Source organism: Dyella sp. (assembly GCF_036746095.1).
Classification (GTDB): Bacteria; Pseudomonadota; Gammaproteobacteria; order Xanthomonadales; family Rhodanobacteraceae; genus Dyella_B.
Genome location: NZ_DAIOEU010000040.1, coordinates 1 through 43,202, shown reverse-complemented (window position 1 = coordinate 43,202; position 43,202 = coordinate 1). Strand labels below are relative to the sequence as shown.

The following is a 43,202-nucleotide window of genomic DNA, read 5'->3' as shown; positions in this document are numbered from 1 at the left end:
AACTGGTCCAGCCACCCCGGCAATGCCGGGGGTTTCTTGTTTCACAATGACGGCCGTGTGGGTCAAAGCTGCTGAAACCACCGCACCGCATCTTCCAGCGCCAATCGCGCCGGACGCGCCGTATAACCCAGCTCACGCTGCGCCTTCTCGCTGCTGAAGAACATGCGCTTCTTCGACATGCGCACTTCCTCCACCGTGGCGATCGGATGCTTGCCGGTAAGCCGTGCCCAGGCTTCGGCAACATAGGCCACCGGCATCACCGCCGCATGCGGCAGGCTTATCTTGGGCGGCGAGCGGCCGGCGATGTCGGCAATTTCGGTAAGCACCTCGCGCAGACTCATATTGAAGCCGCCGAGGATGTAACGCTCGCCCACCACGCCGCGCTCATACGCCAGCCAATGGCCCTCGGCCACATCGTCCACGTGCACGATGTTGAGGCCGGTGTCGACATAGGCCGGCAGGCGTCCGGCCATCGCGTCACGCACGATGCGGCCAGTGGGCGTGGGTTTGATGTCATGCGGGCCAATCGGGGTGGAAGGGTTGACGATCACCACCGGCACGCCATCGTCGGCGAACTGCCTGGCCACTTCTTCGGCCAGGAACTTGGAACGCTTGTAGTGGCCGATCATGTCGTCCACCGACACCGGCGTGCTCTCGCTGCCAGGCGTGCCGTCCTTGGGAATGCCCAGCGTCGCCACGCTGCTGGTGTAGACGACGCGCTTCACACCGACCTGCCTGGCCGCTTCCAGCATGGCGCGCGTGCCCTCGACATTGGCGCGATAAAGGTCGGCCGGATCAGGCGCCCATAGGCGGTAATCAGCCGCCACATGGAACAGCGCATCGCAACCATCGCAAGCGGGCAGCAGGCTGGCCGGCCTGGTGAGATCGCCTTCCGCCACTTCCACATCCAGGCCCTGCAGGTTGCGCCGATCCGATCCTGCACGCGCCAGCACGCGCACGCGATGGCCATCACGCAACAACCGGCGCGCCATGGCCGAGCCAACGAAACCGGTGGCGCCGGTTACCAGTGCCCTCACGACGGCATTACCCGGCTAGCCCTCGAACCCATGCAAACAGCGACGCGCGTCGTAAAACAAGTGGGGATTTTCATCCACAGATTATGGATGAAATTCTTCGGCCGATGCGCTGGCTTTCATCCTGCTTTCCTTTCGTCTGCATTTCAAAGCGACGCGTCAGCGCTTACCCTGTCATCGTGCAGACTTGTTCAAGCACCTGATGTGCTTCAGCATATTGCGATGCCTACCCCACCCCGCCAGCCCCAAGCCAGCGTGCGCATACCGCATATGGCACTTTCCCGCACGACCGCATCAACTGCCGTTCCGGATTCGCGCCCGTACGGGTATGTCATAATTCCGGTGCTTGAGGCATACCCATGATCGAATTGCACAATGCCACCGCCGGTACCGGACGCGGGGAGGCCGATACCTATCAGGAGGCGATCCTGCCCAAGGTATCCCGGACTTTTGCGCTGACCATCCCGCAGCTTCCACCGGAACTGCGGCGCGCGGTTGCGAATGCGTATCTGCTATGCCGCATCGCCGACACCATCGAAGACGAACCGGTGTTCTCCGCCGAGCAGAAGCGCGCATATGAAAATGCCTTCGTCGACGCGGTGGTCGGCGACGCCGATCCGCAAGAAGTCGCCGACGAAGTCGCGCCCCGGCTGTCCAGCAGTACGCTGGATGCAGAACGCGACCTGATGCAACAGCTGCCGCTGGTGCTCGAAGTGACGCGCAGCCTGTCGCCCCCGCAACAGGCATCCGTGGTGAAGTGCCTGCGCATCATGTCGCGCGGCATGCATGAGTTTCAGCGCAAAGCCGGCCTGCATGGCTTGCCGACGATGCAGGACATGGACCGTTACTGCTATTGCGTGGCCGGCGTGGTCGGCGAGATGCTCACCGAACTGTTCGTCGATTTCGAACCGGTGCTGGCGCCCCATCGCAACACCATGCTGCGCCTGGCGGTGTCGTTCGGCCAGGGCTTGCAGATGGTCAATATCCTCAAGGACCAATGGGAAGACCGCGCACGCGGCGCCTGCTGGTTGCCGCAGGACATGTTCGCGCGCCACGGCGTGAAGCTCGCCACGCTGCAAGCCGGCAAGCAGAATGCCGGCTATGCGGCCACCATGTCCGAGCTGGTCGGCATTGCGCATGCGCATCTGCGCCTGGCGCTGGAATACACCTTGCTGATTCCCACCAAGCATGCCGGCATTCGCCGCTTTTGCTTATGGGCAACCGGCATGGCCGTACTGACGTTGCGCAAGCTGCAAAACAACCTGGATTTTTCGGCCGGCACCCAGGTCAAGATTTCGCGCAAGGACGTCGCCCGCACCATCCTGATGACGCGCCTGCTGTGCAAGTCTAATACCGGCTTGCGCTGGCTGTTTGCGACGACCGCACGCGGTTTGCCGTTGACACCGCTCGCGGCCGAATGGAGTGAGCCCTCCACCCCGGCCCGTACCTGGCCGAAGCGTTCGATCCCGCACATCGCCGATGCAGCCACCTGGCGCGAGCCGGCCGACGTCGCCGATGTGCAAGAAGTCAATCACCGATGAAGCCGTTCACCAAGACCGCCACCGTCGCCACCGATGACCTGGCTACCCGCGATCTGTTCGGCTCTGCCAAAAACAGCACGCTGGACCAGGCGATCGAGCGCGGTCGTGCAGCCTTGCTGGATCGTCAACATGACGACGGCCACTGGTGCTTCGAGCTGGAATCGGACTGCACCATCACCGCCGAATACATCCTGATGATGCATTACATGGATGACATCGACGATGCGCTGCAGGAGAAAATGGCGCGCTACCTGCGCGCCACGCAGGTGAAGGACGGGCACGGCGGCTGGTCGCAATACCACGGCGGCGACATCGATCTGTCGTGCACCATCAAGGGTTATTACGCGCTGAAAGCCGCCGGTGACGACCCCGGCGCCGAGCATATGCGCATCGCGCGCGAGGCCATTCTTGCGCACGGCGGCGCAGCCAAGGCCAACGTGTTCACGCGCATCCTGCTGGCGCTGTTCGAGCAGGTGCCGTGGCGCGCCACGCCGTACGTGCCGGTGGAAATCATGCTGCTGCCGCGCTGGTTTCCGTTCCACATCAACAAAATGTCGTATTGGGCGCGCACCACGCTGGTGCCGCTCACCATTCTTACCTCGCTGAAGGCGAAGGCGGCCAATCCGCGCAAGGTGCACATCCGCGAGCTGTTCGTCACGCCGCCGGAGCAGGAGCGCCATTACTTCGTGCTCGGCGGATGGTTGAACCGCACGTTCCTGGCGGTGGACAAAATTGCCCGGGCCGTCATCGATCCGTTCATTCCCAAGGCGATGCGCCAGCGCGCGGTCAAGAAAGCGGTCGACTGGTTCATGCCGCGCCTCAATGGCAAAGATGGCATCGGCGCGATCTTCCCGCCGATGGTCAACAGCCTCGAAGCCATGGCGCTGCTCGGCTATCCCAAGGATCACCCGGCGCGGCAAACCTGCCTGCGCTCGATCCAGAAGCTGGTCGTGCATCGCGCGGACGGTTCGGCGTATTGCCAGCCCTGCGTGTCGCCGATCTGGGACACGGTGTGGAGCGCGTTCACGCTGATGCACACCAGCGACGATGCGCAGACGCAAGGCGCCATCGACCAATCCATCGACTGGCTGGTCTCCAAGCAGGAACTGGAATTGCAAGGCGATTGGGCCGTGCGCGCGCCTGAGCTCAAGCCGGGCGGCTGGGCCTTCCAGTACAACAATGCCTACTATCCCGATATCGACGACACCGCGGTGGCCGCCGCGCTGTTGCATATCCAGGCTCGCCGCCGCGGCGAGCCGGAGCGGCATCGCTTCAATACCGATCGCGCGATGGACTGGATGATCGGCCTGCAATCGAAGAACGGCGGCTTCGCTGCCTTCGATGCGGACAACACCTACTACTACCTCAACGCGATTCCGTTCGCCGATCACGGCGCCCTGCTCGACCCGCCTACGGAAGACGTGTCCGGCCGCGTCGTCGCGGCATTGGGCGTGCTCGATCGTCCGCAGGATCGCGAAGCAATGCGCCGCTGTATCGACTACCTGCGCTCCACGCAGTTGGAAGACGGCAGCTTCTGGGGGCGCTGGGGCAGCAATTACATCTATGGCACGTGGAGCGTGCTGGCGGGCCTCGCGCTGGCTGGCGAAGACCCCAGGCAGCCGATGATCCGCAAAGCCGTGGAATGGCTGCGCTCTTGCCAGAACGCCGACGGAGGCTGGGGCGAAACCAACGACAGCTACATCGATCCGGCATTGCGCGGGACCCATGGCGGGCTGAGCACTTCCCAATCCACCGCATGGGCCTTGCTCGCACAGATGGCCGTCGGTGAAGTGCATTCGGAATCGGTACGCCGCGGCATCGAATTCCTGCTTGCCGACCAGAAGGACGACGGCTTCTGGTCCAATCCCACGCACAATGCCCCCGGCTTCCCGCGCGTGTATTACCTGAAGTACCACGGCTATACCGCGTACTTCCCGCTGTGGGCGCTGTCGCGCTACCGCCAGTTGTCATCGGCCGCGGCTTGAGCGCGACGCAAGCCATCCACACGACTGGCATCGTCGTCGCGCTGGCATCGGAAGCCGGCACGCTTACCTCGCACGCCACGAAGCCCGGCCACGTCACCGCACTCACGGACGGCGCGGCGCTATGCCTCGGCGGCATGGGCCCGATCGCTGCCCGGCACGCCGCTGAAATGCTGATCGACGCGGGCGCCACCGCCCTCGCCGTATTCGGCGTGGCCGGCGCACTCAGCACGCATCTGCGCAACGGCGCATTGTTCTGTCCAGAATGCGTGCTGGATGAAGAAGGGCACACGTATTACACGGATCTGGAGTGGCGCATCCGCCTGCAGCAACGGCTGGCCACGTCGCTCCCTGCCGATGGCGCCTTGCTCAGTGTCACCTCGCCCTTGCTGACCGCCGTAGCCAAGGCGCGCGCCCATCAGCGCTACGAGGCGCTGGCCGTGGATATGGAGAGCGCCGCCGTCGCAGCGGTCGCCGAGAAGCATGGCCTGCCGTTACTGGTGCTGCGCGCGATCGTCGATGAATGCGACGACCTGATTCCGGAAGCGTTGAATGGCAGCGTGGACGCGTGGGGACGCCCGCGCCCGCTGAAACTGATGGCGGCCTTCTGCCGGCATCCATCGCTACTGGGCGAACTGCCCCGACTATACTCACGCATGCAACGAGCCACACAGGCGCTGCGCGCCGTCGCCGCCGCGGCGGGGCCAAGCCTGGGCTGGCATCGATAACCTCTTCGAATCACCGCCGCCACGGCCATGTCTTAGGAGAACCCGCCATGTTCCCGCGTCATCGTTTTGGAGCATTCCTGCTCGCCACGGCATGCGCCTTCGTCAGCGTGACCGCATCCGCCCACGCCATCCTGGTCGACAGCACACCCAAGCCGAACGGCACGCTCGCCGCCGGCCACGTGCAGATGATGTTCAAGTACAACAGCAAGATCGACCAGCATCGCTCGCGCCTGGTGCTGATCGGGCCGGACAAGAGCGAAAAGGTGCTGGCCATCGCCGCCGACAGCAAGAGCAACGAACTCGATACCGCGGCTGACCTTGCGCCAGGTGCGTACACGCTGCGCTGGCAGGCGTTGGCGCTGGACGGCCATATCACGCGCGGCGATCTGGCCTTTACCGTCAAGTAGTCGCGTCAACTGGGGTAAGCGCACGCGAACCCCAACATAGCCATCATCCATCCACCGCCGTGTTGGGGTTCGCTTGCGTTCATCCCAGCCTATATGAGCACTCCCGTGGAACTTCTCGTCGACATCTTCGGCTACCTCAGCATCATCCTGCATGGCCTCACCATCGTTGCGCAGTCGATGACGCTGGGTGGCATTTTGTTCCTGGTTTTCCTGGTACGTCCATTCATGCAGCTGTTGCCACAGGGCGCAGATCTTGAGCGGCGTATCGCGAAGCTCACCATCTGGAGCGCGATCGGCCTGATCCTGGCCGAAGTTGCTGGCGTGGGCTTGCAAGTGGCCGTGGTGAAATCCACCGTCGATTTGACCTTCCTGGATGTGATGCAGGCGCCGTTCGCGATCGCCGGCACGATCAAGATTCTCTGCGCGTTATTGCTGATTCCATGCCTGGGCCAGCGCATGTCCACCGGCGTGCTTGGTGCCGCGCTACCGCTGCTGCTCGGTGCGGCGGAACTGATGGCGGCCACGTTCACCACGCACGCCTATGCGCGCCTGGACCATAACGTGCTGCTGCTGTTCGTGGAAGGGCTGCATCAGTTCGGCGCGGCAATCTGGATCGGTGCGATTCCTTGTTTCGTGCTGGCGCTCGGCAAACTGCAGGATGCGAACGGCTGGCGCATCGTTGGTGCGCGTTTCTCGCGCATGTCGATGATCGGCGTGGCCAGCATCGTCATTTCCGGCTCGGTGATGTGCGTGTACTACATCGGTGACCTGCCGGGCTTTTATGGCACGGCGTATGGCGTGATGGTCGGCGCGAAGATCGCGATGTTCCTCGCCCTGCTGCTGCTTGGCCTCGGCAATCTGCTGGTAACCGAGCGGCTGCGCAAGAACCAGGACACATCGGTGATGCGTCTGCGCCGCTTTGCCGAAGTGGAAATCGGCATTGGCTTCACCATCTTCTTTGCCGCTGCATCGTTGACGTCGGTACCGCCCGCGGTCGACCTCACCACCGATCGCGTCACCTTGCACGAGATTGCCGTGCGCAATGCGCCGGCATGGCCGCGGCTCACGTCGCCCGACCACGATCAGCTCGCGCTCTCGCAAATGCAGACACAATTGGACAAGGAAGCCGCGCTGCGCCATCAATCCGCTGCGCAGGCCAACGTACCCGGTTCGGGCGTGTTGCCGCCGCGCAATGCCGATGACATCGCCTGGTCGGAATACAACCATCATTGGGCCGGGATCTTCGTCCTGGTGATCGGTTTGCTTGCCCTGCTCAACCGTGCGGGCGTGAGATGGCTCAGACACTGGCCATTGCTGTTCCTGTTGATGGCCGGGTTTCTGCTGGTGCGTTCCGACCCGGAAGTGTGGCCGATGGGCCAGGAAGGCTTCTGGGTGGCGTGGCGTGACGTGGAAGTGGCGCAGCATCGCTTCTTCGTGGCGTTGATCATTCTGTTCGGCCTGTTCGAGTGGGCGGTGCGCACCGGACGTCTGCATAGTCCCAAGGCAGCGCTGGTGTTTCCCCTGCTGGTATCGGTCGGCGGCGCGATGCTGCTCACGCACAGCCACCAGATCTCGAATGTGAAGGATCAGCTGCTTATCGAGCTGACCCATACGCCCTTGGCACTGGCCGGCGTCGCGTCGGGCTGGGCTCGCTGGCTGGAATTGCGCCTGCCCGGGCGTGGCGGGCGCATCGCGGGGTGGGTGTGGCCCAGCTGCTTCATGCTGGTCGGCGTGATCCTGCTCTGGTACCGCGAGGCCTGAGTTCGCGACGTGTCACCCCATGGCCGCCATTCCCGCGAACATTCCAGCCTGCATTTTCCTTGAAATGTTAAAGTGTCGAGCCTCGCTTGGGCTGCCCCTTTCCTGTCCGGATTTTGCATGAGCACGACTTCTTCCGAAGCCTCCATCTTTGCCGAGCGCGTACCGGCGTACCTCAAGCGCCTGGAGCGCAGCACGGCTGCCTTGCTGCCGGCCGCTTCGACCGATCCGGAGCGCCTGCATGAGGCCATGCGCTACGCCTGCGACGGCGGCAAGCATCTGCGCGCGCTGATGGTGTACGCAGCCGGCGAAACGCTTGGCGTACCGGCCGAAAAACTGGATGCAGCGGCCTGCGCGGTGGAGCTTATCCACGCCTATTCGCTGGTGCACGACGATCTGCCGGCAATGGACAACGACGACCTGCGCCGCGGTCGACCCACCGTGCACAAGGCGTATGACGAAGCCATCGGCATCCTGGTCGGCGATGCGCTGCAGACCTCCGCGTTCGAGGTGCTGGCCACCACCGAAGCGCTCGATGCAGATCAGAAAGTGCGCATGATCCGTGCGCTTGCCCACGCCTCCGGCTCGCTCGGCATGGTCGGCGGCCAGGCCGTCGACATGGCCTCGGAAAACAAGACGCTGACGCTGGCGCAGCTGGAATCGCTGCACGCCCGCAAGACCGGCGCACTGATTCTGGTCACCTGCCAGCTTGCCGGCATCGCCGCGAACGCGACCGAAACAGCCAGGCATGCGCTGGAGCGTTACGGCAAGTGCATCGGCCTGGCCTTCCAGATCCAGGATGACGTGCTGGACCAGATCGCCGATACCGCCACGCTGGGCAAGACCGCCGGCAAGGATCTCGCGCAACACAAGTCGACGTTCCCATCGCTGCTCGGTTTGGAACAGGCCAGGCAGCGCGCCAATGACCTGTTCGACGAGGCACGCGATGCGGGCCGCAGCATGTCCGATCATGCCGAGCCGTTGCTGTGGCTGGCAGACTTCATCCAGCAACGCGATCATTGAACGCACGTTCCATATAGCGATAAGCCTTTCGCACAGGAACGTGCAGCTTTGAGCCAAGTGATCCAGACTTGGCCATACCGGCGAATCCGAAGGGTGGCGGATTCGTTAGCCGACAACGAAGGACGTTATAGGCATGGCTGTATTCACATCCATCACCCGCTTCTGGCGCAAATGGCGCGATGCCCTGCGCACCGGCCGGCAGATCGATGCCCTGCTGGCGCATGCCGATCCGCGCGCGGAACTGGCCGCACGCAACGAATGGCTGGTCGAGGTGTCGCACTGGCTGCATCGCGAAGGCCCGATCGCCCGCGATGCGCAACAGCCGGATCAGGTGCCCAAATATCCGCCGCACGTGCGCCTGCGCTATCTGCTGCAATTGCTGGATCGCAATCCCGAATGGAAGGCACGTGTCGCGTTGACCCTGCAAGGCATCGTGCGTGAGATGGATGCGATGGCGCTGCTGTGCGATTCGGGCATGCCGGCACATTCCGGTTTCACTGGCGCATTGATCGAACGCCTGCAGGATTCGCTGATTCCGATTGCGCCAAACAGTCGCGATCTGTCGAACCTGTTCACGTTGATGTTTCCCTCCGCCGACGACGCCCAGTGGGTGGCAGCGCTGCCGCGCGAACTGCTGGAGAAATTGAGCGAGCTGTTCGTTCATCGGCAAGCCGTGCAGAATGAAGCTGCCGGCGCGGAGAATCGCGAAGACGGCGCTGCCGGGACATCCCACGATCGTTTATCGATCGAGCTGCTGGCGGCGATGCACAACCTGATCGGGCAGATTGGCTCGACCGGGCTTTCGAAAGCGATTCGCACCCGCCTCAGCGAAAAGCGGCTCGATACATTGCCGTTCTATAAGCTTCCGCGCGCCATGCTTGCCATCGAAACAGCCGCCGACGATGCCGACGATGCCCGCGTCAGCCGAATCTTGTTGCAGGAAGTGAATTACTTGCGCGCCCTGCTCGACGAGTGCCATCGCGCCTTGCGCGACGTGCATGCGCATCTGGACGAAAACGGCGTCAGCGTCGACATCGTGTTCCAGCTCGAACGCATGCGCGCACGCATCGTGCGTACCGAACGCTTGATGGAAGCGTGGCTCGCCATCCGGCGGCATAGCGATTCGACCCAACCTATCGCAAGCTTGTTTGCCGATCTCATCGCCGCCAACCATGCCAGCCACAGCGTCACTGGCTTGATGCGCAGCAATTTCTCCTTGCTGGCGCGCAAGGTGGTCGACCGTAGCGCGGAGGACGGCGAGCACTACGTTGCCTACGACCGGAAAAATTACCTGTCCATGTTGTGGGCAGCTTTCGGTGGCGGCATGGTGATGGTGGCCGCGGTCTACATCAAGTTCTTCATCTTCAGCCTGCACATGCATCCGATGGTGGAAGGCTTTTTTGCCGGCATCAATTACGCCGCCGCGTTCCTGTTGATGCATTTCATGCACTTCACGCTGGCTACCAAGCAACCGGCGATGACCGCACCGATGCTGGCGCAGAAGCTGGATGGCATCGGCACGCCGCAAGGCATGCATGATTTCGTGCAGGCAGTGGTGGCGCTGATCCGCACGCAGGCAGCGGCGATTTTCGGCAACCTGGTGGCCGTCCTGCCGGGATGCCTGATCATCCAGTTGCTGGCGCACCATCTATTCGGCATCAACTTCCTCAACCCGGACAAGGCCCACACCACCATCCATTCGTTTTCGCTGCTCGGCGCCACGCCGCTGTGGGCCGTGATGACGGGCGTGCTGCTATGGGTATCGAGCCTGCTATCCGGCTGGGCCGACAACTGGTTCGTCCTGCATCGCCTGCGCGACGTACTTTCCTACAACCGCCGCCTGCGCTTCGTGCTGGGCGAGCGCGGCGCGGCGCGTTTCGCCAACTTCTCGCGCCGCAATGTGGCCGGCGTGGTCGGTAATTTTACCTTGGGCATGATGCTGGGCCTGGTGCCGGTGGTACTCACCGCGTTTGCGCTGCCTTACGAAGTGCGCCACGTGACGGTGGCGGCGGGTTCGATCGGCACATCGATCGGCGTGCTCGGCCGCGAAGCGTTCGCCACGCACGACATCTGGTGGTCATTGGCAGGCACCGCGGTGATGGCCATGCTCAACGTGGCGGTCAGTTTTACGCTGGCGTTCCAGATGGCCTTGCGCGCACGACCGATGCAACGACGCGCGCGGCGGGAAATCCATCGCACACTGTGGCGTTATGTGCTTGCCAATCCATTGCAGCTGATATTTCCTGGACGCAGCAAAGCCGCTGCCGATGCGGCATAGCGCAGGCTGGATTTACTCGGACTTGCTTCGGAACCATCCAGCATTCGGGCGACATCGTTGGCTTGCGCTGCGCCAACCCAACCTGCGTCAGGCGGGACGCACGTCGTGCAGCTGCCAGCTTGTGCCAATCAGCCAGGTCAGGCGCTGTCGCACGATGCTCATCGGCAAGCTGCTGATGACTTCGACATCGGTATTCAAATCCGCCACCTTGGCGCTCACGGTAGCGAGCTGATCGGTCACGCCCAGGCGCTCGTCCACGCTATCGGGATCGGGCTGCATCGCGCGCCAGCGCTGGAACAGCAGCGGACTGCGCAATGCTTCCTGCAAGGCCGCGGCGAAATCGTTCGGGCCGGCGCCGTCGTAGCTCAGCGCAGGCTCCGCGCCGCGTGCATGCTTGAGATCCTTGATCTGCAGATAGTAGTGAGTGCGGTTGGTCATGGTTCCTCCCTTTTTGGTGACCGTTCCTGACGTAGAAGGCCGGGCTGGCGCAGCTTTCCTCAAAAGCACAGCGCTGCCAGGTCCAGCAAGTGCGACGCCCGCTCCGGCGGCAGCCCATGCGGCAGGATGCCCAGGCAAGGTGCTGGCAAAGATGCATGCAAGGTGGCGATATTCTCCTCGATCGCGGACATCGCCGGGTCGATGCAGTTCCCAATCCAGCCAGCCAGCCGGCAACCATCCGCCAGGATGGCCTCGGCGCTGAGCAGCGCGTGATTCAAACATCCAAGCCGCAGCCCCACCACCAGCACCACCGGCAAATCCCACGCCCTGGGCAATGCCGAGGCGAGCAAGCCGGGCGCCAGCGGCACTCGCCAACCGCCTACGCCTTCCACGATCACCGCATCGTAACGCGTGCGTAGTTTCTGATACGCGGCGTGCAGCGGCGGCAACACGATCGTCACGCCGGCGTGAGCCGCCGCCAGATGCGGCGACAGAGGTTCGCGCAAGGCGATGGGATTGATCTCTTCGTAGGTTGGCGACGGCGCACTCGCCGCCTGGAGCGCCAGCGCATCGTCGTTGCGCAGGCCATCCACGCTATCGGCGCAACCGGTGGCGACCGGCTTCATGCCGCAGACACTTTGGCCCCTCGCGCGCAGGGCATGGAGCAACGTGCAAGCGGCATGGGTTTTGCCGATGCCGGTATCGGTGCCGGCTACAAATAGCGAGGAACTCACGCGACCCTCGACTTGGCCTTGCTCGCCCAACGCCCGCCCATCCAATAGATCGGGCTCAACAGGATATAGAGGCAACCGGGCAACGCCGTCCATGCCGTCGTCCCGGGAATGACCAGGGTCACGATGAGCGACAACAAGGCCACGCCAATCGAGCCCAGTTGCGTATAGAAATTTTCGCGCGCATCGATCCGCTCCACCTGCGACATGTGCGCCTTGCGCAAGCTATGGCGATAAAGCCCGGCAAGGCAACCCGCCATGCACGCATAGGCCATGCCGTAGCAAAGATAGAGCGCTTTCACGTCGTGCGCGCTGTTGATGGTCAGGCTGCCGGACAATTCCTGATGCGCAAAAGCGGCATAGAACGCGCCGAACATCGCCTGGAACAACATGTTCAACGGGTAGACAAAAATCAAGGCGAAGAACACCAGCATCAAGCTCAGCATCAGGCTGGTGGTGTCATGCAGCCGGAAGTGGTCGCGCCAGCGCACGTGGCGATGCCAGAAGATCATCAAGGTGGCGAAGCTGCAGGCAAATGCCGGAATCCGGTCGAGCGCCGACAAGAGGTCGTTCAGGCTATGCGGCACCTCGGCACCGGCGATGGCCAGCACGCTCGCCGCAAAGGCGAAGGCTGCGTCGATGAAACCATCCAGCCGGTGTGCTTCCACGCGTCCACTGTGTGCAGCATCGTGCTGCTCGCTCATAGTCGATTCCCCTTGTGCTCGCACTTCGAACAACCCATCTTTGGCCCATCAGTCTGCAGCAATCGAGTCCACACGTCATGTTCGAGATCAAAAGCGGCCTGGCCGCAAGCAAACCTGAGCAATACGCCGATCTGGTGGAGCAGGCTCGCGGCATGCTTGCCGGCGAGCCCAGCCTGATCGCCAATGCGGCCAACTTCGCGGCCTTGGTGTTCCACAGCCTGCCCGACTTCAACTGGGCCGGGTTTTATTTCTATGACGGCACGGAACTGGTCGTGGGACCGTTCCAGGGCAAGCCGGCCTGCATCCGCATTGCGCTTGGCAGAGGCGTGTGCGGCACAGCGGCGCAAACACGCCAGACGCAGCTGGTGCGCAACGTGAATGATTTCGATGGCCACATCGCCTGTGATGCCGCCTCCCAATCGGAAATCGTGGTGCCGCTGGTGAAGGCCGACGGCACGCTGCTGGGCGTGTGGGATGTGGACAGTCCATCCATCGGCCGCTTCGACGACGAAGACCGCGCCGGCATGGAAGCTTTGTGCGCCGTCTTCATGGAAACCGTCGACGCGTGATCCCGCGCGCCGTCATGCCCGCGAAAACGGGCATCCGCCTTGAATGGTTGCGTCGAAGCAAATGGGATTTCCGCTTTCGCGGGAATGACGGCCGTTGGGGTCATCCGCTACGCGCATCGCTCTCCAGCAAACCGATGACCGCGACGCGCGCTTCTTCGACACCCGTTCCATCCTGCGCTGAAAACACCTGCAGCGTCACTGGGGTATTCGCACCGATGTCCTTGCGCAACGCGGCCAGCGCCTGGGCGGCCTGATTGCGCGACAGCTTGTCCGCCTTGGTCAGCAGCACATGGCATGGCAGCAGCGTGGCGATGCAGAAATCCATCATCATCCGGTCGAATTCCTTCATCGGATGGCGGATGTCCACGATCAGCACCACACCGCGCAAGCTGCGCCGTACATGCAGATAGCGGTCGATTTCATGCCGCCAGTGCTCGCGCAAGGCCTCGGGCACCTTGGCATAGCCATAGCCAGGCAGATCGATCAGCCGCGTGTCCAGCAGCTGCGACGTTTCACCGCGCAGCACAGGCGGTAGCGAAAAGGCGACCATCTGCTGGGTGCGCCCCGGTGTTTTCGAGGTGCGCGCCAGGCCCTTCTGGCCGGTCAATGCGTTCAAGGCGCTGGATTTGCCCGCGTTGGAACGTCCGGCAAATGCCACCTCGGCGCCTTCGTCGGGGGGCAGTTGCTGGACACGATGGGCGGCGAGCACGAACTGTGCGCCCTGGAGTGGATTGGTAGGCATGGTCCTTGGTTTGACCGGCTAAGATGGGGTGGAGATAATTTTGAAGTTCTGCCAGTCACGGTGCGCTGGAGGGCTTGAGGGTGCGCACCGTACATCCAACAGTGTTTCCTGGAGGCAAGTGTATGAGTTTTCGGCTCGCCGGTTGCCGGCCCGCTGTCGTGAATGCAGTAGCCCTGGTTCTTGCTCTCTCCACTGGCGCCGTCCTTGCGCAGAACACCAAGGCGCCCAACGCGCCGGCCGCTGCCGCTTCGGCCGCCAAGCCGGCTCCTGCCGCGAGCGCACCGGCCGCCACCGTGCCCACCGCCGCGCCGCACGATGGCAACTGGATGATGGCCACCAAGCCCGGCGACGCCACTGCCGGCCAGGGCAAGGCCGCCGCCTGCGGCGCCTGCCACGGCATGGATGGCAACTCTTCCGATGCGCAATACCCGAAGCTTGCTGGCCAGCACGAGATGTACATCGCGCATCAGCTGCACAACTTCAAGGATGGCGAACGGCAGAACGCGATCATGCTGGGCATGGTCACCCCGCTGTCGGACCAGGACATGCGCGACATCGGCGCCTACTTCGCCAGCAAGCAGCCGCTGCCGGGCGTGGCCGACCAGGCATTGGTGGAGCACGGACAGCAGCTTTATCGCCAAGGCGATCCGCAGCGCGGCATTCCGGCCTGCATGGCATGCCATGCCATCGACGGCCGCGGCAACCCTGGCGCCATGTACCCGCAGCTCACCAGCCAGCATGCGCAGTACATCGAAGCGAAGTTGAAGGATTTCCACGATGGCATGGCTTGGGGCCACGAAGCGCATGCGCAGATCATGCCGACCATCGCCAAGAACCTTGACCCGCAGGATATCGCGGCCTTGGCCAGCTACATCGAGGGCCTGCACGTGGCCGACCATAGCGCGACCGCCAAGTCGCCGTAACTTCACGCCGGCCATGTTGTCCCAGGGGTGCCCTGATCCATTTCCCGTAAAATGACCAGCGCATCCCTATCCCCTGTTTTTCGTTCCCCGAGGCCAGCCATGCTGAAGCGTTTGTCTTTTCTTTGCGCGTCGTTGATCGCGCTTGCCGCCTGCAGTCACAACGGTTCCGACAGCACGTCGCCGCAGCCCGCACCGGCCCAGACATCCGCACCGGCCACCCCCGCCTCCGCCGCCAAGCCGGCTCCTGCCAGCACAGCGCAAGCACCTGTCGCCACCTCCACCACCGCATCCGCCAGCACCGCGGCCACGCCAGCGCCAGGCTCTACGGCGCCCGCGCCGCAGAAGCCTTCGGCACCAGCCGAGCCGTTCGTCGACAACGGCAAGTGGGTGGAAGGCAAGAATTACTTCACGATCGAGCCGCAGCAGCCGACCGCCAATCCCGACAAGATCGTGGTGACGGAAGTGTTTTCCTACGCCTGCCCAGCCTGCAACGCGTTCCACACCACCGCCGACCAGATCGAGAAGAGCCTGCCGTCGAATGCGCAGATGACTTATCTGGCGGCCTCGTTCCGTCCGGACGAAAACTGGCCGCTGTTCCAGCGCGCCTACTATGCCGCCAAGGCGCTGGGCGTGGCCGAGAAAAGCCACGATGCGATGTTCGACGCCGTATGGAAAACCGGCGAACTGGCGAACTACGACCTCACCACCAACCGCCCGAAGCCGCAATCGGCATGGCCGACGATCGATAACGTGGCGAAGTTCTACGCCAAGTACGGCGTCGATCCCAAGCAGTTCATCGCCGTCGCCAATTCCTTCAGCGTCAACACGCAGATGAAGCGCGCCGACGACATGATGAAAGCCTATGGCGTGGATGCCACGCCCACCCTCGTCGTCAACGGCAAATACCGTTTCACGCCGAGCGATGCCGGCGGTTACGCGCAATCGATCGAACTGACCAAATGGCTTGTGGCCAAGGAAGCTGCGGGCAAGTAAGCCGAGCATCCACCGCGCCCGGTCCGCCGGGCGCTTTCGTTTTTGATCCCAGCAAATCTGACGCGCTTCGCCATCAGGAAGAACCATGTTCAAAAGCACCCGATTCCGTCTCGCCTCCCTGCTTTGCGGCCTGTTGCTGACCACCGCCTGCAGTGCGGCCACTCCCGACAGCGCTGCCGCACCCTTCACCAACGGTAACCAATACGTCACGCTGCAGGCGCCTTACCAGCGCGACAGCAACAGCGGCAAAGTCGAAGTGGTGGAGGTGTTCTCCTACGCCTGCATTCACTGCGCCGAGTTCTCCACCTACGCCGACGAGCTGCGCAAGGCGCTGCCCAAGGGCGTGGAGTTCAAGCTGGTGCCGGCGCCGTTCAACGACAGCTGGGTGCCGTTCGCACGCGCCTATTACGCGGCCAAGAAACTCGGCGTACTCGATCGCACGCACGATCTGTTGTTCGAAAAGAAATTCAAGGAGCAGTACCCGATCAACACGATGAGCGAAATCGCCGATTTCTATGCCAGCCAGGGCGTGAATCGCGACGAATTCCTGAAGATCGCCAACTCGCCGGAAGTGGATGCGCAGATCAAGAAGGATCTCGCGCTGATCCAGGCCTGGGGCGTGGATGGCACGCCCACCATCGTGGTCGATGGCAAGTACCGCAGCGCCAACATCAAGAGCTTCAGTGAACTGGTGGATCTCACCAAGTGGCTGGTGCAGCAGGAATTGAACGCCAAGCACTGATTAAGGCAACACTGATCCAGTATCGCCGTCGTTACCAGCCCTGTCTGTTCGCAGGCCACAGGGCCGTCGGCGAAGGCAGACTGGCGCATCGTCGAGACGGGGACCTGCGGCATGCGGACAGACAGGGCTGGCCCCAACAGGTTGAATTCAAAGTGATGGGGTGATGTCTGGAAGGCTCGCGGGCTGCGCCGCGTAGCTTGGCAAGACGGCCAGTCTTCCCCGCGCCACGCGACACATCTGCGAGCCTTCCAGACATCATGACGACGGCGATACTGGATCAGTGTTGCCGTAAGCCGAAGGGCTGCTTCGGCACGATGCCGGAGCAGCCGCACCGATACGGTTTTCACAATAACCGCATCGAGAACCTTTAGGATGCGCAGACCCGTTGGGAAGCATCCAAAGACTGCGCTGATCCATGACCCGCGCCCCCGCCAAGCAGGAACGGCTGCGACTGCTGAGCTGCAATATCCTGGCAGGCGCCAGCGTGCAGCGTTATCACCAATACGTGACGCGCGGCATCAACGCCGTGCTGCCCGCACGCAGCAAGCTGGACAATCTCGATCGCCTGGCCGAGCTGCTGCCGCAGTTCGACGTGATCGGTTTGCAGGAAGCCGACGCCGGCAGCCTGCGTTCCGGCTTCCTCAACCAGACACGCTACCTTGCCGAGACTTCCGGCATGCCGTTCTGGAGCCATCAGCCGAACCGCCCCATCGCCCAGCTTTCGCACACTGCCAACGGCCTGATCTGCCGGCTGGAGCCGGAGGTGGTGGTCGACTATCCGCTACCCAGCCGCGTTCCCGGCCGCGGCGCCTTGCTGGCGCGGTTCGGTGATGAGGCCAGCGGCTTGGCGGTGGTGGTGGCGCATCTTTCGCTGAGTGCGCAGGCCCGCGCGAAACAGCTCGCCTTCATTGCCGAGGTATTGCAGGATCATCCACACGCCGTGCTGATGGGCGATCTCAACACCGATACGCGCAGCACGGAAATGCGCCACCTGTTTGCCCACTCAAGCCTTCAACCACCCGAGCAAGCCGTGCCGACGTTTCCAAGCTGGAAGCCGCGGCGCGCACTTGATCACATCCTGGTGTCGTCCGGTATCCGCATCGACAAGATGTGGACATTGCCACAGGCGTTCTCCGATCATCTGGCGCTGGCTGCCGATATCCAGCTGCCCCTGATTTCAACAAAAATGGCTTCTACGAAAACCCATCCATGAGCGCACGCCGTTTCTTTCCGATCGCCTTTCCCTGGTTGCTATTGCTGGTCGTTGGCCTGTTTACGGCGTGGCTGCGCTACGGTTTTATCGAGCCACCCGAACTGGCGCATCTTTGCGACGACACCAATGGCCCGGCATGGTGCGGCATACGCACGGCGATCGTGCTGGGTTTCAATTCCTACGGCTTTGGCATCGCCGCCATCATCGTCACCGCACTGTCACTGATATGGAAAAAGCCGTGGCTGGCGTGGCTCGCCGCTGCACTCGGCATCCTTGCCCTCATCCTGTATTGCTATGACGCCGGCGCACTTGCGCTGCTAGTCGGCAGCTTGCGCCTGGTACGCCTGCAGGCCAATCGCACGATGGCAACGCCAGGCCACCCACACCGGCACGGCAATCGCCAGATTCAAACCCAGCCATAGCCACGTCACTTTGTTCATGCCCACTTCCTGCACCACCGGTGCAAGCGCAAGCAAGGGGCCGACACATGCCATGAAGCGCTGCTCCGCCGATGGCATGGCGAACTCGCGCGTCAGCAAACCGAACACGCCGTAGGCAACGCAAGGCAAGCAGAACAGGCCCATCGGGAAATCCATGTAGCGCCCATTGAACGCCAGCAGCAGGTCGTACAGCACCAGCGCAAACAAGGCGCAGAAACGCCACCATTGCGAAGGTTCGGTGTGATCGTGATGATCAGCCAAATGTGCCGCGATGCGCCGCGCCAACGCTGCCGCAATGGCCAGCGCCCCAACCAGGCACACTGCTGAAATCAGCCATTCCCACCACCACTGGCAAGCGAACAGCATCTGCCGCAACTGCCATGCGGCAGAACATCCCGCAGCAAAACCCGCCAGCAACAACGCCACCCAGCCGCGTATGCCATGCCAGCTGCGACGCCGGCCGCCGACGAAGGCAAAGACGGCGGCGCCCGCGACACCGGCCAGCCACCCCAGCCACCATTGCGGATCTTCCGTCACCGGCCCCAGCATCGGGAATTTCGGCTTGGCATTCGAATCGAAGATGCCCCAGTAACCGCCTACCGTACCTTCCAGCTCGCGCTTCCACGGTTGATCAAAAGTCTCGATCACGTTGTAGGGCATGTGCACTTGCGCGGCATAGCGCAGGAAGCTTCGTAGATACAGCGCTTCATCCACCAGGCTCGGTTCGGCGGAACGGCGCAGGCGTCCTTCGCTGGGCCAGCCGGTTTCGCCGATCATCACTTGCTTGCTGGGAAACTCTTTCTCCATGCGAGCGTACACATCTTTCACATGCTGCACGGCGTCGATCGCCGCGACGGGGTCGTTTTCCCAATAGGGCAGGATATGGATGGTGACGAAATCCACCGCGCTCGCCATTTGCGGATAACGCAACCAGTATTGCCACACGTCCGCATACGTGACTGGAATCGCGGCAGGAGCGGCTGCACGTACGCGCTGGATGTATTCGGCCAGTCGCTTGGGCGATAAATCGCCACGCAGCAGCACTTCGTTACCGACGACGATGCCGCGGATCACCTTGGGATTCGCCTTGGCAGTCGCAATGCCCTGCGCGATCTCCTTGTCATTGGTCTTCGGCACGCTGCCCAGCCAGATGCCCATCAGTACCTGCATGTGATAACGCGCGGCAATCGCCGGCACCGCAGCCAGGCCGTTGCTTTGCGAATACGTACGCACGCAGTCGAAGCGTTGCGAGAGCGCACGCAGGTCTTCATCGATGCGCTCGGGCGTGATAACGAAATCCCGGTTGAAAGGCGTCTCGCCCGGCTTGCGGAATGGCGCGTAGGACACGCATGCGATGCGCGCGGACGGCGCGTCCGGCAAATCCACCGGACGGCCGATCTGCCACCACCACGCCAACCCGGCCAAGGTCGCCAGGATCAGCGCCAGCCAGGCAAGACCGTAATGGGCGACACTCTTGGGCTTGGATGACATGCTGGCCTTGTCGTGGCTTGAGTAGAACGTCGAAGGATAAGAGGCGAGCGCGCAACAGGGAACGGGCAGTTGCTGCTCCCTCGTTCGAATCAACACATGTGTTTCCTGTGTGAAGCTCCATTCATACCGGCCAAAACCCATCCATTACACTGCATCGGATTGTCCGCAGGAACGGGAGTCCCTATGGCCTCGCTAGCCGTATCGCGCTTCGGCCGCTGTCTGTTGACCGTTATCGCCAGCGGGATGCTGGCCGGTGCGGTGGTTGCGCAAACGAGCGACGGTGCGTCGCCGGCCGCGCAGCGCGCTGCATTCAAGCAGGCTTATGCCGCTGCCCGCCAAGGCGGTGATAGTTGGCGTTCTTTGGCGGCGGGGCTCAAGGACTACCCGCTGTATCCCTATCTGCAGGCCGCAGCGCTGGAGCACGATCTGCAACAGGTGGATCGTCCTACCGTCGAAACCTACTTGCGCCAGTATCCGGACCTGATTCCCAGCGGCGACCTGAAGCGCGACTTCCTGCAGGAACTCGCTCGCCGCCAGGACTGGACCGATTTCGTCGCGATGTATCAGCCCGGCCTTGGCAATGCGCTCACCTGCGATGCCCTGCAAGCACGGCTTGCCGACGGCGCTCAGCTTGATTTCAATCGCGATCTCGCCGCGCTATGGGCCGAGCCCGCCCTGCCTTCCGCGTGCGACCCGGTGCTGAGCGCCGCCCACGATCAAGGACTGCTGACACCCGCGCGCCTGTGGTCGCGCATCGACGCAGCGGTGGAAGCGGGCAGGGCAGGCACCGTTTCCGGCATGGCGCAATGGCTGTCGGCGGACGAGGCCAAGGCCGCGCAAAACCTTGCCTTGGCGCTCAACGATCCGGCCGCCGCCGTGCTGGCCGCCAGGCAGTGGCCCGACAATCCACGTTCGCGCCAGGCCGCCGCCTTGGCGCTGGTGCGCCTGGCGCGTCGCCAGTCCAACATGGCCGATAACGCCTGGCAGCAACTGCAGGACCGTTTTCATTTCACCGCGGAACAGCGCGATCGCGTATTGAACGCGCTGGCCCTGTTCCATGCCACCGACTTCGACGATGACGCGCTCAAGCGCCTGATCGCCCTGCCGCCTTCCGCGCAGACAGCCGCCAGCCGCGAATGGCGCGTGCGCGTGGCACTGGCGGAAAAGAACTGGCAGGCGGTACTGGACGGCATTGCCGCCATGCCGCCGGATCAACAGCAAGACGACGAGTGGCAATACTTCCGCGCGCGCGCCCTGGGCGGACTGGGCCGCAGCGAAGAAGCGCAGCGCGTGTACGACAGCGTGGCCAGGCAATCGAGCTATTTCGGTTACATGGCCGCCGATCATCAGCACGCACCCTATGCACTGTGCAGCACGCAGCTCGCCGCCGAGCCGCAAACGCAGCGGGCCGTGCTTGCCATCCCTGGCGTGCGCCGCGCGTTCGAACTGTTTGCCGTCGGCATGCCCAAGCAGGCGCGCCGCGAATGGAGCCAGGCGCTGGCCAACGCCGATGCGCACACGATCCAGCAAGCCGTGATCCTCGCCAACGAACGCGGCTGGTACGACCGCGCGGTGTTCTCCTTCAACAAGGGCGATGCACTGAGCTACTACCCGCTGCGCTTTCCGCTCGCCAGCCAGGACGGTCTGGTGCCGCAGGCCGAGCAGGCCGGCATCGATCCGTCATGGGCCTACGGCATCCTGCGCGTGGAGAGCGCCTGGATGAGCGACGCCCAATCCGCTGCCGACGCGCGCGGACTGATGCAATTGCTGCCCAGCGCCGGCGCCGAGGTGGCGCGTCGCAGCGGACTGCCCTGGAACGGTGGCGACAGCCTGTACGACCCTGCCACCAACATCGAGCTGGGGACGCGCTATCTGGCGCAACTTGCCGCCCGCTTCGACGGTTCGCCGTGGCTGGCCAGCGCGGCGTACAACGCCGGCGCGGCGCGCGTGAACCAGTGGCTCACGGCGCGCAGCCTGCTGTCGCCCGATCTGTTCGTCGCCACCATGCCGTTCAAGGAAACGCGCGAATACGTCGCGCGCGTGATGTACTACAGCGTGATCTACGATTGGCGCCTGCATGGCAACGCCGCACCGCTGTCCACGCGCATGGTGCCGATCGGGCAAAGCCATAGCCGCGTGGATCCGCCGAATGAGCGCCGGGACCTGACCTGCCCGGCGACCCCCTCGGCGCCCGCAGCAGCGCCGACATCGGCCACGAATAAAGCCGGGAACGATACGACCCGCTGACGTAGCGAAACATATCTCGCACGTTTTCCGCCCTCACGGCGGGCAAGAGGCGCCATGGCACAATAGCGGCATGCGTACTTACCTGGTCGGCGGCGCGGTCCGTGACAAACTGCTGGGACGCCCCGTGACCGACCACGATCACGTGGTCGTCGGCGCGCGACCGGAAGACATGCTCGCGCAAGGTTACAAACCGGTCGGCAAGGATTTCCCTGTCTTCCTTCATCCGAAAACGAACGAGGAATACGCCCTCGCCCGTACCGAACGCAAAACCGGACGCGGCTACCACGGCTTCGCCGTCCATGCCGATTCCGATGTCACGCTGGAGGAGGATCTCGCGCGACGCGACCTCACCATCAACGCCATCGCCGAAGACGAGCAAGGCCAGCTGGTCGATCCCTACGGCGGCGCGCGCGACATCGAACAACGCATGCTGCGGCACGTCTCGCCCGCCTTCGTCGAGGATCCGGTACGCCTGCTGCGCGTCGCCCGTTTCGCCGCGCGCTTCGCGCCACTCGGCTTCACCGTCGCCGACGAAACCATGGCCCTGCTGCAACAGATGGTGCGTGACGGCGAAATCGATCACCTCGTACCCGAGCGCGTTTGGGCGGAAACGCGCAAGGCGCTCGGCGAGACCCAGCCATCGGCGTTCCTGCGCGTGCTGCGCGAATCGGGCGCACTCGCCGTGCTGTTTCCGGAAGTCGACGCGCTGTATGGCGTACCTCAGCGCGCCGAATTCCATCCGGAAGTCGATACCGGCATCCACGTGGAAATGGTGTTGGACGCCGCCGCCAGACTCGCACCAGGCAACGACCTGGTCGGCTTCTGCGCGCTCACCCACGACCTTGGCAAAGCGCTTACGCCCAAGGAAGAACTGCCGCGTCACGTTGGCCATGAGCATCGTGGCGTGCGGCCGCTGCGCGTGCTGGCTGCGCGCTTGAAGGTGCCCACCGAATACGCCGAGCTCGCCGAACTGGTATGCCGCGAACATCTCAACGTGCATCGCGCGTTTGAGCTGAAACCCGCCACGGCACTCAAGCTGCTGACGGTACTCGATGCGTTGCGCCGCCCCGAACGGCTGCAGCTTTTTCTTGCCGCCTGCATGGCGGACAAGCAAGGGCGGCTGGGGCACGAGCAGGATGACTATCCGCAAGCAGGTTATCTGCGCCATGCTCGCGACGCTGCAGCCCTCGTCACTTCGGCACCCTTTGTAGCGCAAGGCCTGCAAGGCCCGGCGATTGGAGCAGCCATGGAACGGGCACGCTTGCAAGCAATCAGCGAGCTGAAAACACTTTCATAGCAGGAGTTCGTTGCATGGCGCTCAACGTCGAGCAAAGCCAGGGATGGCGCCTTGTCGCCATCGTCATGACCGTCATTCTCGTCTTGCATAGCCCGCTGATATTCAATCCAGGCTATCTGAGCCATGACGAACTGCAGTGGGCCTTCCAGGCGACGGAACACAAAGGGCCGGCATTTATCAACGGTCTGTGGGCTGACGTCCAAGCCTTCCAATATCGTCCGCTGACCTTTTCACTCTGGATGTGGCTATCGCGTCGATGCTTCGATCATCCCTTTTTATTTCACGCGATCATCGTGGCCGTCAGCGCATGGAACGCAAGCATGCTGGCCTTGGTCTTGCGCAAGGCAGGCGCATCCGGTCGGACGGCGGTGCTGGCAGGCCTATTGTTTGGGCTTGGCCCTTATGCGACGTACACCCATGGGTGGGTCGCAACGCTTGCCGACCTGATATGGGTGTTTTGCACACTGGCCATAGCGCTGATAACAATAAGCACGCCACGTAGATGGCCCGTATGGCTCGCTTCGTTCGGCCTTACATGCACCGCCCTTCTAGCGAAGGAATCTGGCGTCGTACTGCCGGCATTGTTTCTTCTCGCCTGGCTTTTTGATCGACGGCGGCCGGTCTGGCTCGATGCGACTTTTTTTGCAGCCGTGCCGGTCATTGTCTATCTAGGTATACGGCTTCATACCCTTTTGACCGGAGCACCTGCCGATTCGCCTTATGCCTGGCATCTTTCGACAATTCCGCTCAACTGGATCAAATATCAGCTTTACCCGATCGCTATCGACAAATTCGGTGCTGCCGAAGTCCGCACCCTCTGGTATGTCGTATTGATCTGGTGCTTGTTGCTCCTGTCTCTTTGGAAGGCGGCTCCTCGATATGCCCTTGCCTTCCTTGCATTTGGCACTGCAGCCCTTGGGCCCGTATTGATCGTGCAACCGGCCGCCTGGTACGGCTATGCACTTTCAGCTGTCATCGCCGCTGTCACGGCTTTGAGCTGGCCCCGCATGCATAGGTGGGGACGCTTTGCCACCGCTTTGTTTGTGGCCCTTGCTCTTTTACATAGCATCAACCTCATGCGCGTCATTCATGATGCCGGCGAAAAGCAGTCCCGTTTTTCGCCAGCCCTGGCCCAGGCCGTGCAAGATGGCAAAGGGAAAGCAATCACCTTGAGCGTGGAAAACGAAAAAGACCGGTGGATCTATATTCGAATGACCCACGACATCCATGCCTACCACGGCGTGAAGATGGATGGGTTCGTCAAACTGGTTGGCAGCGAAGAACCTGCCGATTACCAAGTGCAAGCAGATGGATCGCTCAAGCCGCTGCGTTAGGAGGTAAACGTCCTTCGTCTGCTGCCAATGCGCGCATCTAAAGCCTTCCACCCTGATCCGCCGCCAGCAGCTCCGCAGGCAGCGGCAGTGCCGGCAGCCCGCGCGCCAACAGCATCGCCTGGAACCGTTCGCCCATCTGGTCCGGCAGGGTGAGTTTCTTTACTTGCTGGGCAAGACTGTAGCGTGCGGCATCGTCAGCAGCGCGTTCGTAAGCCTGTTCGAAAACGGCCTGCAACCCCGCCGCAATCAAGAAGTGCGCTTGCGGCAAATACGCTGCGACAGCGAAGCCTGCGTTATTGCCAGCTTCGGCCAACGCGGTGAAATCGACCGAAGCAGTGAGATCGTTGAGGCCGGGCAGATAAAACGGATCGCCGTGTGCGCGATGGCGGTAGTGCGCCATCAACGTGCCATCTTGCCGCTCCGGCAAGTAAAACTCGCGCCGCACATAGCCATAGTCGATGAACAGCATCACGCCTGCTTCAAGCGAGCCGGCGATGGCCTGCATCCAGTACGGTAGCTGCGGGAGGATTTCCGAGCGGTAGCCATCCTCGAAGGGGCGACCAAGATCGCGTTCGACGTGCCGCACGGCGCCGGCAACCAGGGCATCGGCGGGGCGGTCGACACGCATCAGGCGCGCCTCGCCATCGAGCGCAACGTATTCTTCGTACACTTCGCCATGCCGCATCGCGAAGCGCGTGGTCGGCAGTGCATCGATCACTTCGTTGGCGAACAGGATGCCGCGCCAGTTTTGCTCGGGCGGACGATCGATCCATGCCACGCGAGCCATCACCTCTGCCGGCAAAGCGGCGGTAAGGCGTCCGTGCTGACGTTCGCGCAAGTCGGCGCTGGGCTCCAGGATCAGGTAGCGGCGTGGCAGGATGCCGTTCTCGGCGAGTGCCAGCAGCGCGGATTCGGCGAAGGCGCCGCTGCCGCCACCGAGTTCGAGAAAATCCGCCTCACTGCCCAACATCGCCAGCACCGGCTGCACGACGTGCACCACGCAGCGTGCAAACAACTCGCCAAGCTCCGGCGCGGTGACGAAATCGCCGGCTTCGCCGAACTTGGTCTTGCCCGCGCTGTAGTAACCCAGGCCCGGCGCATAAAGGCACCGCTCCATGTATTGCGAAAACGCTATCGGCCCATGCGCGGCGATGGTTTCGCGCAGGTGTCGCAACAGGCGTTCGGAATGGGCCAGCTCGTCGGCAGCGGGCGCGGGAAGGCGGGAGGACTTGTTCATGGATGGGACGGTGCATCGGCCGTATTCGGCTTCAGCAACCAGCGCACGGCGAGCACGCCCAGTTCGTAAAGCAGGCACATCGGAATGGCCAGCATGATCATCGAGGTGATGTCCGGCGGCGTCACCACCGCAGCGATGGCAAAGGCGCCGACCACGGCGTAGCGCCTGCCCTTGCGCAGCTTGTCGAGGTCGACAATACCTACCGCCGCCAGCATGACTACCGCTACCGGCACCTCGAAGCACAGACCGAAAGCGAAGAACATCAACATCACGAAATCGAGATAGTGCGTGATGTCCGTCATCATCTCCACGCCCTGCGGCGTGACGGCGGTAAGAAAGCGAAACGCGGCGGGCAACACCAGAAAATACGCAAACGCGCAACCGGTGTAGAACAGCACCAGCGCTGCCACCAGCAGCGGGCGCGCCAGGCGCTTCTCGTGTTTGTACAGGCCAGGGCTCACGAATGCCCACAGCTGATACAGGATCACCGGCATGCTGATGAACAGCGCGGCGTAGAACGCGAGCTTCAGCGGCGTCACGAACGGGCTGGCCACTTCGGTGGCGATCAGGTGCGCGCCTTCCGGCAGGCGGGAAACCAGCGGCGCGGCGAGCCACGCATATAAGCGATTTGCAAACGGCACCAGCGCCGCGAGCACGACTGCCAGGGCGAGAATCGCCTTGATCAATCGCGACCGCAGCTCCAGCAGGTGCGAGAATAAACCTTGCTGCAGGTCCGTCTCGGGCTCAGGCGTTGCCATGCGGTGTTTCCTTCGGCGCATCGGCCTGCAGGAGATCCTTCTGCACGTCGGCAACGCTATCGCGTACCTCCGTTGCAGCACCTGCCACGTGTTCGCGTGTTTCTCGAGCGGCCTTGTTCATCTCGGCTTGCATGGCCTCGGCGCGTGCCGCCGCTTCGCGCGCCGTGCGCTTGAGGTCTTCGATTTCCAGCTCGCGCTCCACTTCGGCCCGCACACTGTCCCAGCCCTGGCGCAAGCGGCGCACCAAGGCGCCGGCCGTGCGGGCCGCCTGCGGGAGCTTTTCCGGGCCGAGCACGATCAGCGCGATCAGCGCCAGCAACATCAGCTTGCCGAGGCTGATCTCGATCATGTTGCTTTCCTACGCGTACGCGCTTATTTGGATTCGCTGGAATCGCGCTGCTGGCTGGCCGCACTGCTGGCGCCCGGCGCCGGATCGGCCTGGAGCTTTTCCTGCGCCTTGCGCTTTTCCTCGTCCTCGTCGCCCTGCATGGCTTTCTTGAAGCCGCGCACGGCATTGCCGAGATCGGAGCCGACCCGCGTCAATTTACCGGTGCCAAACACCAGCAGGATGATGACGAGCAAGATCGCCCAATGCCAAATGCTGTCCAAACCCATGTGAAACCTCGTTGCGGACTGTTGCCGTCTGCGCCTGCGGAAGTGCAGGCGCCGGCGTTCCGTCATGTGAAGAGCGCGCTGGCGCCGTCTGGAGCCTGCTTACCGTCTCACCGCGCAGTGTACTCCTCCAGGGTGTCGCGGAAGCGCACGACCGCCGCCGGGACATTGCTCACCCCTCCCTCGAAGATGCGCCGCGGGGTAATGCCTGGTCCGTATACCTGCGCGTTGGCGTCGTTATCCATCTTGATCACCGAGCCATCCAGCGCCACCCCCGCGAACAGGCCGCGGGCGCGCGAATAGGAATAGATTTCCGCCTTCAGCTGCTGATCGGTCGCCGCCGAAGCGGTACGACCCACCGGGCCCGCCGCGGCAGAGGCGTCCGCGCCCACCGTGAACTTGCCGTTGACGATGGAATCCACGCCGCGCTGCGTGCGGAACACCAGGATCACGTCGGTCTTGGACACCCCGATCTGGAACCCCACGCTGCCGCCACCGAAGGAGATGAAGCTCGGATTGGACCAGGTGCCGTCCGGATTCTTGACCGAGATCAGGCCCTCGCCGCGTCGCCCGCCAAACACGAAGCCGACCTTCAGCACATCGGGAATCACCGCAATCGCCCGCGCGTCGCGCAGCAGGTCGGTGGGGATGGATTTGTCCGGCGCCTGCTCGATTTCATTGAGCACCCGCACGGCGTTTTGCGCGCGCTGCTGCGGGGTGTCGTCATCGGCATGCGCGGCAGCCACGGGCAACAGCAGGGCAAGGGCGACAAACGAAAGGCGACGCAGTGCTTTGAACATGGATAGCTCCCGATTTGAATGACTCGATCGCGGTCGCGGGCGACGGCCACGTGGCCACTGGCGCGAAAGGCTCATGGCGGCTTGTGGCAGACTTGGCCGGCTCGTCCGCTGCCCGCCACCATGCCGACTCATCACTATACCGGCCTTGCCGGCCAATCCTACGACCAACCTGCTCAGGCTGGCGTATTACTTGTGAACCTTGGCACACCGGATGCCCCCACGGCGCGCGCAGTGCGGCCGTATCTGGCCGAGTTTCTGGGCGATTCGCGCGTGATCGAATATCCGCGCTGGCTCTGGTGGCTGATCCTGCACGGCGTCATTTTACGCATCCGCCCGGCGCGCTCGGCGCATGCCTATGCCAGGGTGTGGACGCCGGCAGGCTCACCGCTGCGGGTCGGCTCGGAAAAGCTTGCCGCGGCCTTGCAGACCAAGCTGAGCCAGCTCGCCGCCGGACCGGTGCGCGTGGCGCTGGCCATGCGCTACGGCGCGCCCTCGGTGCGCGCGCAGATCGAGCAGATGCAGCGCGCAGGCGTACGCCGCCTGCTGGTGCTGCCGTTGTATCCGCAGTACTCCGGCACGTCGACCGGATCGGTCATCGACGCGGTCGCCGACACCTTCAAGCAACTGCGCTGGCCACCGGAACTGCGCATCATCAACGATTACCACGCTGACGCCGGTCACATCGGCGCGCTCGCGCAGTCGATCGAGCAGTGGTGGGCTATGCACGGCCGCGGCGACAAGCTGCTGTTGTCGTTCCACGGCATTCCGCAACGCTACGTGGCTGCCGGCGACCCCTATCTGCGTCAATGCCAGACCACCGCGCATCTGCTGCGCGAGCGTCTGGGCTTGAACGAGACGCAACTGATCACGAGCTTCCAGTCGCGCGTGGGTCGCGAGCCATGGCTGCAACCGTACACGGATGAAACCGTCAAACGCCTCGCCAGCGAAGGCGTGAAGCGGCTGGACGTGGCCTGCCCCGGCTTCGCGGTGGATTGCCTGGAAACGCTGGAAGAAATCGCCATGCAGAACGCCGACTTTTTTACCGCGGCCGGTGGCGAGGCGCTGCGCTACATCCCCGCGCTCAATGATGGCAATGCGCAGGTGGACAGCCTTTCGGCGCTGGTTTTGCGGCATGCCCAGGGATGGCCGGAGTTCTTCGCGAACGAAGTAGCATGAGCGAGCGCGCCCACGCCAGCGCGCCGATCGAACAGCGGATCACCCTGTCGCATCATCTCTCGCTGGCGGCGCTGATTTGGGGTGACCCTGCAGCACCGCCGCTGCTGGCATTGCACGGCTGGCTGGACAACGCCGGCAGCTATGGCTTCCTTGCGCCCAAACTGGCCGGGCGCTTTCGCGTGATCGCGCTGGAATTGCCGGGGCATGGCCATTCCAGCCACCTCCCGGCTGGCATCAGTTATCACTACGTCGACTACGTCGGCGCGGTGCTCAGCGCGGCCGATGCGCTGGGGCTCGAACGCTACAGCCTGCTCGGCCATTCGCTCGGCGCGGGCATCGCCTCGCTCGCTGCTGCCGCCACGCCGCAACGGATGGATCGCCTGTTCCTGATCGAAGGGCTGGGACCACTCGGCGATGAGGGCTCCCACACCCTGCAGCGTTTCAGGGATGCTTATGCAGCGCCCGCGGCAAGCGGCAAGTCGCTGCGGCTGTTCGCGAATGTCGATCAAGCGATCAGCGCACGCAGCATGGCCAGCGGCTTGCGCGCAGAGCTGGCGCGGCCGATCGTGGAGCGCGGGCTTGTGCAGCTCGAAGGGGGCTATCGCTGGCGCAGCGATCCACGCCTGACGCGACCCAGCGCGGTGCGGCTGGCCGAAGCGCAGATCCGCGCCTTGCTTGCCGGCATCGAAGCACCTACCTCATTGCTGCTTTCCACACCGGTTACGCCTTACCTGCCCAGCGCGACGATGGAAGCGCGTGCGCAGCAGCTGCCGCGCATTGACGTGGCGCACATGCCTGGCGGCCATCATTTGCAGTTGGAACATCCGGATGCCGTTGCCGCGTGGCTGCTAAAGTCCGTCGCGTAGCCGTGTAGGCTGGGATGACAATGCCAGCCTTCATATCAGTCCTTTGAGCTGGGATTGTCATCCAGCCTACGGGTTTGGCGTGCATGATGGCCATCGAGGTCATCACGCTGAAATAGCCAACCGTTCCGACCGATACACCCATGCCGTGGCCACCATGGCCAACAACGCCACGATCAAGCCAACGATCACGCAACTGGCCATCTGCGCCGCGGTAACCTGCTCGCCGCGCAGCAATTGCATGATGCCAACCTGCTGTCCAAGCAACGGCACGTAGTACATCCAATCGGCGATCTTCATCGGCGTCACGCTCAACAGGATCGACGGAAAGACCGGCACCAGCATCAGCACGGACTGGTATGACTGCGCCTCGCGATAACTCTTCGCGAATGCCGACACCAGCGTCTGCAGGCACGCCAGCAGCATCACCAGCGGCAGCATCATCAACACCACTTGCGAGGCGAAGGAAATACCCAGGCTCATCCGCATGCCGAGCCGTTCGATCGGAATCAGCTTGCCGCAGAAGCCGAAGGCCGCCACGCAGATCAACAGGCTGACGAGCGAGAACGCGCACGTCGCCGCCAGCTTGCCCAGCAAGATCTTCCAGCGCGGCACCGGGTTGGCGAACAGCGGCTCCAGCGATTGCCGCTCGCGCTCGCCGGCAGTCAGGTCGATGGCCAGGTACATGCCGCCCATGAATACGGTAAGCACGAAGAAATACGGCAGCATGCCGAACATCATTCCGGCGCGCGATTGCGGCGTCGACTGGTCACGCTCGTCGACCGCCACCGGCGCCATCATGGTCGGCGCAAGACCGCGCGCGACCAGCCGCATCGCGCCCTGCCGCCGGCTGTAGTTTTCCAGCATGCCTTTCACGCGCTCGACCGAGCCGCCGCTATCGCGCTGCGATGAGTCGTAGATCAGTTCAACCTGCGATGTCTCGCCCTTGCGCCAGGAATCGCCGAAGCCCTTGGGAATGCGCAGCACGACGTCGGCATCGCGATTGCGCACGGCGGCTTCCGGATCGGCAATGCCCGGCTGCGGCACCAGGCCCTGCTGCTTGAGCGCATCGATCAGATTCGGCGCGTAGGCGGCACCGATCACCGGCACCTTGATCGGCTGGTCGGCTTTGTTCAATTCACGCGTGAGCACCACGTTCATGATCATGATGAAGATCACCGGGCCAAGCAGCGGCCCCAGCAACAACGCGCTCATGAGCGTGCGCCGGTCGCGCAGGTTTTCCTTCACTTCCTTGAGAAACACAGTCAGCGTGGTGTTCATGCCGCCAGCCCCTCTTCGCTGCCGATGATCTTGACGAAGGCATCCTCCAGATTGGCCTCGCCGGTTTGCGCGCGCAGCGCATCGGGCGTTTCATCCGCCACCACGCGGCCGTGCGCAATCACCACGATGCGGTCGCACAGTGCCGCCACCTCCTGCATGATGTGACTGGAAAACAGCACGCAACGCCCCTCTTCCTTCAGGTGCCGCATGAACTGGCGCATGCTGCGCGTGGCCATCACGTCCAGGCCGTTGGTGGGCTCATCCAGGATCACGTTCCTTGGATCGTGCACCAGAGCTCGCGCAATCGCCGTTTTGACGCGCTGGCCTTGCGAAAAACCTTCGACGCGGCGATCGGCGATGTCCGCCATGTCAAGCGCCTTGATCAACTGTTCGCGCCGCGTGCGGATCAGCGCTTCATCCATGCCTTGCAGCCGCGCAAAGTAATCGATGTTCTCGCGCGCGGTGAGCCGCTTGTACAAGCCACGCGCGTCGGGCAACACACCGAGCTGGCGACGCACGGCAAGGGCGTCTTTCGCTACCTCGATGCCATCGATCAGCACCTGCCCGCTGTCGGGCTGCATCAAGGTGTACAGCATGCGCAGCGTGGTGGTCTTGCCGGCGCCATTGGGGCCAAGCAAGCCGGTGATTTCACCATCACGCGCCGCGAAGCTCACCCCATCCACCGCTTTGACGGCGCCAAAATACTTGTGCAGTTCCTTCACTTCGATCATGGCAACGCTCCGTTGAAATCGATGAAGGCGGGCGTTTCGCCCAGCTTGTCCAGGCAGCTGGCGTCCAGTTGCTTCGGATCGGGCGTGTCGATGAACTTGCCGAGCAATTGCGGCATGCAGCCGCGTCCCAGCAGGGAATGCCCTTGCCCTTTGAAAATCAGCTGCCGGCCGTTCGACAAGCCCGGCAGGATCTGCGTGCCATAGCGCGGCGGTGTGACTGGATCCAGTTCGCCGGACAGCATCAGGATCGGCTTGTCGCTCTTCAGCGGCGCATGGAAATCGTCGGGCCGCATGCCATGCGGCCACACATCGCATTGCGCCTTGATCGCGTCGATCAGGTGATTGCCCAGGATGGTGTTCTGGTCCTGCGGGCGCGGTTGCAGCAGGTCGGCATCTTCGCTGCAGATCACGCTCATCGACATGCCGTTGTTCATGTCGCCGCTGAGGTCACCGCTGAGGATCTTGGCCTGCCCCAGCAAAGGGCCGACATCGCCATGCGCGGCCGCGTTGATCGACAGCGGCAGCAGTGCCGCCGTCTCGGGCTGGTAGGCGAACATGCGCACCACGCTGGCGAGCGCGAACTCGCTCAAGGGACGCTCCACCGTTTCATAGGTTTCCGGGTCGCGGAAGTTGACCTTGTGCGGATTCGCGCGCAGCGCATCACGCAGCTGATACAGCGTCTGCATCGAATCGCCGAAGCGTTGCTTGCACGCCGGCACCGCCGTGCAGTAGGCGAAATCCCTTTTCAGCGCATCATCGAGATTACCGGCGAAATCCTCGCCCAGGATGGCCTGGTTTGGCACCACCGAATCCAGCACGACGCTACGCACGCTGTTCGGATAATGCTTGAGGTAGTGCTGCGCCATGCGCGTTCCGTAGGACACCCCCACCAGATCGAGCGACGGCGAACCCAGCGCCTTGCGCACGTCTTCCAGGTCCTGCACGGCCACGGTGGTGGTGTAGTAGCGCGGATCCGCCTTTTGCTTGACCTCGCCCAGGCAGGCCGCGACATCTTTGCGTACCTTGTCGAGATCGAGCGTCAGGGCGTTCTGGTCAGAGGTTTTTTCCGCGCCCTTGCAACTCAGCGGATTGGAGCCACCGGTACCGCGCTGATCCAGCAACAGCACGTCGTGATGCTTGCGCACTTCGGCGAAGGCGGGCGCTTCAAGCACCCACGCCTCGGTGGCCGCTTCGCCGGGACCACCCGCAAGCAACGTGACCAGGTCCGGTTCGGGCACCTGCGCATCGCTGCGCGCGATCGCAAGCTTCAAACGGATATGGCGGCCATGCGGATCGTCGCGGTTTTCCGGCACGTCAAACGTGCTGCACCATGCTTGCGCACGCGCGCCGCTGCCGGGACGGCCAAGCTCGCACGGCGTAAACGTCAGCGAGCCGCGTCGCCAGGTATGCGCCGGCTGTGACGGCTCCTTGGTGTCAACCGGCGCGGCAACAGGCGCTACATCCGCCGTTGCCGTGGCCGACTCATTTGAATGATGCCAATGCTGGTACGCCAGCACACCCACTGCGATCGCCGCAACGATCACGCGTAAACCGGTTCTTGCCTTCAAGGCCATGGCTCCCTCACTCCTCCCCCGGCACAAAAATCATTTCGATCGGCATGCCGAACAGGCGTGCGATCTTGAACGCCAACGGCAGACTCGGATCGTATTTCCCCGTCTCGATGGCATTGATGGTTTGCCGCGATACATCCAATTGTTGCGCGAGTTCGGCCTGCGACCAACCGCGCTCGCCGCGCAATTCGCGTATCAGGTTGTTCATGCAGTTCGTCGTTGCTGCGGTGCCGATATCACCGGCTTGGCATAGTCACTCATGACGGTATTTGCGCTTATACCAGCGTTTCGCGATGGGCAAGCCTCCGCAGCTGATCAGCCACACTGCCCCTCCATATAGAAACCACATGTGAGGGTCGCTGATCCTGGCCGGATATAGCAAGGCAATGACTAGCAGCGCCGCACCGAACAACAGCAGATACAGGTACGGTTTGATGCTGTTCTCTTGGTTACACAGCGAACTCCCACCATAACTGCGCACCAACCGCCCATGGACCAGTCCGTAGCAGACCACCATGGCGGGATATACCAGCAGCAGCGTCGAGCCATCCAGCTTCACCACACCCGCCGCGGCCAGAAAACCGCCTATGAAAGTCATCGCGCTGACCACCGCCGTTGCCGTGCTCAAGGCCACCAGGTGCGTGTAGCGCTCAAGTTCGTCGCTGTTGCGGATCAGCCGTGCCATGAGAGCGATGACATAAAGCACCGGCAAGGTCGCCGCAATCGCCAATACACCCTTGAGCGGCAGGCTCGTCGCTTTGCCCACCAGCGGCCAGACGAACAGCATGAAAGCCGTATAGATCACCATCGCGATCAACATTCGCGGCTGATATTGCTTCAGCGAAAACCGTGGCATACACCCCTCCGAGGTCAACATGTAAAGCACGCTTGACACGAAGCCTACGAAGGCTACTTGCTCATGTCAAGCATCCTTTACAACTTAGCTACCTAAACGCGTAAATCGCTCATGCCAGTTGACGCGCCACGTCACTTTTTGACGGCGCCACGCTAAGTCAGGAGAAGCAGTTCACACTTTTTCCCGACAGTAAGCCGGAAATGTTTTGGAAACGTGTAGGAGCTGTGTGGGAAATAGCTCAGATTTCCCCGACAATGTGACGGGTGTCACGCTTTGGCCTGAAAGTTGCTGAATCGCCACTCAAGGCGTGGGCCTGCCCGTGAGGGGGCGGGAAAACGCCGGCCCACCGTAAGCGCTTTTACCGAATAGCTGTAAAGCCCATCTACCCGTTCAAACAGGGAATCCGCATGAAAAAGATCGTTCTGTCTGCTGCTCTCGCCACCGTCTTCGGCGCGGCAGCATTGTTCTCCACCTCGGTGGCTGCCGCCGACGGCACCATCACCATCACTGGCAAAGTGGTCGCCAACACCTGTGCATTCAGCGTGAATGGCGGCGGCGCCAGCAACACCGTCCAACTGCCCGTGGTGTTCACCAACGCCTTGGGCACAGCCGGCGCGGTTGCCGGCAACACCCCATTCACCATCAAGGTAAGCGGTTGTGATCCGAACCTGACCAGCGTGCAGGAACAGTTCGGCGGCAGCAACATCCTTGCTGATGGCAACCTCAAGAACATTGCCTCCGCCACGTCTCCGCAGACGGTCGCCGGCAATGTCGAAGTGCAGCTGCTCAGCGGCACTGGAGCCGTCATCAATCTCAACAACATCACCAATTCGCCTGTGGGAACGCTCGCCAGTGGTTCCGCCACGCTGAGCTATCAGGCGCAGTACTACGCCTCCGCCGCCGCTTCGGCCGGCCAGGTGAGCACGACCGTGACCTACACGACCCAATATCAATAAGAAAAGCGCAGTCCATGCACGCGGCGGCGGTCATTGCCGCCGCCGCGTAATCCGCACGCGCCGCCGTTCGCTGATTCCCGAGAGTCCGTCCATGAATACCCTTATTCGCGCGATCTGCGTGGGCTTGCTAACCATGTGCTTCTTCATCGGTGCGGCGAACGCCAGCGTGCTGATTGCCGGGACGCGCGTGGTATTTCCGGCCCAGGATGGCGAGGTCACCGTACGGTTGACCAACGACAACGCCCATCCGGCATTGGTGGAAGCATGGATCGACAACGGCGACCCCAAATCCACACCGGACAAGGTCAGTGTGCCGTTTCTGATTACACCTCCGCTATTTCGCATGGAGGCGCACAAGGATCAGGACCTGCGCATCATCTCCACGCCTGCTTCGCTGCCCGCCGACCGTGAATCGCTGTTCTGGCTCAACGTATTGGAAATACCGCCCAAGCCCAGCGGCCAAGAGTCGGCCGGCAAGAACCTGCTGCAGTTCGCGATCCGCTCGCGACTGAAACTTTTTTATCGTCCTGCTCATCTGCCCGGCAGTGCGCAGACGGCCCCGGGACAAATGACCTGGAAGGCTGTCGCCGATGGCCATGGCTATGCACTGGAAGTACACAATCCCACGCCCTACCACGTCACCATCGTCAAATTGTCATTGGGTGCCGGCGGCAAGTCGTACGACGCCGACATCGGGATGGTCGATCCGCTGGGCTCGCTGTGCCTCAAGATCAAGGGACTGACGACGGCGCCTGCAGCGGGAACTTCCATCGCCTATGACATCGTCAACGATTATGGCGCGACCCAGTCCTTCAAGGGCAACGTCTCGCCGTGATGCATCGCCGGCATACATTTCATGTGTCCAAACATGGTGTGTGTCGCCAGATGTTGCTGTGCGTGGGCATTGCCGCGGCATTGGGCGGCTGGACAAGCGTTTCTGCCGCTCCCGCTGCGGCCGCTGCCAGCGGTGCGGACGCCAGTGCTAGCGGCGGCTACGCCGACTTCGACCGCAGCCTGCTGGCTGGTGCCGGGCAGAACACCACGGATCTGTCCCGCTTCGAACACGGCAACCCCGTGCTTCCGGGCAACTACAGCACGGACGTCTATCTCAATAATGTCTGGGTTGGCCGCAGCGACGTACGTTTCGCCGCTCCTTCTGCAAACGTCAGCGCCACACCGTGCATTGACCGGAAGCTGCTCGATCAATTGGGTCTGCACCCAGCGAAATTATCTGCGGAGACCCTGGCAAGCCTGAGCGATCCGAAGGCATGCGTGAGCATGGGCAGCCTGATCACTGGAGCGACTGCGACATTCGACATGTCGCAGCTGCGTCTCGACGTCACTGTGCCGCAGGCCTATATGGGTCAAGTGGCGCGTGGTTACGTCAACCCGGAATACTGGGACGCCGGCGTACCCGCTGCGCTGCTGAACTACAACTTCAACACTTACCGCAGCAGCAATCGGGGCGAAACACAAACCACTTCGTATTTGGGATTGAATAGCGGCATCAATCTTGGTCCCTGGCACTTCCGCGAAGATGGCACCCTCAACTGGCAATCGGCCACTGCCAGTGCACCGTCCCGCCGCCAGTGGCAAAACATCAATACCTACGTCCAGCGCGATCTGTCTTCGCTGCGCGCAAACCTGACAATCGGCGACAGCTTTACGGATGGCGCCGTCTTCGACAGCTATGGCATTCGCGGCGTGCAATTGGGAACCGACGATCGCATGCTGCCGCAGTCGTTGCAGGGCTACGCACCCGTGGTGCGCGGTGTCGCGCAGACCAATGCCAAGATCACCGTGCGTCAGAACGGTATGGTGATCTACGAAACGACCGTGTCGCCGGGTCCGTTCTTGCTCAGCGATCTCTACCCGACCGGCTATGGCGGCAATCTGCAAGTGACCGTAACGGAAGCCGACGGCCACGTGAGCACCTTTACCGTGCCATATGCCTCGGTTGCGCAACTGCTGCGCCCCGGCGTTACCCGTTTTGACGTCGCCATCGGCGAGCTGCGCGATGCAACGATCCACGACAAGCCGGCCGTGCTTCAGGCGGCCATGCAGCATGGCTTCAACAACCTGTTGACGGGATATGCCGGCATCGCGGGATCACAAGGCTATGGCGCGCTGCTGGCGGGCGCAGCGATCAATACGCGCTATGGCGCATTCGCCATGGACGTCACCCAGGCCAATGCCCATATCCCAGGTTACTCGACACAGTCGGGCCAGAGCGTGCGCCTGACTTATAGCAAGATCATTCCCTCAACGCAGACCACTCTATCGGTCGCCACCTATCGCTATTCCACTGGCGGCTTTCTCAGCCTGACTCAGGCGGAGGAAGCTCGCAGTTATGCGCGCCAAGGCATCAATGCTTTCAATGTCTCGACACAGCCGGTTGTGCAGACGATCGATGGCGTGCCCGTACAGAGCGTGTTGACGCCTGCCCAGCAGGCCGCCCTCACGGGAAGCGCATTCACCACCAATCCCATTATTTCCACCACCGGCGTGGAGCGGCAGCGCAGCAATTTTACACTCTCACTCAACCAGCCGCTGGGACACGTCGGCGGTTCGATCTACGCCAATGTTTCCGCGAGCAACTATTGGAATCGCCGCGGCAACGACACGCAATTTCAGGTCGGATACAACAACCACTTCCGCCAGCTCACCTATGGCGTCTCCGCGACACGTTCGGTAGACCCGCTAGGTCACTACGACAACGCATATTTCGTAAGCTTCACGCTGCCCCTTGGACACAACACGAACTCGCCAACCTTTACGCTGAACTTCAATCATGACCAGCAGACGGGTTCGCAGACTCAAGCGATGCTCAATGGCACCTTGGGCAGCGATAGCCAGTTCGATTACAACGCAACGTTGACACACAGCAGCAACGGCGGCAGCAATACCGGCTCGGTGAACGCGGGCTACCGCAGTCCGTATGCGGTGTTCAATGCAAGCTACGGCGACGGCAGCGGCTATTCGCAGGCATCAGTCAATACGAGCGGTTCGGTGATTGCACATCCAGGCGGCGTCACTTTCGGCCAACCGCTCGGCGATACGGTCGGCATCGTGTATTTGCCGAACGCCGCCGGTGCGCGTCTGGCCAATGCGCCAGGTGCACGCGTCGATCACTTCGGCTATGCGGTGGTGCCGTATCTGACGCCCTACCAGCTCAACACCATCCAGATTGATCCCAAGGGGTTGCCGCTGGACGTACAGCTCGATGCCACCAGCGCGCAAGTCGTACCCTATGCCGGCGCGGTGGTCATGTTGAAATTCAAGACTGAGAACGGTCGCACGCTCATCGTCCAAGCTCGCCTGAAAGACGGCCAGGCCCTGCCGTTCGGCGCGGAAGTGTTCAACGAGAAAGGCCTCTCGTTGGGTGTGGTTGGCCAGGCCGGGCAGCTTCTATTGCGCGGTGTCGATCAGGCTGGCCGGCTGACCGCGCGCTGGCAGGACGATAAGGGTACGCAACAATCGTGCTCGTTCGATTATCGGCTTGACCCGAAAGACAAACACGAGCAAACCTTGAAGCAATACGAGCAATTCAATGCCGTCTGCGCGATGCCTGTTGTCGCTGCCGCATACCATTGAAGGAGCGACGCATGAGACACCATCTATTGACCTCATTTACAACCAGGGGCATGTCAGCGCTACTGCTGGCCTTTGGACTGTTGTTGGTGGTGATGCGTCCAGCGGATGCGGCCCAGTCCCCTGCATGTGCCGCGTCAAACAAATCAATCACCCTCCCGACCGTTGCCATCAGCCCGGGGCAAAGCAATGGCCCCATTGGTTCGGCAGCGCAGGCAACCATTAGCATTAACTGCAACACCACGTACGACAACACGCCCAATTATTACGATAGTTTCAACGTACAAGCGGGCCAGCTGGCGCCCCTCGATTCAACCAACACCCCTGCCGGAGGGCAAGGCATTCTTTTCCAGACCAATGTTCCCGGAATCGATGTCCTGCTCACGGCGCAAACGGTTCAAGCAACTAGCGGAAACAATGGCCCCAACGGCACTTTCGGCTGGTCCATGGGAACCATTAACTGCAATTTCGATAGCGGTACGCTCAACGGACAAAACTGCAGCCCCAATCCCATCCCCGTGACGTTTACCGTACAGCTCTACAAGACCGGGCCTGTTTCGCCTGGCAGGATAACAAGCCTTACGCTGCTGCAGATTTTCGAAACCGACACGGTTGCTCCCCCTCCGTGGTGGTGGGGGGGGCAAACCACTTACTACAGTGGCGCGTCATCGTCATTTGGCTCGCTCAAGCTAAATGCAGTGAGCGTATCCATGAGCACCTGCAACATCGCAGCAGGTTCAAGCACTCTCAGCGTCGCATTGCCAACCGTAGATACAAACGCGTTATCGACCACCGGCTCAGTGGCAGGCCAGAAGTCTTTTTCCATTCAGTACACCTGTCCGTCAGGCTGGGCACTCTACATGACTATGAGCACAGCCAATCCTGCGGCGGCGACTGGCGTGATCATGCCATCAACAACTTGCACGGCCGGCACACCCGCAACGAATGTGGGCATTCAATTGCTGCAAAGCAATCAGCAACCCGTGCAATTCAATACCGCGCAGTCGGTTGGCAACTCGCCCAACGGCAAGCTCGATCTGACTTACTACGCGCAGTACTACGCAACCGGCTCGCCCATTGGCGCAGGGCAAGTCTGCGGTACCGCCACATTTACAATGTCGTATCAGTGATACGTTTGGCCCGGCAGAATGGATAAGCACGCAAACCAAAGCTCAAGTATTGCGCGCTACCTGCCGATAGATCTGGAGTGCTACTCGTAGGTCTGCGTCACCAGAACCGGGTCAGCCGAAGCAGGCTGGGCAGCGCGGACATAGTTGGCGAAGTAGTTGAGTACGTGGTCGGATTCCGAACTGGACAGATGCACGACGTCGACCTCGTAAGGCCGGGACACATTCGCATTCGGTGTTGCGACCGTGACTGAGGCGCCGGAGCAGCTTCGTTGAAGTGACGAATGCAACTGCGCAGCGCTGACCATCTGACTCAAGTCACCAATCGTCGTTACTGCACTGCAGGTTGGCTCCACGATGGAGCCAACGAATGTGATTGTCCCCCCTTCAATGGTTCCGCCTCCACCCGCCCTCACGGCAGATGAGCCGAATGCCATCGCGACCGAACAAGCCGCCAGAACAAGCCAACGCGCACCACGCATAATGCTGCCCTCCACCGGTACCAGCGCAAATCGCGCGTACCTGTAGGCACCATCGGCTGCGGTGTACCGGCGCTTGAGAGCGTCCGCCTAGTTTTGTTATCAAAATGCCAAGCCCATCACATAAAATCATGCAATAGGACCGTCAAGAAGCCTGCGCGGGTGCCTGCTGGCGGCAAACGTGTAGGATGCGTGAATTCCTTGTGAAACAAATGCCTGGGCGGCTGTTTTAGGGGCGTTGGCTTTCCGTCGCGGGAAACCTGGCTGCCGGACGCACTGCGATACCGTCCGGAGGGCGTGGACGGTTGGCAGGTTTGTCGGAGAGCTTCGGAAACGTCATGACGATGACGTTTGCGCAGTGCGCTGCATCCTCGCAGTAGCTTTATCGGCAAGAATCCGGCGCGCTTTAGGTTTTCGTGAAGATATTTTCGCTACGTAATCCTATGACCACTCCCGCGAAAGCGGGAATGATGGTCACGGGGTTTCTCGTCAACGCGACGAGATGTATTTCTCGCGGCGAATCTGCGGAATCGGCAGGCCCGATTCCTTCAGCGCATTGAATGCGGCGTCGACCATGTTGGGGTTGCCGCATAGGTAAGCGATGTCCCGGTCAGCGGCGGGTTGCAGTTCCGCCAGTACGGTTTGCACGTGGCCGGGCCGGTCGTTGACCCGTGGCACCGCGCGCGGCTGGCGGCTCAGGCAGCCGTAGAACGAGAAGCCCGGATGCGTCTGCGCGAATACTTCGAACTCCTCGCCGTACAGCAGTTCGGTTTCGTTGCGTGCGCCGTACAGCAGCACCACTTCGCGGTCGCCTTTTGCCAACAGCTTTTCGAACGCAGGCAGCATGGCGCGGTAGGGCGTGACGCCCGTGCCGGTGGCAAGCAGCAGGTAGCGCGGATGGGTATCGCTATCCTGCAGGCAGAAACGTCCATAGGGGCCGCTGGCTTCGATGGTGCCGCCGATTTCCAGTCCGCTCAGCAGCTTGGTGGCCGCGCCGCCGTCGACGTAGCTCACGGCGATCTCGATGCGCTGCACCGGCGAATGGCCGTCGCCCACGGTGGCCACCGAGTAGCTGCGCTTGGTGGCGGTGCCGTCATCGTAGTGGAAGTGGATCTGCAGGAACTGGCCGGGAATGAAGGCGAGCGGCTGTCCGTCGGCTCGTTCGAAACCCAGGTGGCGCACGCTGGGCGCAAGCATGCGGCTATCGACGAGGCGGAGGGTGAAGTGTTCGGCCATTGGTATCCAGCTGGAAACAGTCAGTAAGCCCGGCCGAACCGGTCGTCGGGACAAGGCCCGCTATAATAAAAGGCTTAGACCCCTCGGTGCAGCCCATGTCCCCCACTCCCGCACTTGTTGTCGAAAACCTGCGCAAGACCTACGGCAACGGCGTCCAGGCCCTCAAAGGCATCAACCTCACGGTGCAGCCCGGCGATTTCTTCGCCTTGCTGGGCCCCAACGGCGCCGGCAAATCCACCCTGATCGGCATTCTTTCCTCGCTGGTGAACTCCACCGAAGGCGACGCGCGCATCTTCGGCGTATCGGTGAACAAGCAACGCAATGAAGCGATGAAGCTGATCGGCCTGGTGCCGCAGGAAATCAACTTCAACCAGTTCGAAAAGCCGTTCGACATCTGCGTGAACGAAGCGGGCTTCTACGGCATCCCGCGCAAGATCGCCGCCGAGCGCGCCGAAAAATACCTGAAGGAGCTGCGCCTGTGGGACAAGGCGCAGGATCAGGCGCGCATGCTGTCCGGCGGCATGAAGCGCCGCCTGATGATCGCGCGCGCCATGATGAACGAACCGCGCCTGCTGATCCTGGACGAGCCCACGGCGGGCGTGGATATCGAAATCCGCCGCTCCATGTGGCAATTCGTCAGCGGCATCAATGCGGCCGGCACCACGGTGATCCTTACCACGCATTACCTGGAAGAAGCCGAGCAGCTCTGCCGCAACATCGCCATCATCGACCACGGCACCATCGTGGAGAACACCTCGATGAAGCTGTTGCTGTCGAAGCTGGACGTGGAAACGTTCGTGTTCGACGTGAACAACCTGCCCGAGCAGCTGCCCGGTTTGCCGGGCATCACGTTCCGCCGCGTCGACGAGCACACGCTGGAAGCCGAAATGCCGCGCACGCAGGCGATGAATGCATTGTTCGATGCACTCACCTCGCACGGCATCACCGTGATCTCGATGCGCAACAAGACCAATCGCCTGGAAGAGCTGTTCGTGCGCCTGGTCGAAAACGGCCGCCAAGAACCGGGCCGCCAGGATTCCAAGGAGAAAGCAGCATGAGCAATATGTCCGGCAATATGGTCGCGCTGCAGACCATCGTGCGGCGCGAGATCGTGCGCATCATGCGTATCTGGACGCAAACGCTGATCCCGCCCGCGATCACGATGACGCTGTATTTCGTGATCTTCGGCAAGCTGATCGGCAGCCGCATCGGCAACATCCAGGGCGAATTCACCTATATGCAATACATCGTGCCGGGGCTGGTGATGATGAGCATCATCACCAACAGCTACGGCAACATCTCCAGCTCGTTCT

42 protein-coding genes are annotated in these 43,202 nt (G+C 62.3%); 24 read left to right on the top strand and 18 right to left on the bottom strand.

Annotation, left to right across the window (positions count from 1 at the left end; all coding sequences use genetic code 11):
• Positions 1 to 62: 62 nt before the first annotated feature.
• Positions 63 to 1,037 carry a hopanoid-associated sugar epimerase gene (gene hpnA / locus V7M64_RS15510; protein WP_333680284.1) on the bottom strand — a complete coding sequence of 325 codons (975 nt, stop codon included), beginning with the start codon at positions 1,035 to 1,037 and terminating at the stop codon, positions 63 to 65.
• A 356-nt stretch (positions 1,038 to 1,393) separates the two neighbouring features.
• On the opposite strand from hpnA, the gene V7M64_RS15505 reads away from it, so the two are divergent.
• From V7M64_RS15505 to V7M64_RS15475, 7 genes are all read left to right on the top strand, one after another.
• A complete protein-coding gene (locus tag V7M64_RS15505; protein WP_333680283.1) occupies positions 1,394 to 2,575 on the top strand; it encodes a phytoene/squalene synthase family protein in 1,182 nt (393 codons plus the stop codon).
• Positions 2,572 to 4,560 carry a squalene--hopene cyclase gene (gene shc / locus V7M64_RS15500; RefSeq protein WP_333680282.1) on the top strand — a complete coding sequence of 663 codons (1,989 nt, stop codon included), beginning with the start codon at positions 2,572 to 2,574 and terminating at the stop codon, positions 4,558 to 4,560. Before V7M64_RS15505 ends, shc begins: the two co-directional genes overlap by 4 nt.
• Complete coding sequence (locus V7M64_RS15495) at positions 4,557 to 5,285, top strand: purine and other phosphorylase-like protein, family 1 (protein ID WP_333680281.1); 729 nt, start codon at positions 4,557 to 4,559, stop codon at positions 5,283 to 5,285. The genes shc and V7M64_RS15495 overlap by 4 nt, the downstream gene beginning before the upstream one ends.
• A gap of 47 nt (positions 5,286 to 5,332) precedes the next feature.
• A complete protein-coding gene (locus V7M64_RS15490) occupies positions 5,333 to 5,692 on the top strand; it encodes a copper resistance CopC family protein (protein WP_333680280.1) in 360 nt (119 codons plus the stop codon).
• Between the two features lie 105 nt (positions 5,693 to 5,797).
• Complete coding sequence (locus V7M64_RS15485; RefSeq protein WP_333680279.1) at positions 5,798 to 7,453, top strand: CopD family protein; 1,656 nt, start codon at positions 5,798 to 5,800, stop codon at positions 7,451 to 7,453.
• Between the two features lie 117 nt (positions 7,454 to 7,570).
• On the top strand, positions 7,571 to 8,473 hold the full coding sequence (locus V7M64_RS15480; RefSeq protein ID WP_333680278.1) for a polyprenyl synthetase family protein: 903 nt from the start codon (positions 7,571 to 7,573) through the stop codon (positions 8,471 to 8,473).
• Positions 8,474 to 8,606: 133 nt separating this feature from the next.
• Positions 8,607 to 10,751 carry a site-specific recombinase gene (locus V7M64_RS15475; protein ID WP_333680276.1) on the top strand — a complete coding sequence of 715 codons (2,145 nt, stop codon included), beginning with the start codon at positions 8,607 to 8,609 and terminating at the stop codon, positions 10,749 to 10,751.
• Between the two features lie 87 nt (positions 10,752 to 10,838).
• Here the strand turns inward: V7M64_RS15475 and V7M64_RS15470 are convergent, their stop codons facing one another.
• The 3 genes from V7M64_RS15470 to V7M64_RS15460 are packed head-to-tail and all read right to left on the bottom strand — an operon-like array spanning position 10,839 to position 12,624.
• Positions 10,839 to 11,189 (bottom strand): hypothetical protein, encoded by a 351-nt coding sequence (locus V7M64_RS15470; RefSeq protein WP_333680275.1) that lies wholly within the window; start codon positions 11,187 to 11,189, stop codon positions 10,839 to 10,841.
• A gap of 59 nt (positions 11,190 to 11,248) precedes the next feature.
• The gene (gene bioD, locus V7M64_RS15465; RefSeq protein ID WP_333680274.1) at positions 11,249 to 11,923 is read right to left on the bottom strand and encodes a dethiobiotin synthase; all 675 of its coding nucleotides are present in this window, start codon (positions 11,921 to 11,923) and stop codon (positions 11,249 to 11,251) included.
• Positions 11,920 to 12,624 (bottom strand): TMEM175 family protein, encoded by a 705-nt coding sequence (locus V7M64_RS15460; protein ID WP_333680273.1) that lies wholly within the window; start codon positions 12,622 to 12,624, stop codon positions 11,920 to 11,922. The genes bioD and V7M64_RS15460 overlap by 4 nt, the downstream gene beginning before the upstream one ends.
• A 77-nt stretch (positions 12,625 to 12,701) precedes the next feature.
• On the opposite strand from V7M64_RS15460, the gene V7M64_RS15455 reads away from it, so the two are divergent.
• Entirely contained in the window at positions 12,702 to 13,193 is a 492-nt protein-coding gene (locus V7M64_RS15455; protein WP_333680272.1) for a GAF domain-containing protein, read from the top strand.
• 100 nt (positions 13,194 to 13,293) lie between these two features.
• Here V7M64_RS15455 and yihA read toward each other — a convergent pair whose 3' ends face one another.
• Positions 13,294 to 13,935, bottom strand: a complete 642-nt coding sequence (gene yihA, locus V7M64_RS15450) for a ribosome biogenesis GTP-binding protein YihA/YsxC (protein WP_333680270.1) — start codon at positions 13,933 to 13,935, stop codon at positions 13,294 to 13,296.
• A gap of 122 nt (positions 13,936 to 14,057) precedes the next feature.
• On the opposite strand from yihA, the gene V7M64_RS15445 reads away from it, so the two are divergent.
• The 5 genes from V7M64_RS15445 (at position 14,058) to V7M64_RS15425 (ending at position 18,228) form a co-directional block, all read left to right on the top strand.
• A complete protein-coding gene (locus tag V7M64_RS15445; RefSeq protein ID WP_333680268.1) occupies positions 14,058 to 14,858 on the top strand; it encodes a c-type cytochrome in 801 nt (266 codons plus the stop codon).
• Between the two features lie 99 nt (positions 14,859 to 14,957).
• Positions 14,958 to 15,851 carry a thiol:disulfide interchange protein DsbA/DsbL gene (locus V7M64_RS15440; RefSeq protein WP_333680266.1) on the top strand — a complete coding sequence of 298 codons (894 nt, stop codon included), beginning with the start codon at positions 14,958 to 14,960 and terminating at the stop codon, positions 15,849 to 15,851.
• 85 nt (positions 15,852 to 15,936) lie between these two features.
• Positions 15,937 to 16,593 carry a thiol:disulfide interchange protein DsbA/DsbL gene (locus tag V7M64_RS15435; protein WP_333680264.1) on the top strand — a complete coding sequence of 219 codons (657 nt, stop codon included), beginning with the start codon at positions 15,937 to 15,939 and terminating at the stop codon, positions 16,591 to 16,593.
• A gap of 415 nt (positions 16,594 to 17,008) precedes the next feature.
• Positions 17,009 to 17,806, top strand: a complete 798-nt coding sequence (locus tag V7M64_RS15430; RefSeq protein ID WP_333680262.1) for an endonuclease/exonuclease/phosphatase family protein — start codon at positions 17,009 to 17,011, stop codon at positions 17,804 to 17,806.
• A complete protein-coding gene (locus V7M64_RS15425; RefSeq protein ID WP_333680261.1) occupies positions 17,803 to 18,228 on the top strand; it encodes a hypothetical protein in 426 nt (141 codons plus the stop codon). The genes V7M64_RS15430 and V7M64_RS15425 overlap by 4 nt, the downstream gene beginning before the upstream one ends.
• Here the strand turns inward: V7M64_RS15425 and V7M64_RS15420 are convergent.
• Positions 18,124 to 19,737: a glycoside hydrolase family 17 gene (locus tag V7M64_RS15420; protein ID WP_333680260.1), complete on the bottom strand. Its 1,614-nt coding sequence runs from the start codon at positions 19,735 to 19,737 to the stop codon at positions 18,124 to 18,126. The genes V7M64_RS15425 and V7M64_RS15420 overlap by 105 nt on opposite strands.
• A gap of 183 nt (positions 19,738 to 19,920) precedes the next feature.
• On the opposite strand from V7M64_RS15420, the gene V7M64_RS15415 reads away from it, so the two are divergent.
• The 3 genes from V7M64_RS15415 (at position 19,921) to V7M64_RS15405 (ending at position 24,615) form a co-directional block, all read left to right on the top strand.
• Entirely contained in the window at positions 19,921 to 21,984 is a 2,064-nt protein-coding gene (locus V7M64_RS15415) for a transglycosylase SLT domain-containing protein (RefSeq protein WP_333680259.1), read from the top strand.
• 70 nt (positions 21,985 to 22,054) lie between these two features.
• On the top strand, positions 22,055 to 23,281 hold the full coding sequence (locus V7M64_RS15410; RefSeq protein ID WP_333680258.1) for a multifunctional CCA addition/repair protein: 1,227 nt from the start codon (positions 22,055 to 22,057) through the stop codon (positions 23,279 to 23,281).
• A gap of 14 nt (positions 23,282 to 23,295) precedes the next feature.
• Positions 23,296 to 24,615, top strand: a complete 1,320-nt coding sequence (locus V7M64_RS15405) for a hypothetical protein (protein ID WP_333680257.1) — start codon at positions 23,296 to 23,298, stop codon at positions 24,613 to 24,615.
• Between the two features lie 37 nt (positions 24,616 to 24,652).
• Here the strand turns inward: V7M64_RS15405 and V7M64_RS15400 are convergent, their stop codons facing one another.
• The 5 genes from V7M64_RS15400 to V7M64_RS15380 all read right to left on the bottom strand — a co-directional run bounded on the left by V7M64_RS15400 (position 24,653) and on the right by V7M64_RS15380 (position 28,022).
• Entirely contained in the window at positions 24,653 to 25,852 is a 1,200-nt protein-coding gene (locus tag V7M64_RS15400) for an SAM-dependent methyltransferase (RefSeq protein ID WP_333680256.1), read from the bottom strand.
• Positions 25,849 to 26,610 (bottom strand): twin-arginine translocase subunit TatC, encoded by a 762-nt coding sequence (gene tatC, locus V7M64_RS15395; RefSeq protein WP_333680255.1) that lies wholly within the window; start codon positions 26,608 to 26,610, stop codon positions 25,849 to 25,851. The genes V7M64_RS15400 and tatC overlap by 4 nt, the downstream gene beginning before the upstream one ends.
• On the bottom strand, positions 26,597 to 26,959 hold the full coding sequence (gene tatB / locus V7M64_RS15390; RefSeq protein ID WP_333680254.1) for a Sec-independent protein translocase protein TatB: 363 nt from the start codon (positions 26,957 to 26,959) through the stop codon (positions 26,597 to 26,599). Before tatB ends, tatC begins: the two co-directional genes overlap by 14 nt.
• A gap of 23 nt (positions 26,960 to 26,982) precedes the next feature.
• Positions 26,983 to 27,225 carry a Sec-independent protein translocase subunit TatA gene (gene tatA / locus V7M64_RS15385; protein ID WP_333680253.1) on the bottom strand — a complete coding sequence of 81 codons (243 nt, stop codon included), beginning with the start codon at positions 27,223 to 27,225 and terminating at the stop codon, positions 26,983 to 26,985.
• Positions 27,226 to 27,332: 107 nt separating this feature from the next.
• Positions 27,333 to 28,022 carry a lipid-binding SYLF domain-containing protein gene (locus tag V7M64_RS15380; RefSeq protein ID WP_333680252.1) on the bottom strand — a complete coding sequence of 230 codons (690 nt, stop codon included), beginning with the start codon at positions 28,020 to 28,022 and terminating at the stop codon, positions 27,333 to 27,335.
• A 120-nt stretch (positions 28,023 to 28,142) separates the two neighbouring features.
• On the opposite strand from V7M64_RS15380, the gene hemH reads away from it, so the two are divergent.
• Together hemH and V7M64_RS15370 are read left to right on the top strand one after the other, a co-directional pair.
• Positions 28,143 to 29,198: a ferrochelatase gene (hemH, locus tag V7M64_RS15375; protein WP_333680250.1), complete on the top strand. Its 1,056-nt coding sequence runs from the start codon at positions 28,143 to 28,145 to the stop codon at positions 29,196 to 29,198.
• On the top strand, positions 29,195 to 30,064 hold the full coding sequence (locus V7M64_RS15370; protein ID WP_333680248.1) for an alpha/beta hydrolase: 870 nt from the start codon (positions 29,195 to 29,197) through the stop codon (positions 30,062 to 30,064). Before hemH ends, V7M64_RS15370 begins: the two co-directional genes overlap by 4 nt.
• Positions 30,065 to 30,166: 102 nt before the next feature.
• On the opposite strand, the gene V7M64_RS15365 is transcribed toward V7M64_RS15370, so the two are convergent.
• The 5 genes from V7M64_RS15365 to V7M64_RS15345 are packed head-to-tail and all read right to left on the bottom strand — an operon-like array spanning position 30,167 to position 34,500.
• Complete coding sequence (locus V7M64_RS15365; RefSeq protein ID WP_333680246.1) at positions 30,167 to 31,342, bottom strand: ABC transporter permease; 1,176 nt, start codon at positions 31,340 to 31,342, stop codon at positions 30,167 to 30,169.
• Positions 31,339 to 32,073 (bottom strand): ATP-binding cassette domain-containing protein, encoded by a 735-nt coding sequence (locus V7M64_RS15360; protein ID WP_333680245.1) that lies wholly within the window; start codon positions 32,071 to 32,073, stop codon positions 31,339 to 31,341. The genes V7M64_RS15365 and V7M64_RS15360 overlap by 4 nt, the downstream gene beginning before the upstream one ends.
• Entirely contained in the window at positions 32,070 to 33,647 is a 1,578-nt protein-coding gene (locus V7M64_RS15355) for an alpha/beta fold hydrolase (protein ID WP_333680244.1), read from the bottom strand. The genes V7M64_RS15360 and V7M64_RS15355 overlap by 4 nt, the downstream gene beginning before the upstream one ends.
• A gap of 7 nt (positions 33,648 to 33,654) precedes the next feature.
• On the bottom strand, positions 33,655 to 33,852 hold the full coding sequence (locus V7M64_RS15350; protein ID WP_188793503.1) for a helix-turn-helix transcriptional regulator: 198 nt from the start codon (positions 33,850 to 33,852) through the stop codon (positions 33,655 to 33,657).
• A gap of 45 nt (positions 33,853 to 33,897) precedes the next feature.
• The gene (locus tag V7M64_RS15345; RefSeq protein WP_333680242.1) at positions 33,898 to 34,500 is read right to left on the bottom strand and encodes a hypothetical protein; all 603 of its coding nucleotides are present in this window, start codon (positions 34,498 to 34,500) and stop codon (positions 33,898 to 33,900) included.
• 407 nt (positions 34,501 to 34,907) lie between these two features.
• Between V7M64_RS15345 and V7M64_RS15340 the strand changes: the two genes are divergently transcribed.
• The 4 genes from V7M64_RS15340 to V7M64_RS15325 all read left to right on the top strand — a co-directional run bounded on the left by V7M64_RS15340 (position 34,908) and on the right by V7M64_RS15325 (position 40,177).
• A complete protein-coding gene (locus V7M64_RS15340) occupies positions 34,908 to 35,456 on the top strand; it encodes a fimbrial protein (protein ID WP_333680240.1) in 549 nt (182 codons plus the stop codon).
• Positions 35,457 to 35,547: 91 nt separating this feature from the next.
• A complete protein-coding gene (locus V7M64_RS15335) occupies positions 35,548 to 36,291 on the top strand; it encodes a fimbria/pilus periplasmic chaperone (RefSeq protein ID WP_333680238.1) in 744 nt (247 codons plus the stop codon).
• A gap of 23 nt (positions 36,292 to 36,314) precedes the next feature.
• The gene (locus V7M64_RS15330) at positions 36,315 to 39,050 is read left to right on the top strand and encodes a fimbria/pilus outer membrane usher protein (RefSeq protein WP_333680236.1); all 2,736 of its coding nucleotides are present in this window, start codon (positions 36,315 to 36,317) and stop codon (positions 39,048 to 39,050) included.
• An 11-nt stretch (positions 39,051 to 39,061) separates the two neighbouring features.
• Positions 39,062 to 40,177 carry a fimbrial protein gene (locus tag V7M64_RS15325; RefSeq protein WP_333680235.1) on the top strand — a complete coding sequence of 372 codons (1,116 nt, stop codon included), beginning with the start codon at positions 39,062 to 39,064 and terminating at the stop codon, positions 40,175 to 40,177.
• 80 nt (positions 40,178 to 40,257) lie between these two features.
• Here the strand turns inward: V7M64_RS15325 and V7M64_RS15320 are convergent, their stop codons facing one another.
• Complete coding sequence (locus tag V7M64_RS15320) at positions 40,258 to 40,398, bottom strand: hypothetical protein (RefSeq protein ID WP_333680234.1); 141 nt, start codon at positions 40,396 to 40,398, stop codon at positions 40,258 to 40,260.
• A gap of 744 nt (positions 40,399 to 41,142) precedes the next feature.
• Positions 41,143 to 41,889, bottom strand: coding sequence for an FAD-binding oxidoreductase (locus V7M64_RS15315; RefSeq protein ID WP_333680233.1), 747 nt, complete (start codon positions 41,887 to 41,889; stop codon positions 41,143 to 41,145).
• 95 nt (positions 41,890 to 41,984) lie between these two features.
• Here V7M64_RS15315 and V7M64_RS15310 point away from each other — a divergent pair, with 95 nt between their 5' ends.
• Both V7M64_RS15310 and V7M64_RS15305 read left to right on the top strand, forming a co-directional pair.
• Positions 41,985 to 42,947: an ABC transporter ATP-binding protein gene (locus V7M64_RS15310; RefSeq protein ID WP_333680231.1), complete on the top strand. Its 963-nt coding sequence runs from the start codon at positions 41,985 to 41,987 to the stop codon at positions 42,945 to 42,947.
• Positions 42,944 to 43,202: ABC transporter permease (locus tag V7M64_RS15305; RefSeq protein ID WP_333680229.1), on the top strand; the 259-nt coding region annotated here is incomplete at its 3' end. The genes V7M64_RS15310 and V7M64_RS15305, both read left to right, overlap by 4 nt.

Bases quoted from the DNA above. Each gene is read 5' to 3' on its own strand.
- V7M64_RS15420 (WP_333680260.1), bottom strand. From the start codon at position 19,737: ATGTCATCCAAGCCCAAGAGTGTCGCCCATTACGGTCTTGCCTGGCTG.
- shc (WP_333680282.1), top strand. From the start codon at position 2,572: ATGAAGCCGTTCACCAAGACCGCCACCGTCGCCACCGATGACCTGGCT.
- V7M64_RS15380 (WP_333680252.1), bottom strand. From the start codon at position 28,022: ATGTTCAAAGCACTGCGTCGCCTTTCGTTTGTCGCCCTTGCCCTGCTG.
- V7M64_RS15400 (WP_333680256.1), bottom strand. From the start codon at position 25,852: ATGAACAAGTCCTCCCGCCTTCCCGCGCCCGCTGCCGACGAGCTGGCC.
- tatC (WP_333680255.1), bottom strand. From the start codon at position 26,610: ATGGCAACGCCTGAGCCCGAGACGGACCTGCAGCAAGGTTTATTCTCG.
- V7M64_RS15325 (WP_333680235.1), top strand. From the start codon at position 39,062: ATGAGACACCATCTATTGACCTCATTTACAACCAGGGGCATGTCAGCG.
- V7M64_RS15405 (WP_333680257.1), top strand. From the start codon at position 23,296: ATGGCGCTCAACGTCGAGCAAAGCCAGGGATGGCGCCTTGTCGCCATC.
- V7M64_RS15440 (WP_333680266.1), top strand. From the start codon at position 14,958: ATGCTGAAGCGTTTGTCTTTTCTTTGCGCGTCGTTGATCGCGCTTGCC.
- V7M64_RS15365 (WP_333680246.1), bottom strand. From the start codon at position 31,342: ATGAACACCACGCTGACTGTGTTTCTCAAGGAAGTGAAGGAAAACCTG.
- V7M64_RS15415 (WP_333680259.1), top strand. From the start codon at position 19,921: ATGGCCTCGCTAGCCGTATCGCGCTTCGGCCGCTGTCTGTTGACCGTT.
- V7M64_RS15315 (WP_333680233.1), bottom strand. From the start codon at position 41,889: ATGGCCGAACACTTCACCCTCCGCCTCGTCGATAGCCGCATGCTTGCG.
- V7M64_RS15370 (WP_333680248.1), top strand. From the start codon at position 29,195: ATGAGCGAGCGCGCCCACGCCAGCGCGCCGATCGAACAGCGGATCACC.
- hemH (WP_333680250.1), top strand. From the start codon at position 28,143: ATGCCGACTCATCACTATACCGGCCTTGCCGGCCAATCCTACGACCAA.
- tatA (WP_333680253.1), bottom strand. From the start codon at position 27,225: ATGGGTTTGGACAGCATTTGGCATTGGGCGATCTTGCTCGTCATCATC.
- yihA (WP_333680270.1), bottom strand. From the start codon at position 13,935: ATGCCTACCAATCCACTCCAGGGCGCACAGTTCGTGCTCGCCGCCCAT.
- V7M64_RS15410 (WP_333680258.1), top strand. From the start codon at position 22,055: ATGCGTACTTACCTGGTCGGCGGCGCGGTCCGTGACAAACTGCTGGGA.
- V7M64_RS15455 (WP_333680272.1), top strand. From the start codon at position 12,702: ATGTTCGAGATCAAAAGCGGCCTGGCCGCAAGCAAACCTGAGCAATAC.
- V7M64_RS15480 (WP_333680278.1), top strand. From the start codon at position 7,571: ATGAGCACGACTTCTTCCGAAGCCTCCATCTTTGCCGAGCGCGTACCG.
- V7M64_RS15445 (WP_333680268.1), top strand. From the start codon at position 14,058: ATGAGTTTTCGGCTCGCCGGTTGCCGGCCCGCTGTCGTGAATGCAGTA.
- V7M64_RS15350 (WP_188793503.1), bottom strand. From the start codon at position 33,852: ATGAACAACCTGATACGCGAATTGCGCGGCGAGCGCGGTTGGTCGCAG.
- V7M64_RS15345 (WP_333680242.1), bottom strand. From the start codon at position 34,500: ATGCCACGGTTTTCGCTGAAGCAATATCAGCCGCGAATGTTGATCGCG.
- V7M64_RS15490 (WP_333680280.1), top strand. From the start codon at position 5,333: ATGTTCCCGCGTCATCGTTTTGGAGCATTCCTGCTCGCCACGGCATGC.
- V7M64_RS15335 (WP_333680238.1), top strand. From the start codon at position 35,548: ATGAATACCCTTATTCGCGCGATCTGCGTGGGCTTGCTAACCATGTGC.
- V7M64_RS15475 (WP_333680276.1), top strand. From the start codon at position 8,607: ATGGCTGTATTCACATCCATCACCCGCTTCTGGCGCAAATGGCGCGAT.
- V7M64_RS15310 (WP_333680231.1), top strand. From the start codon at position 41,985: ATGTCCCCCACTCCCGCACTTGTTGTCGAAAACCTGCGCAAGACCTAC.
- V7M64_RS15360 (WP_333680245.1), bottom strand. From the start codon at position 32,073: ATGATCGAAGTGAAGGAACTGCACAAGTATTTTGGCGCCGTCAAAGCG.
- V7M64_RS15435 (WP_333680264.1), top strand. From the start codon at position 15,937: ATGTTCAAAAGCACCCGATTCCGTCTCGCCTCCCTGCTTTGCGGCCTG.
- V7M64_RS15340 (WP_333680240.1), top strand. From the start codon at position 34,908: ATGAAAAAGATCGTTCTGTCTGCTGCTCTCGCCACCGTCTTCGGCGCG.
- V7M64_RS15460 (WP_333680273.1), bottom strand. From the start codon at position 12,624: ATGAGCGAGCAGCACGATGCTGCACACAGTGGACGCGTGGAAGCACAC.
- V7M64_RS15355 (WP_333680244.1), bottom strand. From the start codon at position 33,647: ATGGCCTTGAAGGCAAGAACCGGTTTACGCGTGATCGTTGCGGCGATC.
- V7M64_RS15505 (WP_333680283.1), top strand. From the start codon at position 1,394: ATGATCGAATTGCACAATGCCACCGCCGGTACCGGACGCGGGGAGGCC.
- tatB (WP_333680254.1), bottom strand. From the start codon at position 26,959: ATGATCGAGATCAGCCTCGGCAAGCTGATGTTGCTGGCGCTGATCGCG.
- V7M64_RS15430 (WP_333680262.1), top strand. From the start codon at position 17,009: ATGACCCGCGCCCCCGCCAAGCAGGAACGGCTGCGACTGCTGAGCTGC.
- V7M64_RS15425 (WP_333680261.1), top strand. From the start codon at position 17,803: ATGAGCGCACGCCGTTTCTTTCCGATCGCCTTTCCCTGGTTGCTATTG.
- V7M64_RS15470 (WP_333680275.1), bottom strand. From the start codon at position 11,189: ATGACCAACCGCACTCACTACTATCTGCAGATCAAGGATCTCAAGCAT.